Below are 57131 nucleotides of genomic sequence, written 5' to 3' on the forward strand. Positions count from 1 at the left end.
TCCCCGAAACTTATCGCAGTATATCACGTCCTTCATCGGCTTTCAGTGCCAAGGCATCCACTACACGCCCTTAAACGCTTGATTTATGCACAGAAAAAAATTCTGTGTTGAATCAAATTTTTATTTTGAACATTAGCTAATAACATTACTAATGTTCGGATATAGATATTGATATTAATTATTATATATATTCACAATTTTTATAACTAAGTGTTTTTGGTGGAGGATAGCGGGATCGAACCGCTGACCTCCTGAATGCAAATCAGGCGCTCTCCCAGCTGAGCTAATCCCCCTTAATCTTATTGGTGGGCCGAGAAAGACTCGAACTTTCGACCCCACCCTTATCAAGGGTGTGCTCTAACCAACTGAGCTACCGGCCCCCATGCAAGAGAAACACTACTTTAAGAAGAGAAATGAGGACGGTCAACATTACCTGTGTATTATTTAGAATGAAATTTTACTTTCATTCATCCTTAGAAAGGAGGTAATCCAGCCGCAGGTTCCCCTACGGCTACCTTGTTACGACTTCACCCCAGTCGCTGACTATACCGTGGTCAAGGGTTTGAAACCTTGCCTTAAGGTAGAACCAACTCCCATGGTGTGACGGGCGGTGTGTACAAGACCCGGGAACGCATTCACCGTGGCACGCTGATCCACGATTACTAGTAATTCCAGCTTCATGCACTCGAGTTGCAGAGTGCAATCCGAACTGAGGTATCTTTTAAGGATTTGCTTGACCTCGCAGTCTTGCTTCCTGTTGTAGATACCATTGTAGCACGTGTGTAGCCCAACACGTAAGGGCCATGAGGACTTGACGTCATCCCCACCTTCCTCCAGCTTATCACTGGCAGTTCTTTCAGAGTGCCCAACTTAATGATGGCAACTAAAAGTGAGGGTTGCGCTCGTTGCGGGACTTAACCCAACATCTCACGACACGAGCTGACGACAGCCATGCAGCACCTGTGTTTCGTCCGGCCGAACCGAAAACTCTAATCTCTTAGAGTCGCGACGAACATGTCAAGTGTTGGTAAGGTTCTGCGCGTATCTTCGAATTAAACCACATGCTCCACTACTTGTGCGGGTCCCCGTCAATTCATTTGAGTTTTAACCTTGCGGTCGTACTCCCCAGGCGGTGTGTTTATCGCTTTCGCTGCGACACTGAAAATAAATTTCCAACGTCTAACACACATCGTTTACGGCATGGACTACGAGGGTATCTAATCCTCTTCGCTACCCATGCTTTCGTTCCTCAGTGTCAGTAATGATCCAGAAAGCTGCCTTCGCAATTGGTATTCTTTCTAATATCTACGAATTTCACCTCTACACTAGAAATTCTGCTTTCCTCTATCATACTCTAGCTGAAAAGTTTTAATGGCAGTTCCAGAGTTAAGCTCTGGGATTTCACCACTAACTTTTTCAACCACCTACGAACTCTTTAAGCCCAGTAATTCCGAACTACGCTAGGTCCCTTCGTATTACCGCGGCTGCTGGCACGAAGTTAGCCGGACCTTCTTATTCGGGTACAGTCATTTTCTTCCCCGACGAAAGAGCTTTACAACCCAAGGGCCTTCTTCACTCACGCGGCATCGCTGCATCAGAGTTTCCTCCATTGTGCAAGATTCCCCACTGCTGCCTCCCGTAGGAGTTTGGGCCGTGTCTCAGTCCCAATGTGGCTGATCATCCTCTCAAATCAGCTATTGATCACAGTCTTGGTAGGCCATTACCCCACCAACAAACTAATCAAGTGCGGGCTCATCCAATGGTGCATAAAGCTTTCTCCGTAAAGACTTATCCGGTATTAGCACAAGTTTCCTCGTGTTATTCCAGGCCAAAGGGCAGATACCCACATGTTACTCACCCGTCTGCCACTAAGTATTGCTACTTCGTTCGACTTGCATGTGTTAAGCGTGCCGCCAGCGTACGTTCTGAGCCATGATCAAACTCTCAAGTTTAAAAACGGCGCACACTAGCTTCTATATAAATTCTAAGAATAAAATTTATATAATGTTGAAGTGTGTACGACAAATTTTGGTAACCTTAACCGTCCACACTTCTCTTCTTAAATTTTTACTTTTTAAATAGCTAATTGAGCAAAAAAAGCCCAATAATACTCACTAATTTATTGTTGCTACAATAATTTACTGAGAAAGTTTGATGCTTATAGGCTAAAAATATAGGAAATCAAGCATTTAGAGATAAATAATCTATCAAAAAGTACTTATTTTACAGGGTTTTTTTTGATTTTTTTTAATACTAAACTAAAAATTGTTAATTCTAAAACTTTAAAATGTTAAAAAAATTTAAAAATAACTTTAAGATAAAAAGAGAAATTTTACCATTAATTGCATTAATAGTTTTAACAATTATTTTTACTAATTATTTTAATTATAATCAAAGACAAATTAAAAATAATTACAATAATATAATAAATAATATTTATTTTAAAAAAACTTCAAAATATTTCTTAGATAAGCTTGAACCAAAATTTAAAAAAATAAGACATCAAATTAATGAAGGTGAAACCTTTGATGGTATCCTAAATCAATATCAAATAGATGAAGAGGAAATACAAAACTTAAAAAAAAAACTGTCTGAAATAATAAATCTTAATAAATTAAATACCAATCAATTAATTTATTTAACAATTGATCAAGCTGATAATAAAATTAAAGATTTCATTTTTCAAATTTCAAATAAGGAAAAAATATATTTAACAAAAGATGAAAAAAGTAATTTTAATCAAGAGATTATTTTAACTAAGTTAGATAAAAAAATTATCTATCAAGAAAATTTAATTATGCAAAGTTTGTATAAATCTGCAACAGACAAAAAAATTCCACCTAACACAATTATAGAACTTGCAAGGATTTATGGTTTTCAAGTTGATTTTCAAAGGGATATTCGAAAAAGAGATCGTTTTCAAATTATGTATGAAGTATTTGTAGATGAAAGTGGAAAAGCTATTGAGACTGGTAATATACTTTTTGCTAATTTAATTTTAAGTGGAGAAGATAATTCTCTATATTATTTTGATGAAGAGGGAAGCATTGGGCATTATGATAAAAATGGAAAAAGTATTCAAAAAGCTTTAATGAAAACTCCTATCAACGGTGCAAGACTGTCATCACCATTTGGAATGAGAAAACATCCAATTGATGGATTTAATAAAATGCATAGAGGAACTGATTTTGCAGCACCTATAGGTACTCCTATAATGGCATCTGGATCTGGAACTATAAAAAAAGCTGGATGGTGTGGTGGTGGAGGAAATTGTATTGTTATTAGACATAACTCAACCTATGAAACAATTTATGCACACATGTCAAAATTTGCCAAAGGAATTAAAAAAGGTGTTAGAGTTGTACAAGGACAAACGATTGGGTATGTGGGTTCAACAGGAAAATCAACTGGCCCTCATTTACATTATGAGGTTGTAGTAAATGGTAAAAAAGTAAATTCTCAAACATTAAAACTTCCATCTGGAAAAATTCTCAAAGGAAAAGAGAGAGAAATATTTGAAACAAAAAAAATAAAATTAGACGTTTTAAAATCTGAAAAAATAATAGGTATTAATTAATTATTTAGCTAAAGCCACTTTTGTTTCTGGCTCTTCTTTTTTACTAATAACTTTAGTTTTGGGCTCTTCTGTATTTGCACCATCGTCAGATTTATTTTTTTCAGTTAGGTCCTTGCTTGTATCATTTTCTTGGGCATATCTAGCTTTTTTATAAGCTTCTTGTTCATTTAATATTCTAGTAAAATGATCAGCATGCTGAAAATAGTTTTCAGATAAAATTTTATCCCCACTAGATAATGCTTCTCTTGCTAGGTTTTCATACTTTTCAATTAGTTTTGGCGCATTATGATTATTTCTACCTGGAGCTTTTCTTTGAAAATTTTCATTGTTAGAAAAGTTAGATCCATATTTTGGTCTATCTCCATTGGACTTAAAATTTCTATCATTTCTTCTAAAATTATTTCTTCTATTATTGTTGTTATTTCTAAATGTTACCATTGTGCTAATTTTCTATTTTTGTGCTGATAATACATCGGTCATTCTTTGCTAGGTCTTTAACTACCGAGTTTATATAAAAGCTATTTTTTTTTAATAAATTTTTAACCTCATAAGTTTGGTTATAAGCAATTTCTAAAATTAATTTTCCACCATTTTTAATCAGTTCAGATGATTTAGTAATTACTTTTCTGATTTCTGATATACCATCTAATCCACCGTCAAGAGCTAAATTAGGCTCAAATTTTTTTACATCTTTTTCCAAATATTTTAAATCTAAATTTTTAATATAAGGAGGATTAGATATAATTAAATCATATTTGCCTAATTTAAATTTGTCAATATTTGAATTATATAATTTTAATCTATTCTTAACCCCAAGCTTAAAAGCATTAATTTCACATACTTTTAATGCATATTTACTGACATCTACTCCTATACCTTTAAAATTTTTTCGTTCTTTTAAGATTGATAACAAAATACATCCTGATCCAAAACCAATATCAAGAAAATTGATTTTGTTTTTATTTTGATAAATTTTAAGAACTTGTTCAATAATAAGTTCAGTATCTGGTCTTGGAATTAAAACATGTTCATCAATATAAAATTCATATTTCCAAAAAAACTTTTTATTAATCAAATATGCAATAGGTTTTCCTTCTGATCGTTGGCAAACCATATTTTGGAAGTTATCATAATCTTTTTTATCAATATCTTTATCCAAATTTAAAATGATATGTTCTCTACTTTTCTTTAATACATTTGCTATCAACAACTCACTATCTAATAAGGCAGATTTTATATTATTATTCTTTAAATTTTGATAAGCATCATTAATGGCTGTTTGTAATTTCATATTTTGTTTAATTAAGATTGCTCAAACTTTCTTCTTGGGCTTGGAGTGTTAAAGATTCAATCATCTCATCAAAGGCTTCTCCCTCTAAAAATTCCTCTAATTTATGAAGTGTAAGATTTATTCTGTGATCTGTAACTCTTCCTTGAGGAAAGTTATAAGTTCTAATTCTTTCGGATCTATCACCAGTACCTATTTTACTTTTTCGATCTTTTGACCTTTCTTGATCAATTCTATTTCTCTCTAATTCATAAAGTCTTGCTCTTAATATTTTCATTCCTTTTGCCTTATTTTTATGCTGAGATTTTTCATCCTGTTGTGAAACTGAAAGTCCTGTTGGAATGTGTGTAATTCTAACTGCACTATCTGTAGTATTCACAGATTGTCCACCAGGTCCTCCTGCTCTAAAAACATCAATTCTAAGATCAGATTCATTAATTTTTAAATCTACTTCTTCCGCTTCTGGTAAAACTGCAACTGTTGCTGCAGATGTATGAACTCGCCCTTGGGTTTCTGTATCAGGAACTCTTTGAACTCTATGAACTCCACTTTCATATTTTAATGTTGAATAAATATTTGTACCTTTAATTGAAGCTATAACTTCTTTCAATCCACCAGCTTCACTTCTTGATATCGAAATCAATTCAACCATCCATTTTTTCTTGTGACTAACTTTTTCATACATTTTGAATAAATCTGCAGCAAATAAACTTGCTTCTAATCCACCAGTACCTGCTCTAATTTCAATTATTGCATCTTTTTTATCAGCTTCATCTTTTGGCAATAAGAATAATTTTAATTTTTTTTCATTTTTTTCTTTTTCATTTTCAAGATCATCTAATTCAGTTTCAGCCATTTTTTTAAGCTCTTCATCAGAAGACTTATCATCTAAAATTTTCTGAAGTTCTAATTTGTCATTTTTATAAGAGATATATTTTTTTGCATTTTGAATGATTTCATTTAAATCTGAGTATTCTTTAGATTTATCGGCAAAAGTTTTTTTATCAATGGAACCAGAAGAAAGTTCTTTTTCTAAAATTGTATGCTTGTTAATTAGCTCTTCAATTGTTTTTTCAGGTATCATTTATTTATTTTCAAGCTCTATGGCTTTTTTTTCAACTTCTTCTACAACTTTTGAAATAATGTTGTCTGTTAATACTTTTTCTGACTGAATACCTGATAAATAAAGCATATTATTACCTTTTCCACCACCTGTAATTCCAATATCTGTCATTGCTGCCTCTCCTGGTCCATTTACTACACATCCAATTATGCTTAGCGTAATTGGTGTTTTAATATGAGCTAACTTTTCCTCTAAAATTTTAACAGTATCAATAACTTGGAATGCTTGTCTTGCACAAGATGGGCATGAAATTATTTTAACACCACGATTTTTTAAGTTTAATGATTTTAATATTTCATTACCAATTTTTATCTCTTTTACAGGGTCATCTGATAGTGAAACTCTTATAGTATCGCCTATACCATCTAATAATAAACTACCTAAACCAATAGCTGATTTTATACTTCCTGAAACAAAACTTCCTGCTTCTGTAATTCCAAGATGGAGTGGATAATCAGTTACATTTGAAAGCTGTCTATAGGCTGCTATTGATAAAAAAACATCTGATGATTTAACACTTATCTTAAAGTTAAAAAAATCTTTATCCTCTAAAATTTTTATATTTCTTAAAGCACTTTCAACTAAAGCTTCAGGACATGGTTCCTTATATTTTTCCAAAATATCTCTTTCGAGAGAACCTGCATTAACTCCTATTCTTATAGAACAATCGTTATCTTGAGCAGCTTTTAAAACTTCATGAACTTTGCCTATATCACCTATGTTGCCAGGATTAATTCTCAAACATTTTGCTCCATTTACTGCAGCTTCAATTGCTCTTTTATAATGAAAATGAATATCTGCTATTACTGGTATATTCACATTTCTAGTAATCTCTTTTAATGCTTTAGATGATTCTTCATCTGGACATGAAACCCTAACTAAATCAGCTCCCTCTTCTTGAATTTCAATAATTTGATTTATTGTAGCCTTGATATCTGTGGTTAATGTGTTGGTCATTGATTGAACTGATATGGGATTATCGCCACCAACTTTTACTTCTCCAACATTAATAACTTTAGTTTTTGCTCTCTTGATCTCTCTAAATGGTCTAATGCTCATGAAGACTAATCTAATTTAAATTCTTTATGCAATACAGCGATTGCTTTTTTTACTAGTTTAGATGAAATTAAAACTGAAATTTTAATTTCAGAAGTTGATATTACCATAATATTTATTTTTTCAGAGGCTAAAGCTTTGAACATTCTATATGTAATTCCTGGTGTTGTAATCATTCCAACTCCAATAATTGAAACTTTAGCTAAATCTTTATCAAAGGAAATCTTTTTGTAAGTTATATTCTTATTTTCTTTAATTATTTTTTCAGTTTTTTTTATATCCTCAGATTTTATGGTAAATGTTAAATCAGTCTCTTTTCCATTTAGAGAGATATTTTGAACTACCATATCGACATTTATTAAATTCTTAGACAGAGGTTCAAAAATATGTGCTGCAACGCCAGGTTTATCTTTGACACCTGCTATTGTAATTTTTGCATCATTTTTAGTTGAAGAAATGCCGGTAATTATTTGATTACTAAAGTCTTTCTTTTTAAAACTTTTAGTAATTAAAGTTCCAGGTTTGTTGATAAAAGAAGACTTTACTCTAATATCAATATTATTTAATTTTGCATCTTGAACTGACGTTGGTTGCATAACTTTTGAACCTAAAGATGACATCTCTAGCATTTCATCATACTCAATTCGCTCTATTTTTTTCGCTTTTTTATGTAGCCTTGGATCTGTTGTAAATACACCCTCAACATCCGTATAAATAATACACTCATCTGCTTTTAAAAATTTTGCAAGCATGATGGCAGATGCATCTGATCCACTTCTTCCAATAGTTGTTAATCTTGAATGAATATTTATTCCTTGAAACCCAGTAATAATTGGAATTCCTCCTGAGTTGATATATTTTAATAATTCTTTAGTTGCTATTTTGTTAATTCTTGAACTTTTATAGGGACCATCTGTGATAATTGGAATTTGCCATGACATCCAAGATCTTGAATTTAATCCTAAATAATTTAGTCGACCTGCGATTAAAGCACAAGCAGCCTGCTCACCGGTTGAAACCAAAACATCATATTCTGCTTCATTAAATTGATTACTTATTAATTTTGATTTTTTTATTAAATCATTTGTAACCCCACTCATTGCAGAGGAAACAACAATAACTTTATTTTTCTTTTTCTTATATCCTAGAATTATTTTTGAAACTTTTTTAATTCTATCAATAGAACCTACAGATGTTCCTCCAAATTTAAGTACTACGGTTTTCATTGTTTTTAAAAAATGCACAATTTAATTAATATTTGATAAATTGCATCTTAATTGTTATGTCAATTAATTATTTTATATGAACAGTGTAAATTATAAAGAAATTGAAAAATTTTCGAAGATTGCTGAAGAATGGTGGGATCCCAAAGGTAAATTTAAGCCATTACATAAATTTAATCCAATTAGAATTGCTTATATTAAAGATCATATAATTAAAACCTTTAAAATAATTGAAAAAAAAACACCTTTAAAAAAATTAAAAGTTTTAGATATCGGATGTGGAGGTGGTTTATTATCTGAACCTATGTGTAGATTAGGGGCTGAAGTGACTGCTATTGATGCATCTGAAAGAAATATTAAGGTTGCAAAACTTCATGCAAAAAAAAATAATTTAAAAATAAATTATATTCATACTTCACCAGAAAAAATGAAAGTTAAAAATCATTTTGATGTTATTTTAAATATGGAAATTGTAGAACATGTTGAAGATGTTAATTTTTTTTTAAAATCTTGTTGTAAACTTTTAAAAAAAGATGGAATAATGTTTGTTGCAACTTTAAACAAAACACTCAAATCTTATGTATTTGCAATTGTAGGTGCTGAGTATGTTTTGCGATGGCTTCCTATTGGCACTCATGAGTGGGAGAAGTTTGTAAAACCAGATGAATTAATTTCTACACTCAAAAACTATAATCTTAAGTTAGATAAAATTGATGGTATGCAATTTAATATATTAACTGATAAATGGAAGATAAGTTCAGATAAATCAGTAAACTATATTACTAAATTTATAAAAAATTAATTATTTTTATCCTCTACCCAAGGTATCAATTGGGCATCAATTCCTTCTTCTCTAAGTTCTTTAAGGTCCTGTTTTGATGCTGTACCATAAATACCTTTTTGTTTTTTCTTATTATCATAGTGAATAGATCGAGCTTCATAAGCAAAGTTATTTCCTACATACTCAAAATTATTTTTAATAAACTTTTGGTATTCTGTGATTGTTTTTTTTATTTTATCATATTTTTTTTGATCTTTATGATGTATTGAATTAGATTTTTTACTAATTAAACTTGGTGCCATTAAACTTTTTTCTACTTCTAAAGAATTACAATTGTGACAATTCAAAAATTTTTTCTTTTTTAATTTTTCATATTCTCTTGAACTCGCAAACCAACTTTCAAAAGTTAAATTACATTTCTTACAATTTAGACTGTACTTGATCATGATATTAACTTGGTAATTTTGTTTAAAATTTCAATAGTTTTAACTTCTATAGTCAGCATTTATTTCTATGTATTTTTTGGTTAAATCCATTGTATATGCAGTAAAACTCTTTTTGCCTGTTCCTATTTTTACATTTATTTCAATATTTTGATTTTTCATATACTCGGCTACTTCCGATTCATTGTAATTTGGATCGATCTTACCTTTTTTAACAATGCTAATATTACCAAATAGGATAGCAATCTTATCTATTTTAATTGATACCTGTGCTTTACCAATAGCCATGATCACTCTACCCCAATTAGGGTCCTCACCAGCAATTGCAGTTTTTACTATTGGTGAATTAGCAATAGAGAAAGCGATTGTTTTTGCATCAAACTCTGTTTTTGTATCATTAATATTTATAGTTATAAATTTTGATGCACCTTCACCATCTGCAACTATTCTTTTGGCTAAACTTAATAAAGTTTTATGAAGTGATTGATCAAAATCTTTTAATATTTTATCATTAATACTAGCTATTTTTTTATGAACTGCTTGGCCAGTTGAAAAAATTGAAACCATATCATTTGTACTAGTATCTCCATCACAGCTTATGGCATTAAATGTTGTTTCTATATTTTTATTTAAAAGCTTTTTAAGTATATCATTTGATAAATTTGCGTCAGTAAAAACGTATCCAAGTGTAGTTGCTAGATTTGGATGTATCATGCCAGAACCTTTTGCAATACCATAAATTTTAACTAAAGTTTTTCCTATATAACATTCCTCCATGGCTAATTTTGGTTGAGTATCTGTTGTCATGATCCCAAGTGCAGCCTTCATCCAAATAATTTTATTTTGTGTATATTTGATATTCTTTATCAAATCTGGAATTTTAGTAATTATCTTTTGTTCTGGAAAAGTTTCACCTATTGTTCCTGTGCAACCAAACAAAATATTTTTTGATCTGATAATTTTTGGCTCATCCTCATCATGCTTTTGTTTATCAGTTAATTCACGAGATATTACCTCAGCAATATTTTGAATACTTTTATATCCCTGGTCGCCCGTAAAAGCATTAGCATTTCTAGTATTGACCAATAATGAAAAAATCTTTTTAGCTTTTTGATTATTATTCCATTTTATGTTCTCAGATACTATTTTAGATTTAGTATAAACTGATGCAAAATTTGCCCCCTCCCTAAAATAAAACATGACTAAATCATCTCTAGGAGTTTTATAAAGATTTGCACTAACAGCTGAAATAGATAAACCATCTAAATGATCTAAATCCTGAAAATCAATCATTTTATGATTTTTTGATTTAGAATTTAAAAAATTCGATATATTAAAACCCATGCTATTTAAAATCGTTATTTAATAGTTATATTAATCTTATAATTAATTATATATCAAAACCAATGTTTAATCCTTTAAGCTTTATTTCTAAATTTATCAAATCTGGTAATCAGAAAGAACTAGATAGGATTACTAAAATTGTTGAAAACATCAATTCATTAGAACAAAACTTTAAAAACCTTAATGACAAAGATTTTCCCAACAAGACAAATGAATTAAAAAATAGAATAAAAAATGGTGAAACTTTAGATCAAATTTTACCTGAAGCGTTTGCCTTAGTAAGGGAGGCCTCTAAAAGATCTAGGAAAGAAAGACATTATGATGTCCAGTTAATTGGTGGTGTTGTCTTGCATGAAAATAAAATTGCAGAAATGAGAACTGGAGAAGGAAAAACTTTGACCATTGCACTTTCTGCTTATTTGAACGCTCTAGAGGAAAAAGGTGTGCATGTAGTTACAGTAAATGATTATCTTGCAAAAAGAGATTCTCAAGAGATGGGTCAGATTTATAATTTCTTAGGTTTGACATCGGGATTTATTAATAACGATCAAAATGATTTTGAAAGAAAGAAAAATTATAATTGTGATATTACGTATGCCACAAACAGTGAGTTAGGCTTTGATTATCTTAGAGATAATATGAAATACTCACTTGATGAAAAAGTTCAAAGAGAGCATCATTATTCAATAGTTGATGAAATAGACTCTTGTTTAATTGATGAGGCCAGAACACCTTTGGTAATTTCAGGAGCGGCTGAAGATAAAACTAATCAATATTTAGCTATTGATAAATTAGTAAAGCAATTAAAAAAAGAGGATTATGAAATAGATGAAAAAGATAAAAATATATTATTGACTAATAACGGTATCAACAATGTTGAAAAAATATTTTCGAATGCAGGAATTTTAAAAAATAATAACTTTTATGATCCTGAAAATTTAGCTTTAGTTCATCACGTAAATCAAGCACTAAGAGCAAATCATCTATTTGAAAAAGGGAAAGATTACATCATTAAAGATAATAGTTTAAAAATTATTGATGAATTAACAGGAAGAATTCTTGAAGGCAGAAGGTTTGGTGATGGTCTACATCAGGCTTTAGAAGCTAAAGAAAAAATTGAAATTCAGGCTGAGAATCAAACTCTAGCATCTATTACTTATCAAAATTATTTTAAACTATATAAAAAAATATCAGGTTGTACTGGAACAGCTGCAACAGAAGCAGAAGAATTTTATGAAATTTATAATTTACCTGTAGTTGTGATTCCAACTAACAATCCTATGATACGGAAAGATTATAATGATCAAATATTTAGGACTGAAGACGAAAAAAACCAAGCAATAGTAAAAAATATAAAAGAATGTAATCGATCTGGACAGCCATTATTAGTATTTACTTCTAGTGTAAATAAATCTGAAGTTTATTCAAAACTACTATCAAGAGAAAATATCAAACACGTAGTTTTAAATGCCAAAAATCATGAAAGTGAAGCAGAAATTATCGCTAACGCAGGTAAAGAAGGTTCTGTAATTATAACAACTAGTATCTCGGGTAGAGGTGTTGATATTCAACTAGGAGGAAAAAAAGGATCTATTCCAGATGAACAACTAAAAAAAGAAAAAAATAAAATAAAATCATTGGGTGGCTTGTTTGTAATAGGCACTGAAAGAATGGAGTCTAGAAGAGTTGACAACCAGGCTAGAGGAAGATCTGGTAGACAAGGTGATGAAGGTAGCTCAATTTTTTATGTAAGTTTAGAAGATGATTTAATGAGAATATTTGGATCAGAGTCCATGAATAATATTCTTCAAAAACTTGGGCTCAAAGATGGGGAAAGTATTGACCACCCTTGGATTAATAAAGCTCTTGAAAGAGCTCAGCAAAAAGTTGAAGCCAGAAATTTTGATATTAGGAAAACTTTAATAAAATTTGATAATGTTCTTAACGATCAAAGGCACGTAATATTTTCACAAAGAAATGATGCAATGAATAGTGATCAAATTTTTGATTATTCAGAGGATTTTTTAAAAGAAATCATTGATGATTTAATAAAATTAAAAATTCAAAAAATTGCAAACCCAAAAAGTAGCGAATTTGATAACAGATTAAAATCTCTGATGGGCAAAACTCTAAAAGAAGATGATTTTGTAGTGATTAACTCTTTAAATGATAATGATTTTAGAAAAAGAATAAGAGATCAGTTTAATTTTAGTAGAGCTGAAAGAACAAAAATATTAGGTGAAGATCAATCAAAAGAAATTGAAAAAAGAATTTTATTGCAATCGATAGACATGAATTGGAAATCACATATTCAATATTTGGAGCAATTAAGACAAGTTATTGGGTTAAGATCTTATGGTCAAAGAGATCCTTTGATAGAATATAAAAAAGAGGCATATGATTTATTTTCAAATCTATTAGAAAAACTAAAACTTGATTACATCACAGTTTTAATGAATTTAAAAATTATTGAGCAGCCTAGGCAGGAAAACAATAAAAATAAAGAACCTGAAATACTTAATAATCCAAAATGTCTTTTAATTTTGAAAAAAGACCAAAAAATTTCAAGAAATGATAGATGCGAAGCAACTGGCAAAAAATTCAAACAGTGCTGTGGAGCTTTATAAAAAAATAGTTACCAACAAAGCTATTAACAATAAAAAAGCTGCTGTTAAAAAAAATATCTTTTTATTTTTACTATAAAATTGTTCTAAATTATTTTTCTTGGTTTCCAGTGTGCTCAGACTTTCTGGATTACTAATAAAACCTTTGTTTCTTCCTATTTTTAGAAATTTATTTTTTCTTTGATCTAAAATTTCCTCAGCAGACATCTCTTTATATGCATTTAAGTTTTTGGAAATGGACTCTCTTACATTACTTAAAATTAAGTTTCTGTCTCGATGTGCACCACCAAGCGGTTCAGGGATAATCTCATCAATAACCTTTAATTCCAGAAGATCTCTCGCTGAAAGTTTCATGGCTTTTGCGGCATCTAACATTTTTTTTGGATCCCTCCATAAAATAGTTGCACATCCTTCAGGTGATATAACGGAATAAATTGCATTCTCTAACATTATAACTTTACTAGATGAAGCAAGAGCTATTGCCCCTCCAGACCCTCCCTCACCAATCACTATTGCTAATGTTGGGACCCTTAATTTCATACAGCACTCAATTGATTTAGCAATTGCCTCTGCCTGTCCTCTTTCTTCTGCACCTACTCCAGGATAAGCACCAGGTGTATCAATGAATGAAATTATGGGAATATTGAATTTGTCTGCAAGCTCCATCAATCGAATTGTTTTTCTATAACCTTCAGGCCTCATCATCCCAAAGTTTCTTTCAATTCTTGTTTCTAGATTTTCACCTTTCTCTTGTCCTATTACTAAAACTGATTGCCCATTAAATTTTGCAAATCCAGTAAGAACTGACTTATCTTCACCATAATATCTATCACCTGCTAAAGAAATGAAGTCCTCAAATAAATTATCTATAAAAAATTTTGACTTAGGCCGATCCTCATGTCTTGCGACCATCGTAGTTTGCCAAGGATCTAATGAAGAATAAATTTCTTTTAATTTTTTATCTAATTCATCTTGAGTTTTTGAAATCTTATTAGTATCTACCTCTGAGAGGCCACCTTGATTGTAAGGATCTTTTAGTTTCTCAAGCTCACTTTCTAAGTTTTTTATATCAGACTCAAAGTTAAGATAATTTTTCATTTTATGAGAATAGTACTTATGCTTTAAAAAAGGCAATAAAATGTTTTAGTTTTTTATTAATAAATTGACATCAATATATTAACTTGTAAATTTCTCCCTTATCGGGAGAGACTAATATTTTAGCACCGAAGGAGCAACCACCCCGGAAACTCTCAGGTAAACTGGACCGATAATGGCATAACACTCTGGAAAGTGAATAATTTTCCGCCGAAGGAGCAAAACTCTCAGGCAAAAATACAGATGGGGTAAAGTAAAAAGTAATAAGTGATATGCAAGAAAAATATATAAACGTAAACAATCTAAGAGTTTCAGAAAAACTTCTTAATTTTGTCAATGAAGAGTTGTTAAAAGATACTGAAGTTTCTCCTAATCGTTTTTGGGAAGGGTTTGATAAAGCAGTTCATGAACTTGCTCCGAGGAACAAAGAATTATTAGATATTAGAGATAGCCTACAAAAACAAATCGATGAATGGCATATCAAAAATAAGGGAAATGAAATTAATATAGATGAATATAAAAAATTTCTTTTAGAAATAGGTTATCTAAAAGAAGAAGGTCCAGACTTTAAAATCGAAACAAGTAATATTGATGAAGAAATTGCAAGCATAGCAGGACCGCAACTTGTAGTGCCAATAATGAATGCGCGATATGCGCTAAATGCTGCTAACGCTCGATGGATGAGTTTGTATGATAGTTTGTATGGAACTGATGCTATCGAGCCAATTGATAATTCAAAGAAAGATTATGATGCATCTAGAGGAGAACTAGTAATTAATTATGCAAAAGAATTTTTGGATAAATATTTTTCATTAGAAAACTTTAGCTGGAAGGAGGTTACAAGTTTTGATATTCAAGAAAAATCCTTAATTATTTACAATAATGAAAAAACAACAAAGTTAAAAGATCAAAATAAATTTATAGGACATAAAGGTGAAAGTAATAAACCTTCTTCAATTATTCTTAAAAATAATAATCTCCACATTGAAATATTAGTTGATCCAACTTCTTTAAGTGGCAAACAAGATCCAGCTGGGATTAGTGATTTAATTATAGAGTCTGCGCTGTCAACTATTTGTGATAACGAAGACAGTGTTGCAGCTGTAGATGCTGAAGATAAGGTTGCCTGTTATCAAAATTGGTTGGGACTGATGAAGGGAGACCTTGTAAATAAATTTGAAAAAAATGGAAAAACTATTGAGAGAAAACTAAATAAAGACAAAAGCTATATCTCAAAAGATGGCCTTGGACTTAAATTGCATGGTAGAAGTTTGTTGCTCGTCCGAAATGTTGGACATCTTATGACAAACTCTGCGATCCTATTAAAAGATGGTACAGAAATACCTGAAGGAATAATGGATGCATTCATTACAACAGCTGCAGCGCTTCATGATTTTAAACTAAAAGGGAATTCAAGAGCTGGTTCGGTTTATATTGTTAAACCGAAAATGCATGGACCAGATGAAACTGCTTTTACAGATTTGATTTTTGCTAAAGTTGAAGAAGTTTTAAATTTAAAAAAATATACTTGCAAAATAGGAATTATGGATGAGGAGAGAAGAACCTCAGCTAATCTTAAAGAGTGCATTAGAACTCTTAAAAATAGAGTATTTTTTATAAACACTGGATTTTTAGATAGAACTGGTGATGAGATGCACACTTCTATGGAAGCTGGTCCAATGATTAAAAAAGGTGATATGAAATCATCGAAGTGGATTAATGCCTATGAAAATAACAATGTTGATGTTGGTATAAAGTGTGGGTTTTCAGGAAAAGCTCAAATTGGAAAAGGTATGTGGGCTATGCCAGACAAAATGAAAGACATGTTAGAACAAAAAACAGGTCACTTAAAAGCTGGTGCTAATTGTGCGTGGGTACCATCTCCAACCGCAGCAGCTTTGCATGCATTACATTATCATGAAATAAATATTTTTGATAAACAGAAAGAAATTCAATCAAGAGATGCTGCTAAACTTAATGATCTTCTAACAATTCCTGTTGCTGATAGACCAAACTGGTCATTAGAAGAAATTAAATCAGAAGTTTCAAATTCTGCTCAAACTCTTCTAGGATATGTTGTAAGATGGATTGATCATGGAGTTGGATGCTCTAAAGTTCCAGACATTAATAATGTTGGACTAATGGAAGATAGAGCAACTTTAAGAATTTCATCTCAGCATATAGCAAATTGGGTACATCATGGGATTATTTCTAAAGAAAACGTGATTGAAATTATGAAAGAGATGGCAAAAGTAGTTGATAGGCAAAATGAAAATGATTCTGCTTATTCTAGAAGTGGTAGATCAAGTTATACTAAAATGTCTGATGACTTTGAAAATTCAATAGCTTTCTCAGCAGCTTGTGATTTAATTTTTAAAGGCAAAGAACAACCTTCTGGATATACAGAACCTTTATTGCATTTAAATAGAATTAAAATTAAATCTATTCAGAATTAGAATTTAAATTTGAACGATTTTTAAAAGCGGAGAACAAAGTACCATCATCTAAACTTTCTATTTCTCCTCCGACAGGTAAACCTTGTGCTAACTTTGTGATTTTTGCATTAGTTTTCTTTAAGCTATCCTGAATATAATAAGCTGTGGTCTGTCCTTCTACAGTTGCACTAGTTGCTAAAATAACTTCTTCAATTTTATCCTTAACCACTCTTTCAACTAAAGAATTTATCAAAAGATCTTCTTTTCTATGTCCTGCAGAAGCTAACGTGCCTCCAAGAATATGGAAGTATCCCTTATAAATGTTTGAATTCTCTATTGACCATTGATCTGCTATATCTTCTACAACACAAATTTTATTATATTTTTCCTTAACATTTTCACAATTTATACATCCCTCATTAACAGATTTTAAAGAACCACATGAGTTGCATCGTGTTACATTTTTATAAACTTGAGCTAATGTATTAGCCATTGGTTTTATAATTTCATCTCTATTATTGATGAGTTTTAATACAATTCGTTTTGCTGATTTAGGTCCAAGACCAGGTAATTTTGAAATTAATTTTACTAAATCTTCTATTTCAGAAATATTTTGCATCAACTATAATGGCCATTTAAAACCAGGAATACCTAAGCCACCAGTAGCTTTTGAAATTTCTTCTGTAGTTTTTGATTTTAGTTGAGATTTTGCGTTGTTATGTGCAGCAACTATTAAATCCTCAAGAATTGACTTATCTTCCTTCAAAATTTCATCAGATAATTCAATTTTTTGCATCTCACCTTCTCCATCTAATGTAACTTTAACAGAATTAGAGCCCGATACTCCTTCAACTCTAATACTTTTAATTTTTTCTTGGCTTTCCTTCATTTTTGCCTCTAATTCTTTAGCTTTATCCAGTATCTTTGAAAAATCTGTCATTTATCTTCATCCTTTCTAGTGGGCTTAACGTCAATTAATTCAGCATCTGGAAAATACTCCATTACCATCTTATGCAAATCTGTTTTTTTTGTACTTTCAATTAATTCTTTTTGTTTGTTTTTTTCTTTGTCTTTAATTGACATTTCTCCCTGATTTTTACTAAAACTAATAATCCACCTCTCATTAGTCCATTCTAATAATTTTGTTGATAAATTTTTTACAAAATCTTTGTCCAGATTATCATTAAAAGAAATTTCTATTCTACAATTTTCAAATTTTACTAGATTGACATTTTTTTCTAACTCATATTTGAGTTTCATTTCTTTTTTACTAGAACATAAATCTACTAATTCATTAAAAGACTGAATTTTAATATCATTCAGACTTTTTGAACTTATCTGTGGGTCTAATTTCATTTTCTTTTCTTGTGAAACATTTTTGATCTGATTGATGGTTTCTTTATTCATAATTTTAGATGCAATATTTGTTTCTATCTTTTCTTTTGAGTCATGCAGATCTTCAGTAGCAATCTTATCTTCATCTTTAGGCTTAAATCCTTTGATGTGAATTAACCTTAATAAAAACATCTCAATTGATAAATGTTGATTAGACACAATATCTAATTCACTAAGAGTTTGTATTGTGAACTGCCAAAATAAGATCAAAACTTCATTGTTAACATTATCTGATATTTCCTTAATTTGATTGAACTCTTCATCATTGAGAGAGAAGTTTGTACTTTCCAGTGTAAGAGAATTTATATTTTTAAAATAATATAAAATTTCTAAAAAATCATTAATGAATATTTTTGGTTCAACACCTTGATCATAGATATTTCTATAACTTTCAATAACTTTATTCTCATCACCTTTTAGGATTAAATTAAACATCTCTATCAATTGTGATTTATCAAAATATCCAAATATTTTTTGTGCTGCACTTAGATCTAATTCTTTCTCACCATCAAGACTTAAAAGGGCTCTATCAAGTAGTGATAACGCATCTCTAACTGATCCTTCAGAAATTTTTACAATGAGCTTTAATGCTTCATCGGTTGCATTACCTTTTTCTTTATCTTTAATCTTTTTTATAAAATCAAATAATTCTGATGATTTTATTCTAGATAAATCAAATCTTTGACATCTAGAGACTACCGTAATAGGTATTTTTTTTATTTCTGTTGTAGCAAATATAAATTTTAAATACTCTGGAGGTTCCTCTAGTGTTTTTAATAAGGCATTGAAAGCTTGCTTACTTAACATGTGCACTTCATCAATGATAAAAATTTTATACTTAGATGAAGTTGGTCCATATCTTGAAAATTCAATTAAGTCTCTAACATCATCTACGCCTGTTTTACTTGCAGCATCCATTTCAAGTACATCTATGTGTCTTGACTCTGCAATAGCCTCACAATTTTCACATAGACTCTCTTTACATAAATTTTCTATTCCATTTAAACAGTTTAGGGATTTTGCAACAATTCTTGCTGTTGTTGTTTTTCCTATACCTCTTATGCCTGTAAAAAGGTAAGCATTTGGTACTTTATTTGATTTAATAGAATTTATAATTGTTTCAGCAACAACTTCTTGTCCAATCAGATCATCAAATGTCTGTGGTCTGTATTTAAGGGCTAAAACTTTTGTATTTTTGTTCATTATTATATTTTAGGAGACTAGAACCTGAATAACTGTCTCTACGACTGCTTCCGTTAAGATCTGGTCGGATTCAAGCAGCATCCACCTCTAGCCTCCAAAACTATTATAGCAGTATTATTTTCTATTCTACAAGAAAAGATTATAATTTTTTATCTCTAATTGGATCAGCTTCAAATACACCTAGAACATGAAAATCTTGACAGTGAAGACCAAGCTCTTCAAGTGATTTTTGAACTTTTTTATCCTCAATGTGTCCATCAAGATCACACAAAAAAAAGAATGAGTCGAAAGAATTTTTTTCAGGATAACTTTGTAATTTAGTTAAGTTTACACCATTAATAGCAAAACCACCAAGAGACTGGTAAAGTGCTGCAGGTTTACTTTTTAATTTAAATAAAAAAGATGTGATATATTTTTTATCTGAAAACTCTGGTTGAGTAAGCTCTTTACCCATAACTAAAAATCTTGTTAAATTTCCTTTTTCATTTTCAATATTCTTTTTTATTATTTCTAATCCATAAGTTTCAGCACTCAAAGAAGAGGCTATTGCAGCTTCATCCTTTTTTTTATTTTTAGCAATCATTTCTGCAGATCCAGCTGTATCTGCTCTCACATGTTCATTTAAATTATTTTTTTTTATGAAATTTGAGCACTGTGATAATGCTTGAGCATGAGAAAATACATTTTTGATATCAGTTAATTTGGCACCTTTTTGACCTAAAAGATTATGTTCAATTTTTTGAAAATGTTCTGAATAAATATTTAAACGATATTTAAATATGAGGTATTCAATACCAATATTTCCAGTAATTCTATTCGACTCTGGGATAACAATTCTAGAATTTTTTTCATTGGAAGCATTCAAAAAACATTCATCAAAAGTCTTACATGGAATAATTTCTGCCTTCGCGTCAATTTCAAGTGATGCTAAGTGAGAATATGCTCCATATGTACCTTGGAAATAAATCTTGCTCATAATTCTTTATATTCCATAATTTTTTTTATAGCTAGATAATCTTCCATTGTATCTACCCCTATTGGAGATTTATTTGCAAGAGCAACATTAATGTTAATACTGTTATCCATGGCTCTTAATTGTTCTAATCTGTTTTCTAATTCATTTTTAGATTGTTTTAACATTACAAATTTTTTTAAAGTCTCCACCTCATAACAATAAATACCTATATGGTGAAATATTTGAGTTTGATTTTGCACATCAATATTTCTCATAAAGTTTTCTGCCAATGGAAATGAGTTTTTGTCAAAAGGTTGTTTAAGTTTAACTTTAACTACATTTTCATCCATATACATTTCTTTTTTTTCAATTTTTGCCGCTAGAGTTCCAATCCTTGAATTATTTTCTCGCATTTTAAGTTCTAAATTTTTAATATCTTCGATGTCAATGTTGGGTTCATCTCCCTGAATATTCATCACCAAATCAATTTCTTTCTTGTTTAATAAATTTAGTGCTTCAAATATTCTATCAGTTCCAGTTTTGTGATTTTTAGAGGTTAAAATTGCTCTTCCACCATTATTTTCTACATCATTTACAATTTCTTTATCCTCAGTTGCTACAACAACCTCGCCAATTTTAGCATTATTAGCTCTTTCATAAACGTGTGAAATGATCGATTTACCATTTATCTGTAACAAAGGTTTACCTGGCAATCTAGTTGCTGACATTCTTGAAGGTATAATCACTAATGTTTTCATAGATTTTTTATGATTATTTAGATTATAAAGAGGGGCAAAATTGTACAGTAAAATTTAAGGAATTATAAAATTTTAGTGTTATAGGTCTATTATAAATTTTTATCAAAATGGATTCTTTTGAAATTAATAAGATAGTTGCTGCTGTCCTTTTGGTTGCGTTACTCGTGATCGGAATTGGAAAGCTCTCTAATGTAATATTCTATGTAGAGAAACCTGAAAAACCAGGTTATGTGGTTGAAGTTCAACAAGCATCTACTTCGACAACAGCTGCTGCGACGGTAGAGGATAAAAAAGTTGATATAGCAGCACTAATGGCTTTAGGAGATGTTAATGCAGGAGAAAAAATATTTAAAAAATGTGCAGCATGCCACTCTATAAACCAAGGTGGTGCTAATAAAATTGGACCCGCATTATATAATGTTGTTGGAAGAAAAATTGGTGGTGTAGCAGATTACAAATATTCAAAAGCATTTGTTGAATATGGTAAAGAATGGAATTTTGAAGAGTTGAATGGTTTTTTAATTAAACCGAGCAAGTGGATTAAAGGCACTAAAATGGCTTACGCAGGATTAAGAAAAGAAGAAGATAGAGCTTCAATAATTAAATACCTAAATCAAAATTCAGATAGCCCTCTTCCTTTACCCTAATTTTCCAAAACAATATAATAAAATACTTTTTTGAACATGAGCTCTATTTAAAGCTTGAAGCCAAACTTTTGAATTTTTGCTTCTGAATACTGCATCGTCTACTTCTGATCCTCTTGGTAAACAATGTAAAAAAGTGCAATCTTTTTTTGCTAAACTCATTAATTCTTTACTTACTCTATAATTTTTAAAATCTTTGACTTTGTTTTTTTTGTTAACTTTATCATTAAGAGATATTACTTTATCTGAGAATATAACATCTGCATTTGATGCTGCTTTTTTGGCATCATTAAAAATATAAATTTTTCTCTTTTGATCTTTAACCCAATCTAGAACAAATTTTTTAGGTTCATATTTTTTTGGACATCCAATACTTAGTTTAAAAGAAAATTTAACAGAAGCTGCAATCAAACTATTTAAAACATTATTGGAGTCACCTATCCAGGCAATATTTAATTTTGAAATTGGTTTTTTTTTAATTTCCTCAACAGTAAAAATATCTGACAACACTTGTGTTGGATGTGATGAGGGAGATAATCCATTAATAACTGGAATTGATAAATATTTCTTAAAATTTTCAACTTTTTGATCACTGTCCGTTCTAAGCATAAAACCATCTCCATAAGTAGATAAAATTTTAGCTGTATCTTCTAAAGATTCTCCGCCCTCACCTAAATGTAATTCATTAGATCTCAATGTAATTGTGCCACCACCTAATTGTTTTATTGCCAGATAAAAGCTCAATCTTGTTCTAAGGCTTGATTTTTCAAACATTTGGATCAAAAGTTTGCCTTTTAAAGGTGCATCTTTATCAAGTTGAAGAGTGTTTAAATTAGATCTTTTTTGTTTTCTTTTTTTAGCATCAATTAATATTTTTCTAAGATCCTTAGCAGGAATATCTTTAAGATTTATAAAGTGTTTCATTTATTTAATAATTAGCACAAACTTTTTTGATTATTTTTATAGCTAAATCAAGCTCAGATTTTTTAACATTTAGAGGTGGTAAAATTCTCACAACATTTTCTGCGGCTCTTATAGTTAATAACTTATTATCCATTAATTTCTTGATGAAATAAGTTTGGTCTTTGTGAAGTTGTAAGCCAATCAAAAATCCTCTGCCTCTTACATCTTTAATTATATTTGGATACATTTTTTTAATCTTATTCAATTCAGTAAAAAAATATTTAGAATTTTTCTTAACATTATGTAAAAAACTTTTTTTCGAAATAATATCAAAGACAATATTTCCTATTTGCATTGCAAGTGGATTTCCTCCAAAAGTTGAGCCATGCGTTCCAGCAATCATTCCTGCTGCAACTTTTTTATTCATTAAAACTGCACCAATAGGAAAACCTCCTCCTATACCTTTTGCAATTGGAACTATATCAGGCTTAACTTTTGATTTTTCAAAAGCAAAAAAATCTCCAGATCTGCCAATTCCACATTGAACTTCATCAAGGATTAGTAAGACATTTTTTTTATCACAAATCTTTCTAAGACCTTTTAGACACCAATCTGGAATAACTTTGATGCCACCCTCGCCCATTATTGTTTCAACCATAACTGCTGCTGTATTTTTAGTTATTAATTTTCTTAAAGATTTGTGGTCACCAAAATTAAAATGATCAAAACCATTAACTTTTGGCCCAAAACCCTCTGTCATCTTTTTTGAGCCGCTAGCATAAATTGCAGCTATTGTTCTTCCATGAAAAGAATTTTTTATGCACAAAATTCTATTCTTGTTAGGCTTTCCAATTGAATAAAAATATCGTCTTGCAACTTTTATTGCAGCTTCAGTAGCTTCTGCACCACTATTTTGAAACATTACAAAATCAGCAAATGTTTTTTTTACTATTTTTTTTGCTAATTTTTCTCCCTCTGGGATAATAAATGCATTCGATACATGCCAAACTTTTTTAGATTGATTATTTAAAGCTGTTATTAATCTTGGATGAGCATGGCCTAAAGAATTTACTGCAATGCCTTGCACAAAATCCAAATACTTTTGACCATTAACTGAAATTAGGTAACTTCCTTTTCCTTTGCTAAAAGCAATTTTTTTTCGATTATAATTTTTTGCAAGAAAGCTCATTATTTAAATTAGGTAATACTAAATCGTTAAAAATTAAATCAAATAAATTCAATTTTTGATTGTAATTATTAATTAAGAACTAATTAAAGTTGTTAATAACTAACAAATAATCGTTGTTAAACTGGTTTTTATAACACTATATTGTGTTTTTTTACAAAACTAATACACTATATAGGTAATTATGAGCTGGACAGAAGAGAAAGTTTCAAAATTAAAAGAATTATGGGGCAAAGGTAATACTGCAAGTCAAATCGCTGAGATTATCGGTGGTATAAGTAGAAATGCTGTAATAGGTAAGGCTCATAGACTTAACTTGTCGGCAAAAATAAAAACCCGAACAGCTACATCAAACAAAAATTTTAATGATAATTTAGAAGCTAATAATGCTCCATCAAAAAGAGGGCGAAAAAGTAAATTTAAATCATTAATAATTGAAAAAGATTTTGAACCAGAAAATCCTAAGCAACTAGAGGAATTAGATGAAAGCTCATGCAAATGGCCAATTGGACATCCTGATGAAAAAAACTTTTATTTTTGTGGAAGATCATCTTTAAAAGATTTTTCTTATTGTAAACTTCATTTACTTTATGCTTATCAACCTAAGGGTAAAAAAGAAGATGTTTCTGATAAAGAAGAGGTGCCAGAATTTATAGAAAAGAAAATTCAGTCAGCTTAAATAAAATTAAATATTTTCTTTAATTGAATATTTTTCTGTAGAAAATTGTCCACCTTCTTTCCACATATAAGCATATTTCTTAACTTCTTCATTGAAATATTTTATACTTGGTACACCAATATCTGAGTTGCTTTTATATCTCCCTGATAAAACATTATCATATTTAAGTAATTTCAATTGATCTTCTGTTAAAATTGGATTTGGCAACAATTGAAATATCTTAGCCGTCATTGTGGCAAGTGGTAATGGCAAAGGTATTAATAATCTTCTTTTATTAATTAAAACTAGAAGTCTTTCAATTATTTCTCTAAAATTAATCACTTCAGGTCCAACACATTCAATTATTTTTGAATTTACATTTTTTGTAATAATTTCATAAATTACATCTGTTAAATCTGAGCAATGAATTGGTGTAAATTTTGTTTTACCAGAATAATATAAAGGAAATACTGGAAGTCGGTTTAATAGTGTCATAAAATTAGTCGTAAAATTATCATCAACAGAATAAACAATTGAAGGTCTTAAAATAGTTGAAAGTGGAAAATTATTTATAACATTTTTTTCACCTTCTAATTTACTTTTTGCATAATTGCTGTCTGTTGCTTCATTAATTCCAAGAGCAGAAAGGTGTATAAAATTTTTTAATTTATATTCTTTTGCTAATTTGGATAGCAACGATGGAAAAAGAGTGTGTATATTGTAAAAAGTACTTCCTTTTTTTTGCTCAAATAAAATGCCTATTAAGTTTATACAAATATCTGACTTTGAAAATAAATCTCTTATTTTTTTTTCATTATAAATATCAGATTCAACAATATCAATATAACCTGCATTTCCCTGAGTTTTAATGATATAGCTTTTTTGATGGATGTTTCTTGTTACTACAGTTACTCTAATATTGTTTTTTGTAAGTTTTCGAATTAGGTGTCTTCCTATTTGACCACTACCGCCAAAAATTAGACAATTTTTAGGTTTCATATATATATAATCAGATATGAATATTGATATTAAGCTTCACAAGAATGATTTACCAGATGATATAAAATTAGGCAATGTAATTGCTGTTGATGGAGAATTCATGGGATTAAACGTAAGAAGAGATCCATTATGCCTAATCCAAATTTCCTCTGGAAACTCTGACGCTCACATAATTCAACTAGATCGATCAAAATATAGTGCTCCAAACCTAGTAGAAGTATTAGCAGACACTAAAATTACAAAAATTTTTCATTATGGAAGGGCTGATATTGCTCACATTAAGTATTATTTAAAAACTGAAACTAATAATATTTTAGATACAAAAATTGCATCTAAACTAGCTCGGTCTTATTCAGATAGTCATTCTCTAAAAACATTAATTAAAGAATTTATCAACATCGATATAAGTAAACAATTTCAAAGCTCAGATTTTGGGGGTGAGTTAACATCTGCACAACTAAAATACTGTGCAAATGATGTAATCTATCTTCATAAAATTCACGAAGAACTTATTAAAATTCTCAAAAGAGAAAACAGGATCGAACTTTATAGAAATTGTTTAAAATTTTTAAAAACAAGAGTTGATCTTGATTTAGCCTTATTTAAAGATGATATCTGGTCCCATTGAATAATTATGAGTGAAGAAATAATCAATAATGGAAAAGAAGTTATAGATCTTCAAATCAAGGCTTTAAGAAAATTAAAAAGCTCATTGGATAAACCCTTTAAAGATACAGTAAAAGTAATCTCCAAATGTAAATCTAAAATAATAATATGTGGTGTAGGAAAGAGTGGAAAAATTGCGTCAAAGATTGCAGCAACACTGTCATCTGTTGGAACTCCTTCTTTTTCAATTTCTGCAAGTGAATGTTCTCATGGCGATTTGGGAAAGATCTCTAAACAAGATATTCTTTTATTGATTAGTAATTCTGGAAAAACGGAAGAATTAAAAAATATAATTAAGTATGCAAAAATCAATAAAATTTTTTTAATAAGCATTGTATCAAATGCTAAATCATTTTTATACAAATCATCAAATATAAAATTGCTAATACCTAGTGTAAAAGAGGCTGGACATGGAATAGTTCCAACTTCAAGCACAACAACTCAATTAGCTTTAGGTGACGCATTGTGTATAGCGATAATGAAAAAAAGGAAGTTCAGCAAACTAGATTTCAAAAAATTTCATCCAGCAGGAAATTTGGGAAATAAACTTAAAACTGCTTCAGATATAATGCTTATAAAAAATAAAATACCTTTTGTACACGAAAATACAAAAATGAAAGTTGCTTTAGATATTCTTAATAAAAAAAGTTTAGGTTTTTTAGTAGTGGTTAACAATCAAAAATTAAATGTGGGTGTATTTACAGATGGAGATCTTAAGAGATTACTTCAAAAAAAAAAAATGATAAACAACCTTGAAATCAAAAATTTTATGACAAAAAACCCTTACAGTGTTGAAGAAAATACACTAGCATCAGAAATTTTGTTACAAATGAACAAAAAGAAAATAACTAATGTATGTGTATACAACAAAGAGAATATTAAAAAAGTTACAGGTGTAATTCATATTCACAATTTATTAAAAATTTTAAAAGATAATTGATGAAAAAAATTATACAGCTATTCATTTTTTTTTTTTTGCTATCAACCATATACATTTTTTATGAAACATATTTTGTAACTGACAATAAAATTAAAGCAGATTTAAATGAAAATAACGAACAAAATTTAGATTCTAGCATTAATAACTTAATTAAAGATCTAAAATATGAAATTAATATCGATAGCAATAATAAATATAGCATATCCTCTAATGAAAGTGAAATTAGGTTAATTGAAGATGAAGAATTAGTGAAAATGAATCAAGTCGTTGCTATTTTTGAAAATAACGAAAATGCTGCTGTTAAAATTACTTCTAATAAGGCAAATTATAATATTAATACACACAGAACTTATTTTTTTGATGATGTTAAAATTGAATATTTAGATAATACAATCTATTCAGAAAAAATAGACCTAGATATAAAAAATTTCAGAGCTCATATTTTAGATCAAGTAAAATATACAAGTGATTTGGGAGTATTAAATACGGATAACATCATGTTGAATTTAATAACAAAAAAAATTGATATTTATATGAATGATATTACTGATAAAGTTACTATTCTTACAGATTAATTATGTCAAATATTAAAAAATTTAGAATTAAATATTTTAAGAATGAAGATGTAATATTAAATTTTAAGAATGTTTCATTGAGATACGATAAAAAAATAATTCTAGATAATTTTAATCTCAAATTAAATAATGGTCAAATATTAGGCCTTCTAGGACCCAATGGTGTTGGTAAAACTACAATTTTTAACTTAATTACTGGACTTATTAAACCACAGTTTGGATCAATATCAATTAACAATACAGTAGTGAACGATATCCCAATTTATTTAAGAACATTAAAATTTAGAGTTGGTTTTGTGCCACAGTATGGTGGATTTTTTGGTAATATGACTTTAATTGAAAATCTTAAAGCTATAGCTGAAATTGCAATCAGAAATAGGAAACTTAGAGATGAGAAAATAAATTTTCTTATGTCTAAGTTTGAGTTAGACTCTATAAGAGATATCAAATCACATCTATTATCAGGTGGTCAAAAAAAAAGGTTGGTAATCGCACTTTCATTGATTTCAAACCCAAAAATACTGCTACTAGACGAACCTTTTGCTGCTCTTGATGTATTAACTATCAAAATGTTACAGGAAATAATTGTGGACCTGCAAACAAATCATAAAATTTCAGTAATCCTATGTGATCACCAAGCAAGAGATTTATTAGCATGTGTTGATAATGCTGTAATTATCAATAATGGAAAAGTTATCGCAGAAGGAACACCTACTAATCTTATAAATAATATAGAAGCAAGAAATACTTATTTTGGTGAGTCATTTAAGTTTAATTAACTCAAAATAAATATGAATAACTCAATATTAATTAACAAAATTATCAAACCTTTTAACAAAACTATTAAAATTGAGGGGGATAAAAGTATATCTATAAGGTGGGCTCTGCTTGCTTCTCAAGCAGAAGGTAAATCTACAAGTACTAATCTATTAAAATCTGAGGACATTATTAGCACTTTGGAATGTTTAAAAAAACTTGGTGTTAATTCGATTATAAGGAAGAATAAATGTGAAATTAATGGTGTTGGTCTTAATGGGTTCAATTATAAAAAAAATATTATCTTAAATGCAGGAAACTCTGGAACATTAGCAAGATTAATTTTAGGCCTTTTGATACATGCCAAGGAAAAAATAAAAATAATAGGTGATAAAAGTTTGTCAAAAAGAGATTTTTTAAGAGTAACAAAACCACTTGAAAAATTTGGTGCAAAATTTAAAACTAACAATGGTAAGCTTCCAATAACTATCTTTGGAACCAAAACTCCAAAACCCATTAATTATTCAGAAAATAAAGGATCGGCTCAGTGTAAAAGCTCAGTAATGTTAGCATCTTTAAATACAAATGGTGAAACAAAAATTAAAGCAAGAAAATCAAGAGATCATAGCGAGCTTCTTTTTAAATATCTCAGTATTCCAATTAAAATTTCTAAAAATAAAAAATTTGATTACATAAAAGTTAGTGGAAAAAAGAAAATAAAACCTTTTAATTATAGAATTCCCTCTGATATTAGTTCTAGTGCATTTTTTATTGTTCTGACAATATTATCAAAAAATTCAAAACTAGTTATTAAATCAGTAAATGTTAATCCATCAAGAACAGGAATAATAAAAATATTAAAATTAATGGGTGCTGATATCAGATTCAAAAATATAAGTAATTATAATGGAGAAAAAATTGCAGATATTCATGTAAAAGAAAATAAATATCTTAAGGCTATAAATTGTCCTCCAAACTTAAATACATCTGCAATTGACGAATTTCTAATAATTTTTTTAGTTGCTGCAAAAGCCAAAGGAATATCAACTTTTAAAAAACTATCTGAGCTTAATCAAAAAGAAAGTCCAAGACTTGAATGGGGTTCTAAAATTTTAAATTTAATGGGAATTAAAACTATAACAACTAAAGACTCTATTAAAATTTATGGCAATCCAAATTTGAAAATTGATAAAGAAATTATAATTAAAAATTACTTAAAAGATCACAGAGTTTTTATGACAAGTGTAATAGCATCACTTGTATTTGGTGGTAAATGGACCATTCATGATCGGGATTCTATAAAAACTTCTTTTCCATCATTTTTGAAAATAATTAAGGATATTAAAAAATAGGCTATAATATCAAGGCTAACAAAGAAAATTTAACTAAATAAACCCCAATATATCGCCAATATCTACTCTAACTCTAGTTTAAACAAACTATTTGCTATTGATTTAAATGATAATTTTATCTAAAAGATCGTGTTTTTAAAAAATAGATAAAGAATTTAACTAATTAATGGAAATATACAAAGAACTATCAAGTCCTGCCTCTCAAGAGTTTGAAAAACTACTAAACAGTCAATTATCCAAAGTAAGCATCGAAGAAGGAAAAATAATCGATGGAAAAATAAATAAAATCACAGAAAAATTTGTATTTCTTTTTGTTGAAGGACTGAAAAGTGAACCTGTACTGGATATAAATGAACTTAAGAGTATGGGTCTTGCAGATAGGATTAAAGTTGGAGAAACAATTCCAGTCTTGTTAGAAAAAATTGAAGATAAAAATGGTGAAGTTTTAGTATCAGCAAGTAAAGCCCAGAAAATAAAGGGCTGGGATAAGTTGGTTGAAGCTTATGAAAAAAATGAACCGATTATGGGAAAAATTACATCTAAATGTAAAGGTGGATGTATAGTTGAGCATATCGATACAGGCTCCTTAATGTTTTTACCTGGCTCACAAATAAGTGATAAACCTCTGAAAGATATTAGTCATCTAATGAATGAGCCTCAGAAATTTGCTTTAATAAAATTAGATAAAGTTAGAGGAAACGCATGTGTATCTAGAAGAGAAATCATTTCTTCGTTTAAAAAAGAAGACAAAGCAAAAATTATTGAAAAATATAATGTTGGAGACATTATCAAAGGAGCAGAAGTTAAAGGTTATAGTTCATTTGGATGCTTCTTTAATGTTAACGGAGAACTTGATGTTTTAGTACATTTACAAGAAATTTCATATTCAAGAGTTAATCATCCTGATGAAGTTTTTAATATTGGAGAAAAACACGATCTAAAAGTTATATCTGTTGATAAAGAAAAACTACAAGTTGGTTGTTCTGTTAAACAACTTTCTCCAGATCCTTTTGAGCATATAGAAAACTATGAATTAAAAAAGATTTATAAAGTTAAAGTAGTGAAGATCATGGACTTTGGTGCATTCTGTGAACTTGAGCCAGGTTTAACAACATTACTTCACTCAAGTGAACTAAGTTGGACCAAAAAAAATATTTCAGCAAAAAAAATGTTCAAAGTTGGAGATGAGATTGATTGTGTGATTACAGAGATTGATAAAGATAAAAGAAGAGTAGCAATATCCCATAGATTAACTCAAGATAACCCATTTGAAACTTTTGAAAAAAAATTCCCTGTCGGAACAATTATCGAAGGTGAAGTAGTAAATAAAAATGAGTACTCTTTATTTGTTAAAGTAGAGGATTTAGATGTAGATGCTTTTTTACATTGTAATGATCTAACATACCTAAATAATGGCGAAGAAGAGTTAGCTAAATATAAAAAAGGTGACAAGTTAAAAGTTAAAGTTCTAGAAATTAAAGCCTCTGAACAAAAAATTAGAGTAGGTTTAAGACAAACTCAACCAGATCCGTTTGACTGGTTTAATGATAAAAAAGTTAATCAAACAATCACTGTTAAAATCATATCTACAGACAATAAAGGTTTAATTGTTAGACCTGAAGGTTGTGAAATGGATTTTCAAATTAAAAAAAATCAAATTGCAATTAATGCTGCAGATGCAAGACCTTCAAGATTTACAGGTGGTGAAAGAATAGATTGTGCAATTTCTGAACTAGATTTAAACAAAAGAAAAGTAACTTTAAGTATTAAACTTCTTGAAGAAATTGAGAAAAAAGAAGCGTTGGAAAAATATGGTTCAGAAGGATCTGGAAAGAACCTTCCTTTTTCATCTTTATCAGAGGATCTAAAGAAAAAAGACGAGGACAAAGAGTAAGATTAATTTGGCTATTGTAAAATCAAAGCTTTTAAAACAACTTTCACAAAACTATCCAAATTTTCTAAAAAAAGACCTCGAAAAATTTACTGAAATTATTCTAAAGGAAATTAAAAGAACTCTAAGACGTGGTGAAAGAGTAGAGCTAAGAGGTTTTGGTGTGTTTTCAACTAAAAAACAAAAAGCGAGAATATCAAGAAACCCCAAGACTGGAGAGAAGGTTCATACACCAGAGAAAAAAACAATTCATTTCAAAATGGCCAAAGACTTATTTAAAAAATTAAATAATCATGAATAAAAAAATATTTGTAGCGTGTGATGTTTCTAATCAAAAAGAAATATTAGATTTGATTTCAAAAATTCATAAAGAGATATCAGGTATTAAAATAGGATTACAATACATTACTCAGCGCTCTCCAGAAGAAATTAAAGCACTTGCAAAATTTAATAAGCCAATCTTTTATGATGGTAAATTTTTTGATATCAAAAATACCTTGGTGGAATCTATAAAATCTCTTAAAGATCTTGGTGTAAGTTTTGCTACAGTTCATTTATTAAATGGGATGGAATCTTTAAAAGCTGCTAACGAAGCAGCAAATGCAATAAATGTAAAATTGCTTGGTGTTTCTGTCTTAACTAGTTTTGGCGATGAAGATCTTGAATTACTTGGATTTAAAGATCAGGTAGAAAAACAAGTTATAAGATTAATTAAAATAGCTGATAAAGCAAATTTGTACGGAGTAATTTGTAGTCCATTAGAGATAAAAATGATTAAAGAAATTGCTCCTAAGCTTAAATGTTTTACTCCAGGCATTAGACAAGATGACAATAAAAATGATCAAAAACGAACAATGAATGCCAAACAAGCTTTAGAGGCAGGTAGCGATTGCTTAATAATTGGACGACCCATTACTAAAGGTGATCCTAAGAAAAATATTCAAGAAATTTTATCCTCTTTAAATTAAATGCAGGTTAAAATTTGTGGAATATCAGATGCTATTACTTTAAAATTTTTAACTGAACATCCAAATTCACCAAAATTTATTGGTTTTATTGTAAATTACCCAAAATCAAGAAGATATGTTGAGGTAAATAAATTAAAAGATTTACTAAAGATTGATAAGAAAAATTCATCCTACGTTGCAGTTTTAGTTAAACCAGATACAAAAATATTAGAGGAAATAAAAAAATTACCTTTTGATTATTATCAAGTCTACGATTGCGAACCAAAAGAAATCAAAGAGATTAAAGATAAATATAATAAAAAAATAATCACCGCGTTTACAGTTCAGTCATCAGATGATGTAAAGAAATATAATCTATATGGCGATGTTTCTGATATTTTTTTGTTTGATAGCAAGGGCTACGAAAAGAGTATGTCCTTTGAGCATGAATTAATCAAAAACATAAAATTCAATAAAGAAGTTATGTTGGCTGGTAATATCCAGGTAAACGATGAACTTGAAAAATTTAAAAAAATAGCTGATATTATAGATATATCTGGTGGTGTAGAAACTTCTGGAGTAAAAGATATTTCCAAAATTGAAATTTTCTTAAACAAAATAAAAAAAATAAATGATGAAACTTAAAAAGAATATTCCATTAATTGATCAGCATGATAAATTTGGATTTTGGGGTGGAAAATTCGGTGGAAGTTTTATTCCAGAAACTCTTAAAAAACCTGTAGAAGATTTAACAAAAGAATTCCAAAAACTTAGAAAAAATAAAAAATTCATTAAACAAAGAGACTATTATTTCAAACATTATATTGGATCTCCTACATCCTTTGTAAAATTAGAAAATTTGTCTAATCATTTAGGTGGTGCTCAAATTTGGGCTAAAGTTGTTTCTGAAGCAAACGGTGGTGCACATAAAATCTATAATGCAACAGTCCATGCGCTAATATGCAAGGCTATGGGTAAAAAATACATAGTGGGAGATACAGGTGCTGGGTATGCTGGAAAGATGTTGAGTATGGCTGCAAAAAAATTTGGCCTTAGATGTAAAATTTTTATGGGTGCAAAAGACATCAAAAGACAAAAACCTAACTGTGATGCTATGAGAAAAAATGGAGCTGAAATTGTTCCTGTTTATTCTGGAAGTCAAACACTCGTGGATGCAGTAAGTGAATGTATGAGATATTGGGTCTCGAATTGTGATAATACCCATATGTGTGTAGGCTCAACAGTAGGACCTAATATTTTTGTGAAAATTTGTGGATGGAGTACTGCTCAAATTTCAAGAGAGCTAAAAGAGCAACTTAAAAAAGAATTCAAAAAAATTCCAAAAAAAATCAAACTAATAAATTGTGTTGGTGGTGGAAGTTCAGCTTATGGTTTTTGGAGTGAGTTTATTGATTATGATAAAAAACAAATTGAATTAGTCGGAGTTGAAGCTGGTGGTCCAAAAAACTCTAAACTTCATGCAGCACCACTAAGTAGAAATGCAAAGATAGGTGTTTTACATGGTGCAGCTTCATATGTATGTCAAAATAATGAAGGGCAAATTCAAGAAACAGAGTCTATAAGTGCTGGTTTAGATTATCCTGGCGTAAGTCCAATTCATTGTTTTTTAAAAGATACTAAAAGAGCAAGATATACATATGCAACTGATGAAGATGCATTAGACGCTCATCAAATGGTTACAAAATTTGAAAACTTAAACCCAAGTCTTGAACCAAGCCATGCTTTTGCAGAAGCAATAAAAATTGCTCCAAAACTAAGTAAAGATACAATTATTATTGTAAACTCTTGTGGTGATGCCAAAAAAGACAGGGACATCTTAAAAGAAAGATTGGGAAAAAAAAGATGAACTCTTCTTTGATTAGTCAAGCTTTCAAAAATACGAAAAAAGAAAATAGACCAGCTCTACTCACCTATACAGTTGCAGGAGACAATAATAAAAAAAAATCATTAGAAATTTTAAAATCAATTTCAAAATATGCAGATATTTGTGAATTAGGATTTCCACATAACACACCAATAGCAGATGGTGGGCAAATACAAACTAGTGCTTATAGAGCTATTAAAAATGGAGTTAAGATAAATGATGTTTTTTCAATAGCTAGTCAATTTAAGAAATCGAAAAAAAATAAGCCGATTATTTTGATGGGTTATTACAATATGATTTATCAATACAATGAAAATAAGTTCATTGAAAAATGTAAAAAATCAAAAATTGATGGATTAATTGTAGTAGATCTGCCCTATCCAGAAAATAAACCTTTTGCTTTAAAATGTAAAAAAAAGGGAATTAATTTTGTTCAATTAGTCTCTCCAACCACATCAAAGGAAAGATTAAAACAAATTATCAAAGATAGTCATGATATGGTTTATTATATTTCAATGCTATCAACAACTGGAGGTAAACTAAAAGTTGCACCTAAAAAAATTCTTGAAAGATACAATAAGATTAAATCATTAAATAAAAATAAGAACATAGTTATTGGATTCGGTATCACTGAAAAGACAATTAAATCCCTTAAAAAAGCAGACGGTTTGGTTGTTGGAAGTGCAATTTGTAAAGAAATAACTAATTCTATTAATAAGAGACAAAATGCTGTCACAAATGTTACTAATATTGTTAGAAAATTAAGAAATAAAATTAAATGAATTGGATTACTAAAATAATTAAAGCAGGTGAAAAAATTAAAACTGCAATTCACAAAAGAGCATCTAAAGAAGAAATAGCAAAAAGTGATTGGACTTCATGTTGCAAAGGTCCAATTCTTAAAAAAGATTTAGAAAAAAATCTATGGGTTTGCCCAGATTGTAACAAACATCACAGGATTAAACCTAATCAAAGATTTGATATTTTGTTTGGTAAGAATAACTATGAAATTTTTAAAACACCAATTCCTAATGATGATCCTTTAGAATGGACAGACTCAAAACCTTACAAAGATAGATTAAAAAGTGCTCGTAAAAAAACTGGTCTTGATTGTGGAATGATGGTTGCTTGTGGAAATATCAATAATATTAAAGTAACTGCTGTTGCATCTGATTTTGACTTTTTAGGAGCTTCAATGGCTTCTGCCGAAGGGGAAGCTTTTTTATATGGAATTCAGCATGCAATCGAAAATAAAACCCCATTTATTTGTATTAGTGCTGGTGGTGGAATGAGAATGATGGAAAGCTTAATCTCATTATCTCAAATGACTAGAACCACGTTGGCAATCAATGAATTGAAAAGTAACAATCTTCCTTACCTTGTGATAATCACTGATCCAACTGCTGGAGGAATAACTGCTTCTTATGCAATGTTAGGTGATATTCACATTGCAGAACCTGGATCATTAATTGCATTTGCGGGGAAAAGAGTAATCCAAGGAACCGTTAAAGAAGAACTACCTGAAAATTTTCAAACTAGTGAATACGTTCAAAAGACAGGGTTTGTGGATTTGATAGTTGAGAGAAAAGATCTTGCTGAAAAAATTGGAACTTTATTATCAATATTGTTAAAGAAAAATTCTGTTATAAGCACTGAAGAAAATGAAACTTCAGAAGATAGTCAGTCGCTTACAAGAGCTGCATCCTAAAGAAATTGATCTAAGCTTAGATCGAATTTTAAATCTTTGTAAAAAATTAGATAATCCTCAAGATAAAATTAAAGCAATTTCAGTTGTTGGTACTAATGGAAAATACTCAACTATACAGGCTATGTATGCGATACTTAAAGAAGCAAAATTTAATTGTAATGTTTATACCAGTCCACATATTAAAAAAATAAATGAAAGGTTTGTTTTTAATAATAGAGAGCTTAACGATGATGAATTATCAGATCTTTTAGAAATAGTTGAAAAAGCCAATAACAATGAACCAATAACATTTTTTGAAATTTTAACTGCTGCTTACTTTTTTAAAGCAGCAGATTATCCAGAAAATATCAATATAATAGAGACTGGACTGTTCCATAGATTTGATGCAACTAATATCTTAAATCAAAACTTGGCGAGTGTTGTGACATCAATAGGTTTAGATCATCTAGATTGGCTTTCAAAAGATGAACGAACTGTTGAAAAAATTATTTTTGAAAAAACGTCCAAATTACTAAATTCAAATATTATTGTTGCAAAACAAAGTTCAAATGAAATAACAGAGCATATAAAAAAAACTATAAAAGAAAACAAATCAAAAAAATTATTTTTTAATCAAGATTATAATTATTTAAAAAATGAAAATGATTTCTTTTATTATGAAGATGAATTTGGAGGAATTAAACTCCCGAAACCTAATGTAAATGGTCAATTTCAACTTGAAAATATATCAACAGCAATCGCAACGCTAAGGGTAATCAAAGAAATTAATATCAACGATGAACATATTAAACTTGGTATTACTAAAATTGAAAGTATAGCAAGACTACAAGAAATTACTGAGGGGAAGTTAAAGGATTTAGTTAAAGAAAATAGATTATTGGTAGATGGATCGCATAACCCTCTAGGCGCAAAAGTTTTAAATAATTATTTAGACAGTTTAGGCTGTAAAAAACATATTATTCTTGGGATGATGGCTAATAAAGATCACCAAGAATATATCAGTTACTTTAAGGAAATTGAAACCTTGACCATAATAGATATCCCTAATCAACCAAATGCAATTACTGGAGAAGATTTAAAAAATAAACTAAATAACGTTAAAAATGTTCAATATAAGGAAAACATTTTTAAAGCGATTAAGTCAATTCCAGTCAAGAAAAACGACTTAATCTTAATTACAGGATCTTTGTATCTAGCTGGTGAAGTATTGAATTTAAATTAGATGTTTTTTTCTAAAAATTCTTTCATGTGCCCCTCTGGAACACCACCTACTTTTCTATCTACCTCAACACCTTTTTTATAGACAATTACAGTAGGTACTCCTCTTATCCCTGCAGCACTTCCAGTATTAATTCCACCATCTTCTATATCTGCATAATAAAAACCAGCTTTGTCTTTATACTCATCTGATAATTTATCCATTACAGGTTTTAGAGCCTTGCAAGGGCCACACCATGCAGCAGAAAATTGAATTATTGATACGTCTTCATTTTTAATTTTATTTTCAAAATCTTCGTCTTTAAAATCTATAAGCATATTACTGATATAGTTGATTCAAATGAATATTCAATGATCAAAAACAAATTTTTTTAAATTTATCAACTAAGCGTCAGAATATTTTTGCTCTAAATTCATGACGTAGTCATTAATTCCATCAAGAAACTTAAGCTTTTCATCTACAGTTTTAAATGAAAACATCTTGTCATCATTTTCTCTTATTTCATCACACTCTGAATAAAAAGCTGAAACAGTCCACCATTTCTCTTTATTTGTACTTAGTATTCTTGATGCAATTCTTCTTTTAATTTTTTTATGGATTTCTTTTGGTAAAACTTCTGGTGCTTCATTATAAATTAGTCCATGACCAAAAGTTACTAGCCGATCATCTTGAAATTTATCTAATAATGCAAATTTCTCTTTCCAGTCACTACTGTGAAACTTTGGAAATAAAGCTTCATCTTTTGATGAAATAAAGCCCCCAGAATAAATTGATTCTTCTGGTTCTATATCTTCTTGAGATGCGGTCTCCATTTTTTCTTCAGCAGCTTCTTTTAAAATATTACAAATATCTTGTGAAAACTTTTCATTTTTTTTCATCAGTTCAGCTCTTTTATTTAGCAAGTTTTCACCAATTTTTTTATAAGGATCTACTTTCATTCCCAAACTTTTATCTAAAATGATGGGTGCTTTATTAGCTTTAATAGTTTTATAGAAACGAGGAGATTTTTTCATTTCTTTTTTTAAATCCTGATAATTTAATTTTTGAAGTTCCTCTATATTTGCTGATAAATTTACTGCTTGTCCCCATTTGTATACTGGATGCATACATGAGTTAGGATGAAGAGGCGCAACTAGAAATAAATAATTTTTACCAAAAAAGTTTTCATTTATTGTGAACATTTTTTCCTGTTTAATTAAGTTCTCTACAACTACTTTGCTTCTAGTTTTTAAATATTCATGCCATAAATCTGGTTGCTTATCTTTTAACAAACCTAAAACTTTAACAGTTAATTCAGTATCAAATAATGCTGAGTGAGCATCTTTAGAGTCAAAACCGTTTAGCCTTGCTAAAGACTCTAGTTTCATTGATTTATTACCTTTAGGATTAAGTTCCGTTTTTAAAACATTTTCATCTACTGCAAATGCAGCTTTGATCATATTCAAAGCATCATGTCTTGCATTTCCCTCCGTATTAATTAGGTAAGGTTTTCTTAGAGATTTAAAAAATTCTCTTCTTAATATTTCATCATCAAAGCCAACACTAGAAAATCCCATAAATGTTGCTGGCGACCATTCTCTGAATTTTTTCTCTAATTGGGCAATCATCTCATAATGGCTCAAGTTTCCTTTTGTAATTAAATCTACGTTCGATTTATTAATACAAAGTGCAGTTGCAGATGGAACTCTGTCTTGAGGTATTCTACAACGAGCAGAAAATCTCTCTTTTTCCTTAAAATTCTCATCTAGCAGGATCGCACCTACTTCGATCATAGTAGCCCAATCCAATTGAGCAGAATCTGTTTCTATATCCCAAATTACGTAATTCAATTTGCCAACCTTTGTGAATAAAATTGTTCTACTTTTTCCATAAATAGATTTTGATAATTCTTAAATCTTTCACCATCAATCACAAACCTTTGAAAAATATTATCTTTTGTACACAAAAGAATAGCTGCTTGAGTGATATTTGAACCATAAACAGTGTTATGTGCTAGTCCGTAAGCAGCGCATTGAAGATAATAATCATCAATCCATTCATCTTTTTTTGGCTTATTACTTTGTTTAAAATCAATAATAGTTTCTTTATTTTCATAAATACCAATACAGTCTGCTGCCCCTGCATACTTTCCAGGATAGTACAAAGTTGCTTCACATCCCCAAATTTCATTTAATTTATGTCTAAGTCCATTTTCAATAATTTGATCTGCCATCATTTTTTCTCGTGTATTATCACCAAGTAAATCTAAATTTAATTTTCCTAATAAAAATTTTTCTAAATAATCGTGCATTGAGCTACCTCTAGTAGTTGCTTCTCTTGAAATAGCTTCAGCTTGTTTGTATCCAACTCTTTTTTTCCACTCTTCTAATTTAGCTTTTTTCTCTTCAGATTCTGTTGCCTTTAAAATAGTTGTCACTGATGGAAGATTTTCTTGATTAACAGAGTAATGTCTTGAACCTTGAAATATTGATCTAGTAGATTTTGGATAACTGTATTTATTATTCCACTGCATGTGATTTCTTATAGTCGGTATTGTCGAAAAAAAGAAATTAATTTTTAAGCTGTCTATTTCGTTCAACAAATTTTTCTACGTTTTCTGTTTGTACAGCTTTCTCAACCTGTTCGGGATCTTTAATACTTTCTAAAGTTCTTGTAATTGATCTTGCATCGGTTCCAAATTTATCAACAACTCCCATCGCATCCTCTAATTTTTTTCGAAGTGTAATGATGTTTTCAAAATGTTTTGAAAATCTTGTACTAATTGTTTTTAAATGATTATAAATTTCAGTAGCACCCTTTTGTACTTTCAAAGATTGGAATCCCATGTGTAAAGATTGTAAATAAGCTGAAAGTGTATTTGGACCACAAATTACAATTTTATATTTTTTCATTAATTCTTGAGTTAATAGCTCTTTAGTGCTTGGGTCTTGGTACTCAGTTAACTCTTTGTATAAACTCTCTGTTGGTGCATAAACAATTGCAAAATCTGTCGTTTTAGGTGGAACTATATATTTTTCATTTACACTCTTTGCTTTTGCCTTAAAAGCACTAGCCAATTTAGCTCTGGCATCTGCAACAGTCCTTTTGTCTTCCGCGTCATGACCATCGGTAATTGCCTTAAACTTTTCAACTGGAAAATGACTATCAACTGGGACCAAGACATCTCCCTGAAGTTTGATTGCAAATTCTACATTTTCACTAGTATTTTCTTTCATCTTCACATTGGTCATAAACTGTGAAGCGGGCAATAAATCTTTAATTAATGCATCTAAAGAAAACTCAGCAAGTGTTCCATATTTTTTAACCCCAGCTAAAATTTTCGTTATACCCTCTTGGCTTTGATTTAATAATTGAACTTGTTGATTAAAGCTTCCAACTTTTTCCTCAACTTTAGTTAGGGTTTCAGTCATATCTTTAGTAACTCCAGTAGATAAGGCATTGAATGAGGTCGACATAGATCCTAATGAATTATTAATTGTGGTATTCAATGTATCTTTTAAACTTGTAATTTCTGACTTTAAATTGGCTATTTCCTCAGCTTCTTTATTCTCATTTTCATCTTTAGGATTAGATCTTAAATTTAAATAAAGAATTGCAGAAGCTATTCCAGTTAATAAAACTAATACAATTAATAATACAATATCCATGATTCTTTGTATTATATCATATTATTGATTAGAAAGATTTAATTCTTAGAAAGTAATTTAACTAAACTTTGCAAATTCCTATTTTTAGATGAAGACTTTGAAATCATCATACAAGCCTCAGATTTTAATATTTCACCATCTTTTAATATTCTTAAGTTATTAGCTCTCAAAGTCTCTCCAGTAGAGGTAATATCTGTAATAATTTCTGCAGATCCTGTGAAAGGATAAGTTTCGGTTGCCCCCAAACTATCAACCAATTTGAATTGGGTTACTCCTTTGGAAAATAAAAAATCTCTAGTTAAATTTGGATATTTAGTTCCAACTCTTAGTCTTTTTTTCTTTTTGTCTTTAAATTCAAATGCAATTTCTTCTAAATCTGCAATTGTTTGAACATCAATCCATTCATCAGGTATTGCAACAACTAACGTTGCTTTTCCAAAATTATATTTCTTTGTTACATTTACCTTATTTTGAATATTAATTTCACTTTCTTTTAACAAATCAAATCCTGAAAATCCCAGATCTAAAGAACCATCTCCAAGTCTTTGGATGATTTCTCTTGCATGTAAATAAACAACTTTAATATTATTTTTATTTTTAATAGAGCCAAACAGATCTCTCTCACCTCTTTCAGAGGTAAGTTTTAATTTTTTCTTTTTAAAGATATTTAGAACATCTTTTCGAAGTCTGCCTTTACTTGGAATACCTATATTTATCACATCTTTGATCATAGATTTAATGCAGCCCCCACTGCTGGAACTTCTTTTTTAGATCCAAGATCAGATATTAAATGATCATATCTTCCACCATTAATAACGTTTTTAATTTTTGAGCTTAATTTAACATCAATTTTAAAAACCATACCTGTGTAGTATTCAAGCTGTCTTCCAAATGAAGCTGAAAAGATTACATTTAGTTTTGAGATTTTATTTTGAGATAGTGGAAAATATCTTTGATCCACTACAAGATTAATTTTATATTTTTTAAAAAACTTATTTAATTCACTAGCTGCTTTATTAATTGGGCATTTAATTTTTAGAAAATCTTTAATTATCTTCGATACATTTTTGCCCTTGTTTGCTCTTCTTGGATCTTTAATTTTGTTATCAAATCTTTTTAAAATCTCACTAATTGATCGACCTGCAACAATTTTAGATTGATCATCTTTTAGCATTTTAAGATATCTTTTTTTATCAACTTCAACGATGGTTGGATCAACATCTGAGTTAGTCTCTAATCTTTTTAAAAGATCATTAAAATAATCTTCTCTCCAAAAATGTCTTGATAATCTTAATTTCCACCTTTTTGGAATATCTAATTTTGAAATCAGAAGATTAAATATCTCAACATTACCAATTGTTAATGTTCCAGTTGAATATTTAAGATTTTGAAGTGATTTAAGTGAAGTATTAATAATTTCCTTGTCATCATTTTTTTCATTCTTAGATCCAATAATTTCAAATCCAATTTGATTTCTGATTATAGAGTCTTTTTTGTTTTGTGATTTTCTGTAAGCTTGACCGCTATAAAATATTTTTTCTTTTCCTTTTAAATTATTTTCTAAATATCTAAGGCAAGATGCAATTGTAAGATCAGGCCTTAAACACAATTCACTGCCATTTTGATCAATAAATGAAAATATAAATTTCCTAAAGTTTTCGCCAGATCTTTGAACAATATGATTGGCCTCTATTACTGAAGGTAAATTTATATACTTAAATCCCTTAGATTTTACTGATCTAAGGATATTTTCAGATAAGTTTTTTGATTTCATTAATTAAATTTTCTCTAGGAATAGTTTGATTATTTTCACCCTTAACACCTTTAAGATTTTTTATCGTAACTGTGTTTTCATTAAATTCATTTTCACCACAAATAATAGCAAGTTCTAATTCACGCTTATTTGCATATGTTAATTGTTTTCCTAAATTTTTTTTTGTATCTAAAAATATTTCAGCATTAATATTATTAGTTTTTAATTGATCCAAAATTTCATAATAATTTTTTAGATATTTTTGATCCATGACACAAACTAGAACCGGCTTTTGCTCTTTTACTTTTATTTGCTCTAATTGCATTAAAGCAAACAACAATCGATCAACTCCAAATGAAATGCCAGTTCCTGGTATATCTACACCCTTAAATCTTGAAATAAGTTTTGCATAAGCTCCTCCAGAACAAATACTGCCAATATCAACTGGTTTTCCTTTATTGTTTTTCACCTCAAAATTTAAATTAGTCTCAACAATAAACCCATCATAATAAGCAAGACCTCTTACAATTGTAAAATTTGTTTGGACTTGATCTTTGTATTTTCCAAATCCAAGTATCTCGAAAACATCTTCTAGTTCCTTTATTCCTTCTTGAGATAGTGGATTAGTTAATTTATTTTTTAATTCTTTTAAATTTTTTATTTTTAGAAAATCTAAAATTTGTTTTACTTGATCATCATTAAGATCAGCACCTTTTGTAATTGCTCCAGAACTATCTTTTCTCTCTTTTTTTAGTAAAGCCTCGACCCCTGATAAACCAAATCCAGGTTTATCTAATTTATCAATTGCTCTAATTACTTTTAGTTGCTTTTCTGATGAAATATTTAGCTCATCAATCAAACCTTGAACAATTTTTCTATTACTGACATTTATTATAAATTGATCTTTTTTAAGACCACATTCCATTAAAGTTGTTGATATTAAATTACAAAGCTCAGCATTAGATTGAGCAGGATTTGTATTACCAATTATATCAAAGTCTGCTTGAAGAAATTCCCGATACCGTCCATTGCCTGGTTTTTCATTTCTAAAAACATTTTGAATAGCATATCTTTTAAAAATTGATGGAAGCTCCTGATTATTTTGTGCAACAAATCTTGCTAACGGACTAGAAAGATCATAACGAAGCGTAATACTTTTATCTCCATCTTTAAATGAAAACACATCGGACATAGGATTAGCATCATCTTCTGCTAAAAAAGATCCTATATTTTCACTTACTTCGAAAGATGGAGTTTCTAATGGTTCGGCTCCAAACTTAATAAAATTTTTTTCAATGACATTTAAAAGCTGTTTTTTTAGAACTAACTTTTTCCCCCAACGATCTTCAAATCCAGATGGTAAGGATGGATTGAGTTTGTATTCTTTATTCATTTTTTGGTACCTTGGGTAGGTTACGCTCCTACGACTTCGGATCCACAAACCGACGTGATGCTATTTCACCACCAAGGCATATCCTCTTGTGTTTTATATTATTTTTAGTGGATTTAAAATTATATTATAAAAATTAATAGCTAGCTTTAGCCAGCATGGAAATGTCTATGCGTACCTCTATTAGTTCCTCGAAGAGTAGATCTTTGAGTACTTCTGTTTGTTCCTTTATTGGTCGCTTTTGTATTCATGGCCAGTCTTTTAGACAAAAAAATTATTTATTCAACCCTTAAAATTAAAAGGACGTTTCACTAATTTCATAGAAAAACGCCCTTTATAAAATTTTAAATATTTAGTCTAATTTTTTTAGATTAACTGCAGAAGGACCTTTAGGACCATCTTCTAATGTAAACTCTAGCTTATCACCTTCGTTTAAGAATCTCATCCCAGATGCTTTTACTGCTGAAGCATGTACGAATGCATCTTTTTCTTTGTCATCTCTTTCGATAAAACCGTAACCTTTTTTACCGTTAAACCATTTTACTTTGCCTTGTAATGTACTCATCTTATTTCTTAGTCCTTTTTGTTATTTTTAATGAGCGGAAAATAATTTTTTTTAAAATAATTTCAAGATGAAAAGTGGTGGTGGCTGAGGAAGGATTCGCACCTCCGACACAAGCCTTTTCAGGGCTCTGCTCTACTCCTGAGCTACTCAGCCTTAAGATTATCCTCTAAAGATTATTCTGCCTTTAGTAAGATCATAAGGGGTCATCTCTACTGTCACGTTATCACCTTGCAGAACTCTAATTCTATTTTTTCGAAGTTTACCTGCAGTATGGGCAGTAACGGTATGACCATTTTCTAATTGAACTCTAAACATGGCATTAGGCAACAGGTCTGTTACTTTACCCTTGAATTCAAGTAGGTCTTGTTTTGACAAATTTAATTTCTCCTAATTCTTTTTTTTACTGAGAGCGCATGTCCTGCTAACCCCTCATAATTTGCAAGTGTTATAACCGATGGCCCAAGACTTTCAATACCCTTTTTTGATAAGTTAATATAAGAAATTCTTTTATAAAATTCATTAACACTTATTCCTGAAGAATATTTTGCAGATCCATTAGTTGGTAAAACGTGGTTAGATCCAACATTGTAATCTGTCATAGCCATAACAGCGTATCTTCCCAAACATACTGAACCTGCATTATTAATTTTAGGAACAAACGATTTATAATTTTTAACATTTAATTCTAAATGTTCAGGTGCAATTTTATTAACAACATCTATAATTTTTTTATCAGACACAATGTGCATCAAAATTCCATTACTCATCAAACTTTTTTTAGCAATTGATTGTCTTGGAATTTCTTTAAGTTGTTTGAAAATTTCTGATTTAACTTTTGAAATTAAATTTTTATCTTTAGAAATTAAAATACATTGTGCAAGAGGGTCGTGTTCCGCTTGACCAATTAAATCACTAGCAACCCAAACTGGATTTGAATACTTGTCACAAACAATAGTTACTTCAGAAGGACCAGCTGTCATTCCTTCGATACCAACATCTCCAAAGACTTCTTTTTTAGCTGCAGCAACATAAGCGTTACCAGGCCCAACAATTTTGTTAACTGATTTAATTTTTTTAGTTCCATAGGCAGCTGCTGCAATCGCAGAAGGCCCGCCAATAGAATAAATCTCTTTAATTTTGCATTTTCTAGCAGCATATAAAACTGCTGGATTTTGTTTTCCTTTAAAACCTGGGTTAATCATTATTATTCTCTTAACACCTGCAACAATTGCTGGGATTGCATTCATTAATACACTTGAAGGATAAGACGCGGTAGAACCAGGGACATATATTGCAACAGAATTAATTGGTAAATATTTATACTCAAGTTTGTTTTTAAATTTATCTATATAAGAAATGTTTTTAAATTTTTGTAATGAGTGAAATTTATAAATTCGATTATAAGCAGTATCGATTGCTTGTTTTACTTTTTTATCTAAAGTTTTAATAGAGTTAGAAATTTGTTTTGAGGTTGGAACTATAATTGAATTTTTATTAAATCTTTTCTCATATTTTAATAAAGCTTTATCTCCATTTCTTTTAACATCTTTGATAATGTTGGTGACAGATACGGAACTTGATTGAACTTTGTTTTTTCTAATAGATAAAAATTTTTCTAATTCACGATCAAAACTTTTGATACTGCTATTTAATATTTTAACCATTATTTAATCTCATTTTGATCTTCTAGTCTTACTTCAATGGTTTCTGACTTCAATGAAATATGTGCATTGTTATTGAATATGAGGTTAATCTCAAAGTCATCTTTATTTTTTAAATAATCAATTCCAATTAACTCTAATGTTAAATCTTGATCTTTTTGATTAATATTTTTAGATCTTACTTGATCGACAAAATCAAATTTACAAATACTATTGATTTTTTTGTCTTCCTGGCCTGACTCGATTTTTGTTCTTTCAATTGAAAGTAAAAATATCTTATTTTCTTGTAAAAATTTTATATCTGAAATTTTAACTTTTGCTCCAGCACAACAAGCTGAGATCATTTGAAGACCTTCGTTATCAGTTGCAATTATTTTTGCTAAATATTTTTTATCCATTAGTTAACTCTTCTAATTTTAGCTCCAACTTTTTTCAATTTTTTTTCAATATTTTCGTAGCCTCTATCAAGATGATAGATCCTATTAATAACTGATTTTCCTTTTGCTGTTAATGCTGCCAATATTAATGAAACTGAAGCTCTTAAATCAGTTGCCATAAGCTCTGCTGGTGCAAAATTAATATTTCCCTCAATAATTGCCTTATTCCCATTGGTTAAAATTCTTGCACCCATTCTATTTAGTTCTGCAACATGCATAAATCTATTTTCAAAAATATCTTCTTTAATTATGGAGCTCTTATTTGCTTTACAAAGTAAAACCATTATTTGAGCCTGTAAATCTGTAGGAAATCCAGGGTATGGTGCTGTTGTTATTTTAGTATTTTTAATTTTTTTATTTCCAACAATTTGAACTTCATTTTTTTTAATCATTATTTTTGAACCTAATTTTTTAAGAAGATTAATTTCTGTTTTTATAATTTCAGGCACAATATTACTAATTCTTAAATTTCCTTCGGTAACAGCTGCTGCAACTAAATATGTTCCAGCTTCTATTCGATCAAACATTACAGCATATGAAATTTCTTTAATTTTACTAACTCCAATAATTTTAATTGTTCTTTTTGATATCCATTTAATATTACAGCCCATTTCTTTTAAAAAATTTACTAAATCATTTATTTCAGGCTCTATCGCACAATTAGATAAAATCGTGGTACCTTTTGCAAAACTTGCTGCAATAATTAAATTTTCTGTTGCTCCTACTGAAATTTTTGAAAATTTAATTTTGTTTCCTTTTAAACCTTTTGGAGCATTTGCAATCACATAACCTTGATCAATTTTATATTTAACTCCTAATTTTGATAATGCCTTAAGATGTATATCCACTGGACGAGTTCCTATCGCACATCCGCCAGGCAAAGATACTTTGGCCGATTTATGTTTAGCAAGTAATGGGCCTAAAACTAAAATTCCTGCTCTCATGGTTTTTACTAAATTATATGAAGCAAATTTTTTATTTTGTTTGGAGTTATCTATTATGGTTTTATTTTTATCTAACTTTATTTTAGATCCTAACGATTGAAGTAACGCCAGCATTGTTTCAATATCTTTTACTTTTGGCAGATTTTTTAAAATAATTTTTTTATTGGATAAAAGTGTTGCTGCTAAAATAGGTAATGAAGCGTTCTTGGAACCTGAAATTTTTATTTGTCCTTTGAGCTTATTGGCTCCAAAGACCTCTAGTTTTTGCATGATTAAACTTTAGGTAACGTTACTCCAGTTTGCCCCATGTATTTACCATTTCTATCTGCATAAGTTACTTCTGGTTTTTCATTACCTTTTAAAAAGATAAATTGGGCAACTCCCTCATTTGCATAAATTTTTGCTGGTAAAGGAGTGGTATTTGAAAATTCTAATGTTACATAGCCTTCCCAACCTGGTTCTAGTGGAGTGACATTGACTATAATTCCACATCTTGCATAAGTTGATTTTCCAAGACAAATAACAAGCACATCATTAGGAATTTTAAATTTTTCAACTGTTCTTGCTAATACAAATGAGTTTGGTGGAATAATACATTCAGAAACATTTTTTGTTACAAAGTTGGTTGGTTTAAAATTTTTAGGATCAACGATTTCGGAATTGACGTTTGTAAAAATCTTAAATTCATCTGAAACTCTAGCATCATAACCAAATGAAGATAATCCATAAGAGATACTATCTCCTCTAACCTGTTTCTCCTCAAAAGGTGAGATCATGCCTTCTTCCTTAGACATTTTTCTAATCCACTTGTCTGAAAGAACTGACATTATTTACTTTTCTTCTTAATCTTTTTTTGGAAAAGTTTTCTTTTTTTTAAATTTTTCTTAAGTGCTAAACTTAAACGCTCATTCTTTTCTTTAGAATTCATTTTTTGTCTGGATTAGTTAAAAAGTCTAAAGTTATTGGCTTTGAAGCATCTAACGTTGGTGCTTTAGGCGCTTCTTCTTTAGGACCCTCTTTTGCTAATCGTTTTGCTTTTTTTTCTGCAAGCTTTTTTTCTCTTTTAGCTTGCTTCTCCATAAGCTTTGCACTTTTAGTTGATTTATAATCGTAATGAATGCCCATAAAAAATCCTCGCGTGTATATAATACATATTAATTAAAAAATTAAGGCAATAATTTGAAAAAAATGCTTTATTATCAGTGAAATACAATTGTTAGTTTATGCTCCTGTAGTTAAATGGCATAACAAGTCATTGGTAATGACTAGTTCCCTGGTCAGTACAGGGTGGGAGCACCATCAATTTTTATAAAATACTTTTCTAAAAAAAATAGTAATTATCAATAAACAAAAGAAAGCAATTAACGGAATATATATTGACGGTGATGTAATTAACTCAGTCATGCTTGGCGCATTTAGATTGTTATCAATTATTTCCTCAAGTCCACTACCAATAGAGATAACGATAAATAATGAAGGGATCATTCCCAATAATGTTGACCAAAAAAAGCTAGAAACCTTAACGTCAAATATACACGGCAAAACATTTTGAATTTGAAAAGGAATTCCTCCTACAAATCTGTAAATTAATAAATATAAAAATTCAGATTTTTTAAATTTTTCTTCAAGCTGCTTAAATCGATTTAAAAATTTATCTCTAATCATTTCTTTCAAAAAGAAATTTGCAAAGATATAAAGTAAAGTTGCGCCTATAGTCATTCCTATAACTGCAAACAACAAACCAAACCATTTACCAAAAATAAATCCTGCAAATAAAGCTAATGGTGAGCCAAAGCCAGCTGCAAAAACCCATAGAGCTGCAAAAAAAATAAAAACTATTCCTAAAAAGAATAGATTGGTTTGTCTTAGCTCATAAAAATAGTCTCTATTATTTTTAATAAACTCATAACTAGTTATTTCTTGGAAGCTAAATTTACTTAGTATGAAATATAAAAATAAACAAACAGCAGATACATAAAATAGGCCAATAAATAATTTAATTTGTTTAGTTTTTGCCATTGATTTTGATGTTAATTCTAAAATCTTCTATTTGCTATTTATATATTTAATTACTATAAAGGGCCAAATTTAACAAAAATTTAACAACATTTTATGAAAAGAACTTACCAACCTAAAAAGGGCAAAAGATTAAAAAAGCACGGATTTCGATCAAAGATGAAAACAAAAGGTGGTCGTAAGCTTTTAAAAAGAAGACGAGCTAGAGGAAGAAAAAATTTAACTGTTTCATCAACTGTTAAAAAAAAATAACCTAACTTAAATGAAAAGCAAAATTCTTGCTCTTTCAAAAAACGAAGAATTTAAAAGCCTTCTTAAACAAAAAAAAATCTCGAATAAATACGTCACCATTTTTTTTGGAAAATTAGCTGATAAAAATAAAAACAAACTTAATATTAGCTTTGTAACTAAGAAAAAAATTGGGAATGCAGTTAAGAGAAATAAAATAAAAAGACGTCTTAGAAATATAACAAATGATGCAGTAAAAAATATCAGTGTAAAATTTGAATATTCATATCTTGTTATTGCTAAGCCAACTATGTTAAACAACGAGTATACAATTATAAAAGAAACCTTATTTAAAGACCTAGAAAGAATACGTTAATGAATATTTTCACAATAATTTTAATAAAGTTTATTAAAGGATATCGTTTTTTAATAAGCCCTCTACTTGGTCACTCATGTCGTTATTTACCAACTTGTTCTGAATATAGTATAGAGGCATTAAAAACTTATGGTTTTTTTAAAGGTTTATTTGTGAGCATAAAAAGAACTCTATCTTGTCACCCAATCAAATTTCTTGGTGGTGGTGAGGGATTTGATCCAGTAAATAAAAAAATTAAAGATTAAAAAATAATGGATACAAAAAACGTAGTAGCAGCAATTTCACTCTCAGCAGCAGTTATTGTTTTATACTCTTTATTTTTTGCTCCTGAACCAGTTCAAAGAGCAGAAAATTTATCTGAAAAAGATAAAATAGAGAAAAATTCTGATGCACCAAGTTTGGATCAAGCCGAAACTTTTATAAAAATTTCTAGAGATGAAGCAATAAATAAGGAAGATAGAGTTACTTTTGAAAATGATAATATAATTGGGTCGATATCTCTTAAAGGTGCAATCATAGATGATTTAACTTTTAGACAATATAATACTGAATTAGAGAGTAATGAAAATGTCGTTTTATTAAACCCGAGAAATATTGAAGATGGGTATTTTATAGAAAGTGGTTTTGTAACCTCAGATAAAAATATTGATATTCCTAATTCAAATTCAGTTTGGACTCTTAAAGGTAATAATAAATTAACTGAACAAACTCCAATAAAACTTTCATGGACAAACAACCAGGGTATTACATTTGAAAAAGATATTTCGCTTGATAATAAATTTCTATTCACTGTCAAACAAAGAGTAATTAATTCTACTGATAAAAAATTTGATTTTTACTCATATGGTCAAATTATAAGAAATAAAATCCCAGAAGGTCTTTCAAACTTTTATATTCTTCATGAGGGTATGGTTGCAGCTCTTGATGGAGAACTAATTGAAGAAGATTATGATGATATTGAGGAACAAAAATTTAGTAAAAATGCTGGTAAAGGTTGGTTTGGAATTGGTGATAAATATTGGATAAGTTCAATTATTCCACCAAGAGAAAAGGAATTTAAAGTTACATTTGATTACAAAGATAAATTTAGAGCAAACTATATTGCAACTAAACCAATTGAACTAGGAAGTAATTCTTCAATTGAGGATGAAATGCAGATCATTATAGCAGCTAAAAGAGTTGATGTAGTGGATGGTTATGCAGAACAATTAAATATTGATAAATTCGATTTAGTAATCGATTGGGGTTTTTTATATTTTATTACTAAGCCTCTATTTTATGGAATTGATTACTTTTTTAAATTATTAGGAAACTATGGGTTAGCAATTATAGCGATAACAATTTGTATTCGTTTAGTATTTTTTCCATTAGCTAATTTTTCATTTAGAAGCATGGCAAAAATGAAAGCTCTTCAGCCTGAGATGGTCAGATTAAAAGAATTGCATAAAGACGACAAAATGAAACTTCAGCAAGAAATGATGGCTCTTTACAAAAAAGAAAAAGTAAATCCAATGTCGGGATGTTTACCTATATTGGTTCAAATTCCAGTTTTCTTTGCTTTATATAAAGTCTTATTTGTAACTATTGAAATGAGACAAATGCCTTTCTATGGATGGATAAAAGATTTGTCAGATAAAGATCCTACATCATTATTTAATCTTTTTGGATTGCTACCATACGATGTGCCATCATTTTTGGTTATTGGAGCATGGCCTATACTTATGGGTGTTACAATGTACATACAACAAAAATTAAATCCTGCACCAACCGACCCTATGCAGGCAAAAATTTTTATGTTCTTTCCTTTATTCTTAACAATAATTCTTGCACCATTCCCAGCAGGATTAGTAATTTATTGGACAGTAAACAACGTTTTAACAATGGCTCAGCAATTGTTCATAATGAAAAGAACTACAATTAAAACCACCTAATGGTTCCTATTCAAGAGGAAGAGTTAAAAAAAATCATACCTGACGATGGACCATCTATTTCAGAAGTTAAAAGTTATCTAGATAAATATAACGATGAGTATATTGTTATTAAATGTGGTGGGAGTGTTCTTGTAGATCAAAATTTATTTGATCATTTTATAGACAATATATCAATTTTAAAAAAATTAGGATTTATTCCAATTGTTGTTCATGGAGGTGGTAAAAGAATTTCAAATAAACTATCTGAAAAGGGTATTGAAAGTAAATTTTTAAATGGTTTAAGAATTACAGATGTAAAAACAATTAAAATTGCTGAGGAAGTTTTAATTGAATTTAACAAGGAAATTGTTGAAGCTTTAAACAATAAACAGTGTACCGCTGAAGAAATTAATACAAAAAAAAACAATGTTATTTCTGTAATTAAAGATGATGAAAAACTTGGATTTGTAGGTAGCCCTAATAAAATTAATAAAAGATCTCTAGACAAAATTATAGAAGAAAAAAAAGTACCAGTAATTGCTCCACTTGGCTTAGATGAACAAGCACAACCATTCAACATCAATGCTGATACAGCCGCAGGATACATAGCAAAAGAATTGAATGCTAGAAGATTAATAATTATGAGTGACGTTGAAGGAGTGCTTGATAAAGAAAAAAATTTACTTCCAGAGATTAACTCTGAAAAAATTAGTGAACTTATTAAGAATGACACTATCTCAGGAGGTATGATACCAAAAATTAATAATTGTCTAGATGTTGCAAGTAATGGTGTAAAAGGTGTTGTAATAATTGATGGGAGAAAAAAAAATTCAATTCTATTTGAACTACTTTCAGATAAAGGGTCAGGAACGCTGATTAGACAATGAAAGATTTAATAGATGTTAAATATTGGATATTTGATTTAGATAACACTCTATATAGTGGTCAAACTAAAGTTTTTTCTGAAGTTGATAAGAAAATGTCAGCTTTTATATCAAAAAAGTTTGATGTTGATCTTATTCAAGCTCGAGAACTTCAAAAAAAATATTTTTACGAGTACGGAACAACTTTGTCTGGTCTGATGAATCATGACAATATTGATCCTCACGAATTTTTAGAATTTGTACACGATATTGATATTAGTTGGCTTCCAAAAGATAAGATTTTAAGAGAAGAATTAATTAAGATTAAAGAAAAAAAGATTATCTTTACTAATGGCTCCCATGCTCATGTTGAAAATATAACAAAGCAGTTAGGAATTGATGGTTTATTTGATGGTGCTTTTGATATAACTGATGCAGATTTCATTCCAAAACCCCACTTAGATCCTTATAAAAAACTTATTAAAAAGTTTAATATTGACCCGTCACAATCTATTTTAATTGAAGATATCGCTCATAATTTAGAACAAGCTAAAAATCTTGGAATGAAAACTTGTTGGTTAGAAAATGATGAGGCGTTTGCAAGGAAAGATGCTGATAAGTCTTATATTGATTATAAAATTAATAATTTGCCTTCATTTCTTCAAAAAATTAATATATTAAAAAATAATTAATCATGAATGAATTTGAAAACATAATCAATAAAGCTTGGGATAAAAGAGACCAAGTAAGTGGGAAATCTGACAAAAGTATCTTAGATGCTGTAGCCAAAACAATTGATCAGGTTGATAGCGGAAAAATCAGAGTTGCTGAAAAAAAAGATGGTGAATGGGTAGTTCATCAGTGGATTAAAAAAGCTATTCTATTAAGTTTTAGAATTAATGAGATGCAAACTTTACCTGGGCCTTATGCAACTTGGTGGGATAAAGTAAAAGGTAAAACCGCTGGTTGGGGAAAAGAAGAACATCTAAAAGCTGGATTTAGAATGGTGCCTAATGCTGTAGTTAGACATGGTTCACATGTTGGTAAAAATGTAGTTGTAATGCCATCTTTTATAAACATTGGAGCATTTGTTGATGAAGGTACCATGGTTGATACTTGGGTAACTGTCGGATCGTGTGCGCAAGTTGGAAAAAATTGCCATCTTTCAGGTGGAGTTGGAATTGGTGGCGTTTTAGAACCAATGCAGGCGAACCCAACTATCATTGAGGATAATTGTTTCATAGGAGCGAGATCTGAAATAGTTGAGGGAGTTATTGTTGGAGAAGGCTCTGTTGTTTCGATGGGAGTATTTATTGGCCAATCAACAAAAATTATTCATCGAGATACTGGTGAAATCATTCAAGGTAAAATACCACCCTATTCTGTTGTCGTACCAGGAAGTTTACCTGCTAAAGATGGTAAAGGTCCATCATTATATTGCGCTGTGATAATAAAACAGGTTGATGAAAAAACTAGATCAAAAACTTCTATAAACGATCTATTAAGAGATTAGTAAATGCCCAATATTAATGAATTGCAATTAGCAAAGGAGCTAATCAAATTTCCATCTGTAACTCCCACTGATGCTGGGGTTATGAAATTTTTAGAAAAGAAATTAAAATCTTTAGGTTTCAAAACTAAAATTTTAGAATTTAGAGAAAAAAATTATAAACCTGTCAAAAACTTATACGCAAGACTCGGCAATAAAGGACCAAACTTTTGTTATGCGGGGCATTTAGATGTGGTTCCACCAGGCACTTTAAAAGATTGGACCATTAATCCATTTAAACCTTCAGTTAAAAAAGGACATCTAATAGGACGTGGTGCAAATGATATGAAAAGTTCGATTTCAGCTTTTGTTTCTGCAGTAAGTGATTATTTAAACTCTGTTAATAAATTTAATGGCTCTATTAGTTTATTAATTACTGGTGATGAAGAAGGTGATGCTGTTAATGGAACTAAAAAGGTTATTGAGTATCTTAAAAAGAAAAGAGAGAAAATAGATTTTTGTCTTGTTGGAGAACCAACTAATCCCAACAAACTTGGGGAAATGATTAAAATTGGTCGTAGAGGCAGTATGACTGGTAAACTAACTGTTATTGGAGTTCAAGGACATGTAGCATATCCTCAAAGAGCAAATAACCCCTCAACCACTTTAGTAAAAATACTTAAAGAATTAAAAGATATAAAATTTGATAAAGGTACAAAAGACTTTCAACCAACTAATTTGGAAGTTACAAAAATTAATATTCAAAATACAGCTGATAATGTTATTCCTGGTGCAGCTGAAGCAACATTCAATATCAGATTTAACAACAAACACACATCACAAAGTATTAAAAAAAAATTAAATAAAATATTTAGTAGAACTTCAAAGAAAGAAAAATCTAAATTTAATATTAATTATCGTGTCTCGGGTGAAGCTTTTTTAACTAAGCCAAACAAAACAACTTTTATGATACAAAACGTAATTAAAAAAATTACAAGAGTTAAACCAATATTATCAACAACTGGCGGAACTTCAGATGCTAGATTTATTAGAAAGATAGCTCCTTGTCTTGAATTTGGACTAGTTGGTAAAACAATGCATAAAGTTGATGAAGCAGTGTCTATTAAAGATCTTAGAAACTTAACTAAAATATACTCAAATATTTTGAAAAATTATTTTCAGTGAAAACTGGTCTAATTACTACTAAAAGCTATCAAGATCATAACACGGGTAATGGCCATCCAGAAAAAATTGATAGAGTTACAGCTGTAATAGATAATTTTAAAAATAAGAATAATAAAAATCTTATTTGGCAAGAACCTAAAAATTTTGACCAATCTTTATTAATCAAAACTCACTCAAAAGATTATATAGAATTTGTAAATAATTCTTTTCCAAAAGATGGCTTATCATTTTTAGATGGAGACACGATCGTTTCACCTGGGAGTAAAGATGCCACTCGAGATGCAGCAGGTTCAATAATTACTGCAATTGATGGGGTTGAGTCTAAAGAATATAAAAATGCTTTTTGTGCTGTAAGACCTCCAGGTCATCATGCAGAAAAAAATAAAGCAATGGGATTTTGCATTTATAATAATGTTGCTGTTGGCGCTAACTATTTAATTGAAAAATATAAATATAAAAAAATAGCTATTATTGATTTTGATGTTCATCACGGTAATGGAACTCAAGATATTTTTTATGAAAATGAAAAAGTTTTATATATCTCAACACATCAATATCCTTATTATCCAGGGTCAGGCACTGAACAGGAAAAGGGGAAATATAATAATATTTTTAATATTCCTCTTAAAGCAGGAACTACATCTGAACAATATTTAAATGCATATGACCATGTCTTAAATAAAATTATTGAGTTTAAACCAGAATTTTTATTATTTTCTGCAGGGTTTGATGCACATAAAAATGATCCGCTGGCTCAATTAAAATTAAACTCCAATGATTTTTATACTTTAACCAAAAGAACTTTAGAGGCTGCAAAGAAATCTTGTAACGGTAAAGTTGTTTCAATTCTAGAGGGTGGTTATGATCTTAAGGCACTAATGTCTAGTACAGAAAAGCATGTTGATGCTTTAATAGAATTTAATTGATAATTATACATAACTAACTAAGAGATGTTTTATGAAATTATATAGAATTAAAAGATCTGCAATTGATAAAAAAGGTCGAGGTCTTTATGCAACTAAAGATATTAAAGAAGGA

Annotated in this window: 60 protein-coding genes, 3 tRNA genes, 2 rRNA genes and 1 riboswitch (2 of these 66 running past the window's edge); of the genes, 29 read left to right on the forward strand and 36 right to left on the reverse strand. The window is 29.5% G+C overall.

The features are described 5' to 3' along the window. From ACTTAU_RS00255 to ACTTAU_RS00270, 4 genes are all read right to left on the reverse strand, one after another. Positions 1–84 (reverse strand): 23S ribosomal RNA (locus tag ACTTAU_RS00255) (it extends 2669 nt beyond the left edge of the window). Between the two features lie 133 nt (positions 85–217). Further along, a tRNA-Ala gene (locus tag ACTTAU_RS00260) sits at positions 218–293 on the reverse strand. Between the two features lie 10 nt (positions 294–303). Further along, positions 304–380 (reverse strand) — tRNA-Ile (locus ACTTAU_RS00265). A gap of 97 nt (positions 381–477) precedes the next feature. Then, positions 478–1952: ribosomal RNA gene (locus ACTTAU_RS00270) — 16S ribosomal RNA — on the reverse strand. The 16S and 23S rRNA genes sit together here with 2 tRNA genes alongside, the layout of an rRNA operon. Before the next feature lie 335 nt (positions 1953–2287). Here ACTTAU_RS00270 and ACTTAU_RS00275 point away from each other — a divergent pair. Then, positions 2288–3577: a M23 family metallopeptidase gene (locus tag ACTTAU_RS00275; protein ID WP_438304479.1), complete on the forward strand. Its 1290-nt coding sequence runs from the start codon at positions 2288–2290 to the stop codon at positions 3575–3577. Here ACTTAU_RS00275 and ACTTAU_RS00280 read toward each other — a convergent pair whose 3' ends face one another. Genes ACTTAU_RS00280 through ACTTAU_RS00300 form a run of 5 tightly spaced genes read right to left on the reverse strand, consistent with a single transcriptional unit; the run spans position 3578 to position 8270 of the window. Next, on the reverse strand, positions 3578–4015 hold the full coding sequence (locus ACTTAU_RS00280; protein ID WP_438304480.1) for a DUF4167 domain-containing protein: 438 nt from the start codon (positions 4013–4015) through the stop codon (positions 3578–3580). 4 nt (positions 4016–4019) lie between these two features. Beyond that, entirely contained in the window at positions 4020–4868 is an 849-nt protein-coding gene (gene prmC / locus ACTTAU_RS00285; protein WP_438304481.1) for a peptide chain release factor N(5)-glutamine methyltransferase, read from the reverse strand. 7 nt (positions 4869–4875) lie between these two features. Next, a complete protein-coding gene (prfA, locus tag ACTTAU_RS00290) occupies positions 4876–5949 on the reverse strand; it encodes a peptide chain release factor 1 (RefSeq protein ID WP_438304482.1) in 1074 nt (357 codons plus the stop codon). Further along, entirely contained in the window at positions 5950–7047 is a 1098-nt protein-coding gene (ispG, locus tag ACTTAU_RS00295) for a flavodoxin-dependent (E)-4-hydroxy-3-methylbut-2-enyl-diphosphate synthase (RefSeq protein ID WP_438304483.1), read from the reverse strand. Positions 7048–7052: 5 nt separating this feature from the next. Next, positions 7053–8270, reverse strand: coding sequence for an aspartate kinase (locus tag ACTTAU_RS00300; protein WP_438304484.1), 1218 nt, complete (start codon positions 8268–8270; stop codon positions 7053–7055). Positions 8271–8346: 76 nt separating this feature from the next. On the opposite strand from ACTTAU_RS00300, the gene ubiG reads away from it, so the two are divergent. Then, the gene (ubiG, locus tag ACTTAU_RS00305) at positions 8347–9069 is read left to right on the forward strand and encodes a bifunctional 2-polyprenyl-6-hydroxyphenol methylase/3-demethylubiquinol 3-O-methyltransferase UbiG (RefSeq protein WP_438304485.1); all 723 of its coding nucleotides are present in this window, start codon (positions 8347–8349) and stop codon (positions 9067–9069) included. Here the strand turns inward: ubiG and ACTTAU_RS00310 are convergent. Both ACTTAU_RS00310 and argJ read right to left on the reverse strand, forming a co-directional pair. Continuing rightward, positions 9066–9494, reverse strand: coding sequence for a DUF1178 family protein (locus tag ACTTAU_RS00310; RefSeq protein ID WP_438304486.1), 429 nt, complete (start codon positions 9492–9494; stop codon positions 9066–9068). The two genes, ubiG and ACTTAU_RS00310, sit on opposite strands and share 4 nt — an antisense overlap. Positions 9495–9533: 39 nt before the next feature. Then, complete coding sequence (gene argJ, locus ACTTAU_RS00315; protein ID WP_438304487.1) at positions 9534–10835, reverse strand: bifunctional glutamate N-acetyltransferase/amino-acid acetyltransferase ArgJ; 1302 nt, start codon at positions 10833–10835, stop codon at positions 9534–9536. Positions 10836–10897: 62 nt separating this feature from the next. Between argJ and secA the strand changes: the two genes are divergently transcribed. Then, positions 10898–13462, forward strand: a complete 2565-nt coding sequence (gene secA, locus ACTTAU_RS00320) for a preprotein translocase subunit SecA (protein WP_438304488.1) — start codon at positions 10898–10900, stop codon at positions 13460–13462. On the opposite strand, the gene ACTTAU_RS00325 is transcribed toward secA, so the two are convergent. Then, positions 13457–14557, reverse strand: a complete 1101-nt coding sequence (locus ACTTAU_RS00325; RefSeq protein WP_438304489.1) for an acetyl-CoA carboxylase carboxyltransferase subunit alpha — start codon at positions 14555–14557, stop codon at positions 13457–13459. The genes secA and ACTTAU_RS00325 overlap by 6 nt on opposite strands. A 92-nt stretch (positions 14558–14649) precedes the next feature. Then, positions 14650–14736: riboswitch (glycine riboswitch) on the forward strand. A 90-nt stretch (positions 14737–14826) separates the two neighbouring features. On the opposite strand from ACTTAU_RS00325, the gene ACTTAU_RS00330 reads away from it, so the two are divergent. Further along, a complete protein-coding gene (locus ACTTAU_RS00330) occupies positions 14827–17010 on the forward strand; it encodes a malate synthase G (RefSeq protein ID WP_438304490.1) in 2184 nt (727 codons plus the stop codon). On the opposite strand, the gene recR is transcribed toward ACTTAU_RS00330, so the two are convergent. The 5 genes from recR to kdsB form a co-directional block, all read right to left on the reverse strand. Next, a complete protein-coding gene (gene recR, locus ACTTAU_RS00335) occupies positions 16997–17608 on the reverse strand; it encodes a recombination mediator RecR (protein WP_438304491.1) in 612 nt (203 codons plus the stop codon). The genes ACTTAU_RS00330 and recR overlap by 14 nt on opposite strands. Positions 17609–17611: 3 nt before the next feature. Continuing rightward, positions 17612–17929, reverse strand: a complete 318-nt coding sequence (locus tag ACTTAU_RS00340) for a YbaB/EbfC family nucleoid-associated protein (RefSeq protein WP_438304493.1) — start codon at positions 17927–17929, stop codon at positions 17612–17614. Further along, on the reverse strand, positions 17926–19587 hold the full coding sequence (gene dnaX, locus ACTTAU_RS00345) for a DNA polymerase III subunit gamma/tau (protein ID WP_438304495.1): 1662 nt from the start codon (positions 19585–19587) through the stop codon (positions 17926–17928). Before dnaX ends, ACTTAU_RS00340 begins: the two co-directional genes overlap by 4 nt. Before the next feature lie 139 nt (positions 19588–19726). Continuing rightward, positions 19727–20563 carry a prephenate dehydratase domain-containing protein gene (locus tag ACTTAU_RS00350; RefSeq protein ID WP_438304497.1) on the reverse strand — a complete coding sequence of 279 codons (837 nt, stop codon included), beginning with the start codon at positions 20561–20563 and terminating at the stop codon, positions 19727–19729. Further along, positions 20560–21300, reverse strand: coding sequence for a 3-deoxy-manno-octulosonate cytidylyltransferase (gene kdsB / locus ACTTAU_RS00355; protein WP_438304498.1), 741 nt, complete (start codon positions 21298–21300; stop codon positions 20560–20562). Before kdsB ends, ACTTAU_RS00350 begins: the two co-directional genes overlap by 4 nt. A 107-nt stretch (positions 21301–21407) precedes the next feature. Here kdsB and ACTTAU_RS00360 point away from each other — a divergent pair, with 107 nt between their 5' ends. Continuing rightward, positions 21408–21947 carry a c-type cytochrome gene (locus ACTTAU_RS00360; protein WP_438304500.1) on the forward strand — a complete coding sequence of 180 codons (540 nt, stop codon included), beginning with the start codon at positions 21408–21410 and terminating at the stop codon, positions 21945–21947. On the opposite strand, the gene ACTTAU_RS00365 is transcribed toward ACTTAU_RS00360, so the two are convergent. Together ACTTAU_RS00365 and ACTTAU_RS00370 are read right to left on the reverse strand one after the other, a co-directional pair. Next, on the reverse strand, positions 21939–22868 hold the full coding sequence (locus tag ACTTAU_RS00365) for an ornithine carbamoyltransferase (RefSeq protein ID WP_438304501.1): 930 nt from the start codon (positions 22866–22868) through the stop codon (positions 21939–21941). The genes ACTTAU_RS00360 and ACTTAU_RS00365 overlap by 9 nt on opposite strands. Before the next feature lie 4 nt (positions 22869–22872). Next, a complete protein-coding gene (locus ACTTAU_RS00370) occupies positions 22873–24036 on the reverse strand; it encodes an aspartate aminotransferase family protein (RefSeq protein WP_438304504.1) in 1164 nt (387 codons plus the stop codon). Positions 24037–24217: 181 nt separating this feature from the next. On the opposite strand from ACTTAU_RS00370, the gene ACTTAU_RS00375 reads away from it, so the two are divergent. Then, entirely contained in the window at positions 24218–24712 is a 495-nt protein-coding gene (locus ACTTAU_RS00375) for a GcrA family cell cycle regulator (RefSeq protein WP_438304505.1), read from the forward strand. A gap of 6 nt (positions 24713–24718) precedes the next feature. On the opposite strand, the gene ACTTAU_RS00380 is transcribed toward ACTTAU_RS00375, so the two are convergent. Then, positions 24719–25690, reverse strand: a complete 972-nt coding sequence (locus ACTTAU_RS00380; RefSeq protein WP_438304507.1) for a complex I NDUFA9 subunit family protein — start codon at positions 25688–25690, stop codon at positions 24719–24721. 16 nt (positions 25691–25706) lie between these two features. On the opposite strand from ACTTAU_RS00380, the gene ACTTAU_RS00385 reads away from it, so the two are divergent. The 13 genes from ACTTAU_RS00385 (at position 25707) to ACTTAU_RS00445 (ending at position 37632) form a co-directional block, all read left to right on the forward strand. Then, positions 25707–26318 (forward strand): ribonuclease D, encoded by a 612-nt coding sequence (locus ACTTAU_RS00385; protein ID WP_438304508.1) that lies wholly within the window; start codon positions 25707–25709, stop codon positions 26316–26318. 6 nt (positions 26319–26324) lie between these two features. Beyond that, a complete protein-coding gene (locus tag ACTTAU_RS00390; protein WP_438304509.1) occupies positions 26325–27296 on the forward strand; it encodes a KpsF/GutQ family sugar-phosphate isomerase in 972 nt (323 codons plus the stop codon). Beyond that, complete coding sequence (lptC, locus tag ACTTAU_RS00395; protein WP_438304510.1) at positions 27296–27871, forward strand: LPS export ABC transporter periplasmic protein LptC; 576 nt, start codon at positions 27296–27298, stop codon at positions 27869–27871. Before ACTTAU_RS00390 ends, lptC begins: the two co-directional genes overlap by 1 nt. Positions 27872–27873: 2 nt before the next feature. Continuing rightward, positions 27874–28650 (forward strand): ATP-binding cassette domain-containing protein, encoded by a 777-nt coding sequence (locus tag ACTTAU_RS00400; protein ID WP_438304511.1) that lies wholly within the window; start codon positions 27874–27876, stop codon positions 28648–28650. 12 nt (positions 28651–28662) lie between these two features. Continuing rightward, positions 28663–29979: a 3-phosphoshikimate 1-carboxyvinyltransferase gene (gene aroA / locus ACTTAU_RS00405; protein ID WP_438304513.1), complete on the forward strand. Its 1317-nt coding sequence runs from the start codon at positions 28663–28665 to the stop codon at positions 29977–29979. 166 nt (positions 29980–30145) lie between these two features. Then, positions 30146–31873 carry a S1 RNA-binding domain-containing protein gene (locus tag ACTTAU_RS00410; RefSeq protein ID WP_438304515.1) on the forward strand — a complete coding sequence of 576 codons (1728 nt, stop codon included), beginning with the start codon at positions 30146–30148 and terminating at the stop codon, positions 31871–31873. A 7-nt stretch (positions 31874–31880) separates the two neighbouring features. Beyond that, positions 31881–32171 carry an HU family DNA-binding protein gene (locus tag ACTTAU_RS00415; RefSeq protein ID WP_085114780.1) on the forward strand — a complete coding sequence of 97 codons (291 nt, stop codon included), beginning with the start codon at positions 31881–31883 and terminating at the stop codon, positions 32169–32171. Beyond that, on the forward strand, positions 32164–32838 hold the full coding sequence (pyrF, locus tag ACTTAU_RS00420) for an orotidine-5'-phosphate decarboxylase (RefSeq protein WP_438304517.1): 675 nt from the start codon (positions 32164–32166) through the stop codon (positions 32836–32838). The genes ACTTAU_RS00415 and pyrF overlap by 8 nt, the downstream gene beginning before the upstream one ends. After that, positions 32839–33462, forward strand: a complete 624-nt coding sequence (locus ACTTAU_RS00425; RefSeq protein WP_438304519.1) for a phosphoribosylanthranilate isomerase — start codon at positions 32839–32841, stop codon at positions 33460–33462. It begins immediately after the preceding gene. After that, positions 33452–34684: a tryptophan synthase subunit beta gene (gene trpB / locus ACTTAU_RS00430; RefSeq protein WP_438304520.1), complete on the forward strand. Its 1233-nt coding sequence runs from the start codon at positions 33452–33454 to the stop codon at positions 34682–34684. Before ACTTAU_RS00425 ends, trpB begins: the two co-directional genes overlap by 11 nt. Then, positions 34681–35484, forward strand: a complete 804-nt coding sequence (gene trpA / locus ACTTAU_RS00435) for a tryptophan synthase subunit alpha (RefSeq protein ID WP_438304523.1) — start codon at positions 34681–34683, stop codon at positions 35482–35484. The genes trpB and trpA overlap by 4 nt, the downstream gene beginning before the upstream one ends. Next, positions 35481–36410, forward strand: a complete 930-nt coding sequence (locus tag ACTTAU_RS00440; RefSeq protein ID WP_438304525.1) for an acetyl-CoA carboxylase carboxyltransferase subunit beta — start codon at positions 35481–35483, stop codon at positions 36408–36410. The genes trpA and ACTTAU_RS00440 overlap by 4 nt, the downstream gene beginning before the upstream one ends. Beyond that, complete coding sequence (locus ACTTAU_RS00445) at positions 36364–37632, forward strand: bifunctional folylpolyglutamate synthase/dihydrofolate synthase (RefSeq protein WP_438304527.1); 1269 nt, start codon at positions 36364–36366, stop codon at positions 37630–37632. Before ACTTAU_RS00440 ends, ACTTAU_RS00445 begins: the two co-directional genes overlap by 47 nt. Here ACTTAU_RS00445 and ACTTAU_RS00450 read toward each other — a convergent pair. From ACTTAU_RS00450 to ACTTAU_RS00525, 16 genes are all read right to left on the reverse strand, one after another. After that, entirely contained in the window at positions 37629–37946 is a 318-nt protein-coding gene (locus ACTTAU_RS00450; protein ID WP_438304529.1) for a thioredoxin family protein, read from the reverse strand. The two genes, ACTTAU_RS00445 and ACTTAU_RS00450, sit on opposite strands and share 4 nt — an antisense overlap. Positions 37947–38012: 66 nt before the next feature. Next, on the reverse strand, positions 38013–39458 hold the full coding sequence (locus ACTTAU_RS00455) for an exonuclease domain-containing protein (protein WP_438304531.1): 1446 nt from the start codon (positions 39456–39458) through the stop codon (positions 38013–38015). Further along, positions 39455–40141: a hypothetical protein gene (locus ACTTAU_RS00460; RefSeq protein ID WP_438304533.1), complete on the reverse strand. Its 687-nt coding sequence runs from the start codon at positions 40139–40141 to the stop codon at positions 39455–39457. The genes ACTTAU_RS00455 and ACTTAU_RS00460 overlap by 4 nt, the downstream gene beginning before the upstream one ends. Positions 40142–40178: 37 nt before the next feature. Further along, positions 40179–41276 carry a DNA recombination protein RmuC gene (locus ACTTAU_RS00465; protein ID WP_438304534.1) on the reverse strand — a complete coding sequence of 366 codons (1098 nt, stop codon included), beginning with the start codon at positions 41274–41276 and terminating at the stop codon, positions 40179–40181. Between the two features lie 38 nt (positions 41277–41314). Next, positions 41315–42007 carry an ATP phosphoribosyltransferase gene (gene hisG, locus ACTTAU_RS00470; protein WP_438304535.1) on the reverse strand — a complete coding sequence of 231 codons (693 nt, stop codon included), beginning with the start codon at positions 42005–42007 and terminating at the stop codon, positions 41315–41317. Next, a complete protein-coding gene (locus ACTTAU_RS00475) occupies positions 42004–43050 on the reverse strand; it encodes an ATP phosphoribosyltransferase regulatory subunit (RefSeq protein WP_438304537.1) in 1047 nt (348 codons plus the stop codon). Before ACTTAU_RS00475 ends, hisG begins: the two co-directional genes overlap by 4 nt. Next, entirely contained in the window at positions 43028–44422 is a 1395-nt protein-coding gene (gene hisS, locus ACTTAU_RS00480; protein ID WP_438304538.1) for a histidine--tRNA ligase, read from the reverse strand. The genes ACTTAU_RS00475 and hisS overlap by 23 nt, the downstream gene beginning before the upstream one ends. A gap of 349 nt (positions 44423–44771) precedes the next feature. Beyond that, complete coding sequence (locus ACTTAU_RS00485) at positions 44772–44984, reverse strand: cold-shock protein (RefSeq protein ID WP_438304540.1); 213 nt, start codon at positions 44982–44984, stop codon at positions 44772–44774. 78 nt (positions 44985–45062) lie between these two features. After that, a tRNA-Phe gene (locus ACTTAU_RS00490) sits at positions 45063–45137 on the reverse strand. Between the two features lie 6 nt (positions 45138–45143). After that, positions 45144–45359, reverse strand: a complete 216-nt coding sequence (infA, locus tag ACTTAU_RS00495; protein WP_085114795.1) for a translation initiation factor IF-1 — start codon at positions 45357–45359, stop codon at positions 45144–45146. A 2-nt stretch (positions 45360–45361) separates the two neighbouring features. Beyond that, positions 45362–46648: a histidinol dehydrogenase gene (gene hisD, locus ACTTAU_RS00500; protein ID WP_438304542.1), complete on the reverse strand. Its 1287-nt coding sequence runs from the start codon at positions 46646–46648 to the stop codon at positions 45362–45364. After that, on the reverse strand, positions 46648–47043 hold the full coding sequence (locus ACTTAU_RS00505; protein WP_438304544.1) for a DUF2948 family protein: 396 nt from the start codon (positions 47041–47043) through the stop codon (positions 46648–46650). The genes hisD and ACTTAU_RS00505 overlap by 1 nt, the downstream gene beginning before the upstream one ends. Continuing rightward, positions 47043–48296: a UDP-N-acetylglucosamine 1-carboxyvinyltransferase gene (gene murA, locus ACTTAU_RS00510; protein ID WP_438304546.1), complete on the reverse strand. Its 1254-nt coding sequence runs from the start codon at positions 48294–48296 to the stop codon at positions 47043–47045. The genes ACTTAU_RS00505 and murA overlap by 1 nt, the downstream gene beginning before the upstream one ends. A 2-nt stretch (positions 48297–48298) precedes the next feature. After that, on the reverse strand, positions 48299–48853 hold the full coding sequence (dcd, locus tag ACTTAU_RS00515) for a dCTP deaminase (RefSeq protein ID WP_085114799.1): 555 nt from the start codon (positions 48851–48853) through the stop codon (positions 48299–48301). 97 nt (positions 48854–48950) lie between these two features. Beyond that, positions 48951–49151: a hypothetical protein gene (locus tag ACTTAU_RS00520; RefSeq protein WP_438304547.1), complete on the reverse strand. Its 201-nt coding sequence runs from the start codon at positions 49149–49151 to the stop codon at positions 48951–48953. A gap of 174 nt (positions 49152–49325) precedes the next feature. Next, the gene (locus tag ACTTAU_RS00525) at positions 49326–50045 is read right to left on the reverse strand and encodes a TVP38/TMEM64 family protein (protein WP_438304548.1); all 720 of its coding nucleotides are present in this window, start codon (positions 50043–50045) and stop codon (positions 49326–49328) included. 93 nt (positions 50046–50138) lie between these two features. Here ACTTAU_RS00525 and rpmH point away from each other — a divergent pair, with 93 nt between their 5' ends. The 10 genes in view from rpmH to ACTTAU_RS00575 are tightly spaced (at most 31 nt apart) and all read left to right on the forward strand, a layout consistent with a single transcriptional unit that may run on beyond the window. Further along, positions 50139–50294, forward strand: a complete 156-nt coding sequence (rpmH, locus tag ACTTAU_RS00530; RefSeq protein WP_085114802.1) for a 50S ribosomal protein L34 — start codon at positions 50139–50141, stop codon at positions 50292–50294. Between the two features lie 10 nt (positions 50295–50304). Then, on the forward strand, positions 50305–50646 hold the full coding sequence (gene rnpA, locus ACTTAU_RS00535) for a ribonuclease P protein component (protein WP_085114803.1): 342 nt from the start codon (positions 50305–50307) through the stop codon (positions 50644–50646). Further along, positions 50646–50891, forward strand: a complete 246-nt coding sequence (gene yidD, locus ACTTAU_RS00540) for a membrane protein insertion efficiency factor YidD (protein ID WP_438304550.1) — start codon at positions 50646–50648, stop codon at positions 50889–50891. The genes rnpA and yidD overlap by 1 nt, the downstream gene beginning before the upstream one ends. Positions 50892–50897: 6 nt before the next feature. Beyond that, entirely contained in the window at positions 50898–52577 is a 1680-nt protein-coding gene (gene yidC, locus ACTTAU_RS00545) for a membrane protein insertase YidC (protein ID WP_438304552.1), read from the forward strand. After that, on the forward strand, positions 52577–53443 hold the full coding sequence (argB, locus tag ACTTAU_RS00550) for an acetylglutamate kinase (RefSeq protein ID WP_438304554.1): 867 nt from the start codon (positions 52577–52579) through the stop codon (positions 53441–53443). Before yidC ends, argB begins: the two co-directional genes overlap by 1 nt. Next, entirely contained in the window at positions 53440–54111 is a 672-nt protein-coding gene (locus ACTTAU_RS00555; protein WP_438304556.1) for a pyrimidine 5'-nucleotidase, read from the forward strand. The genes argB and ACTTAU_RS00555 overlap by 4 nt, the downstream gene beginning before the upstream one ends. A 2-nt stretch (positions 54112–54113) precedes the next feature. Then, complete coding sequence (dapD, locus tag ACTTAU_RS00560) at positions 54114–54932, forward strand: 2,3,4,5-tetrahydropyridine-2,6-dicarboxylate N-succinyltransferase (RefSeq protein ID WP_438304557.1); 819 nt, start codon at positions 54114–54116, stop codon at positions 54930–54932. A gap of 3 nt (positions 54933–54935) precedes the next feature. Next, positions 54936–56093 (forward strand): succinyl-diaminopimelate desuccinylase, encoded by a 1158-nt coding sequence (gene dapE, locus ACTTAU_RS00565; protein WP_440632898.1) that lies wholly within the window; start codon positions 54936–54938, stop codon positions 56091–56093. Beyond that, positions 56090–57019: a histone deacetylase family protein gene (locus ACTTAU_RS00570; RefSeq protein WP_438304560.1), complete on the forward strand. Its 930-nt coding sequence runs from the start codon at positions 56090–56092 to the stop codon at positions 57017–57019. The genes dapE and ACTTAU_RS00570 overlap by 4 nt, the downstream gene beginning before the upstream one ends. Positions 57020–57050: 31 nt before the next feature. Next, positions 57051–57131, forward strand: the beginning of a protein-coding gene (locus ACTTAU_RS00575; RefSeq protein WP_438304562.1) for an SET domain-containing protein. Its footprint extends 411 nt past the window's final position; the window shows 81 of its 492 coding nt (coding positions 1–81); its start codon is at positions 57051–57053; its stop codon lies beyond the right edge, outside the window.

This window comes from Candidatus Pelagibacter sp. HIMB1505 (genome assembly GCF_052047915.1).
Lineage (GTDB): Bacteria > Pseudomonadota > Alphaproteobacteria > Pelagibacterales > Pelagibacteraceae > Pelagibacter > Pelagibacter communis_A.

Excerpts from the sequence above, each read along its gene's own strand:
- ACTTAU_RS00275 (WP_438304479.1), top strand. The coding sequence starts at position 2,288 with ATGTTAAAAAAATTTAAAAATAACTTTAAGATAAAAAGAGAAATTTTA.
- ACTTAU_RS00280 (WP_438304480.1), bottom strand. The coding sequence starts at position 4,015 with ATGGTAACATTTAGAAATAACAACAATAATAGAAGAAATAATTTTAGA.
- prmC (WP_438304481.1), bottom strand. The coding sequence starts at position 4,868 with ATGAAATTACAAACAGCCATTAATGATGCTTATCAAAATTTAAAGAAT.
- prfA (WP_438304482.1), bottom strand. The coding sequence starts at position 5,949 with ATGATACCTGAAAAAACAATTGAAGAGCTAATTAACAAGCATACAATT.
- ispG (WP_438304483.1), bottom strand. The coding sequence starts at position 7,047 with ATGAGCATTAGACCATTTAGAGAGATCAAGAGAGCAAAAACTAAAGTT.
- ACTTAU_RS00300 (WP_438304484.1), bottom strand. The coding sequence starts at position 8,270 with ATGAAAACCGTAGTACTTAAATTTGGAGGAACATCTGTAGGTTCTATT.
- ubiG (WP_438304485.1), top strand. The coding sequence starts at position 8,347 with ATGAACAGTGTAAATTATAAAGAAATTGAAAAATTTTCGAAGATTGCT.
- ACTTAU_RS00310 (WP_438304486.1), bottom strand. The coding sequence starts at position 9,494 with ATGATCAAGTACAGTCTAAATTGTAAGAAATGTAATTTAACTTTTGAA.
- argJ (WP_438304487.1), bottom strand. The coding sequence starts at position 10,835 with ATGGGTTTTAATATATCGAATTTTTTAAATTCTAAATCAAAAAATCAT.
- secA (WP_438304488.1), top strand. The coding sequence starts at position 10,898 with ATGTTTAATCCTTTAAGCTTTATTTCTAAATTTATCAAATCTGGTAAT.
- ACTTAU_RS00325 (WP_438304489.1), bottom strand. The coding sequence starts at position 14,557 with ATGAAAAATTATCTTAACTTTGAGTCTGATATAAAAAACTTAGAAAGT.
- ACTTAU_RS00330 (WP_438304490.1), top strand. The coding sequence starts at position 14,827 with ATGCAAGAAAAATATATAAACGTAAACAATCTAAGAGTTTCAGAAAAA.
- recR (WP_438304491.1), bottom strand. The coding sequence starts at position 17,608 with ATGCAAAATATTTCTGAAATAGAAGATTTAGTAAAATTAATTTCAAAA.
- ACTTAU_RS00340 (WP_438304493.1), bottom strand. The coding sequence starts at position 17,929 with ATGACAGATTTTTCAAAGATACTGGATAAAGCTAAAGAATTAGAGGCA.
- dnaX (WP_438304495.1), bottom strand. The coding sequence starts at position 19,587 with ATGAACAAAAATACAAAAGTTTTAGCCCTTAAATACAGACCACAGACA.
- ACTTAU_RS00350 (WP_438304497.1), bottom strand. The coding sequence starts at position 20,563 with ATGAGCAAGATTTATTTCCAAGGTACATATGGAGCATATTCTCACTTA.
- kdsB (WP_438304498.1), bottom strand. The coding sequence starts at position 21,300 with ATGAAAACATTAGTGATTATACCTTCAAGAATGTCAGCAACTAGATTG.
- ACTTAU_RS00360 (WP_438304500.1), top strand. The coding sequence starts at position 21,408 with ATGGATTCTTTTGAAATTAATAAGATAGTTGCTGCTGTCCTTTTGGTT.
- ACTTAU_RS00365 (WP_438304501.1), bottom strand. The coding sequence starts at position 22,868 with ATGAAACACTTTATAAATCTTAAAGATATTCCTGCTAAGGATCTTAGA.
- ACTTAU_RS00370 (WP_438304504.1), bottom strand. The coding sequence starts at position 24,036 with ATGAGCTTTCTTGCAAAAAATTATAATCGAAAAAAAATTGCTTTTAGC.
- ACTTAU_RS00375 (WP_438304505.1), top strand. The coding sequence starts at position 24,218 with ATGAGCTGGACAGAAGAGAAAGTTTCAAAATTAAAAGAATTATGGGGC.
- ACTTAU_RS00380 (WP_438304507.1), bottom strand. The coding sequence starts at position 25,690 with ATGAAACCTAAAAATTGTCTAATTTTTGGCGGTAGTGGTCAAATAGGA.
- ACTTAU_RS00385 (WP_438304508.1), top strand. The coding sequence starts at position 25,707 with ATGAATATTGATATTAAGCTTCACAAGAATGATTTACCAGATGATATA.
- ACTTAU_RS00390 (WP_438304509.1), top strand. The coding sequence starts at position 26,325 with ATGAGTGAAGAAATAATCAATAATGGAAAAGAAGTTATAGATCTTCAA.
- lptC (WP_438304510.1), top strand. The coding sequence starts at position 27,296 with ATGAAAAAAATTATACAGCTATTCATTTTTTTTTTTTTGCTATCAACC.
- ACTTAU_RS00400 (WP_438304511.1), top strand. The coding sequence starts at position 27,874 with ATGTCAAATATTAAAAAATTTAGAATTAAATATTTTAAGAATGAAGAT.
- aroA (WP_438304513.1), top strand. The coding sequence starts at position 28,663 with ATGAATAACTCAATATTAATTAACAAAATTATCAAACCTTTTAACAAA.
- ACTTAU_RS00410 (WP_438304515.1), top strand. The coding sequence starts at position 30,146 with ATGGAAATATACAAAGAACTATCAAGTCCTGCCTCTCAAGAGTTTGAA.
- pyrF (WP_438304517.1), top strand. The coding sequence starts at position 32,164 with ATGAATAAAAAAATATTTGTAGCGTGTGATGTTTCTAATCAAAAAGAA.
- ACTTAU_RS00425 (WP_438304519.1), top strand. The coding sequence starts at position 32,839 with ATGCAGGTTAAAATTTGTGGAATATCAGATGCTATTACTTTAAAATTT.
- trpB (WP_438304520.1), top strand. The coding sequence starts at position 33,452 with ATGAAACTTAAAAAGAATATTCCATTAATTGATCAGCATGATAAATTT.
- trpA (WP_438304523.1), top strand. The coding sequence starts at position 34,681 with ATGAACTCTTCTTTGATTAGTCAAGCTTTCAAAAATACGAAAAAAGAA.
- ACTTAU_RS00440 (WP_438304525.1), top strand. The coding sequence starts at position 35,481 with ATGAATTGGATTACTAAAATAATTAAAGCAGGTGAAAAAATTAAAACT.
- ACTTAU_RS00445 (WP_438304527.1), top strand. The coding sequence starts at position 36,364 with ATGAAACTTCAGAAGATAGTCAGTCGCTTACAAGAGCTGCATCCTAAA.
- ACTTAU_RS00450 (WP_438304529.1), bottom strand. The coding sequence starts at position 37,946 with ATGCTTATAGATTTTAAAGACGAAGATTTTGAAAATAAAATTAAAAAT.
- ACTTAU_RS00460 (WP_438304533.1), bottom strand. The coding sequence starts at position 40,141 with ATGCAGTGGAATAATAAATACAGTTATCCAAAATCTACTAGATCAATA.
- ACTTAU_RS00465 (WP_438304534.1), bottom strand. The coding sequence starts at position 41,276 with ATGGATATTGTATTATTAATTGTATTAGTTTTATTAACTGGAATAGCT.
- hisG (WP_438304535.1), bottom strand. The coding sequence starts at position 42,007 with ATGATCAAAGATGTGATAAATATAGGTATTCCAAGTAAAGGCAGACTT.
- ACTTAU_RS00475 (WP_438304537.1), bottom strand. The coding sequence starts at position 43,050 with ATGAAATCAAAAAACTTATCTGAAAATATCCTTAGATCAGTAAAATCT.
- hisS (WP_438304538.1), bottom strand. The coding sequence starts at position 44,422 with ATGAATAAAGAATACAAACTCAATCCATCCTTACCATCTGGATTTGAA.
- ACTTAU_RS00485 (WP_438304540.1), bottom strand. The coding sequence starts at position 44,984 with ATGAGTACATTACAAGGCAAAGTAAAATGGTTTAACGGTAAAAAAGGT.
- hisD (WP_438304542.1), bottom strand. The coding sequence starts at position 46,648 with ATGGTTAAAATATTAAATAGCAGTATCAAAAGTTTTGATCGTGAATTA.
- ACTTAU_RS00505 (WP_438304544.1), bottom strand. The coding sequence starts at position 47,043 with ATGGATAAAAAATATTTAGCAAAAATAATTGCAACTGATAACGAAGGT.
- murA (WP_438304546.1), bottom strand. The coding sequence starts at position 48,296 with ATGCAAAAACTAGAGGTCTTTGGAGCCAATAAGCTCAAAGGACAAATA.
- dcd (WP_085114799.1), bottom strand. The coding sequence starts at position 48,853 with ATGTCAGTTCTTTCAGACAAGTGGATTAGAAAAATGTCTAAGGAAGAA.
- ACTTAU_RS00520 (WP_438304547.1), bottom strand. The coding sequence starts at position 49,151 with ATGGGCATTCATTACGATTATAAATCAACTAAAAGTGCAAAGCTTATG.
- ACTTAU_RS00525 (WP_438304548.1), bottom strand. The coding sequence starts at position 50,045 with ATGGCAAAAACTAAACAAATTAAATTATTTATTGGCCTATTTTATGTA.
- rpmH (WP_085114802.1), top strand. The coding sequence starts at position 50,139 with ATGAAAAGAACTTACCAACCTAAAAAGGGCAAAAGATTAAAAAAGCAC.
- rnpA (WP_085114803.1), top strand. The coding sequence starts at position 50,305 with ATGAAAAGCAAAATTCTTGCTCTTTCAAAAAACGAAGAATTTAAAAGC.
- yidD (WP_438304550.1), top strand. The coding sequence starts at position 50,646 with ATGAATATTTTCACAATAATTTTAATAAAGTTTATTAAAGGATATCGT.
- yidC (WP_438304552.1), top strand. The coding sequence starts at position 50,898 with ATGGATACAAAAAACGTAGTAGCAGCAATTTCACTCTCAGCAGCAGTT.
- argB (WP_438304554.1), top strand. The coding sequence starts at position 52,577 with ATGGTTCCTATTCAAGAGGAAGAGTTAAAAAAAATCATACCTGACGAT.
- ACTTAU_RS00555 (WP_438304556.1), top strand. The coding sequence starts at position 53,440 with ATGAAAGATTTAATAGATGTTAAATATTGGATATTTGATTTAGATAAC.
- dapD (WP_438304557.1), top strand. The coding sequence starts at position 54,114 with ATGAATGAATTTGAAAACATAATCAATAAAGCTTGGGATAAAAGAGAC.
- dapE (WP_440632898.1), top strand. The coding sequence starts at position 54,936 with ATGCCCAATATTAATGAATTGCAATTAGCAAAGGAGCTAATCAAATTT.